Source organism: Marivita cryptomonadis (genome assembly GCF_002115725.1).
GTDB lineage: Bacteria > Pseudomonadota > Alphaproteobacteria > Rhodobacterales > Rhodobacteraceae > Marivita > Marivita cryptomonadis.
Genome location: NZ_JFKD01000006.1, coordinates 57,672 through 115,342 on the forward strand (window position 1 = coordinate 57,672; position 57,671 = coordinate 115,342).

Here is a 57,671-nt window from a genome sequence, read left to right on the forward strand (position 1 = left end):
CCGGTATTGGGAAGTATACGAAAAGATGTACGCCCAGATTTCCGATCAGGCTGAAAATGATTTCCATGAACTGTTCAGCCGCGAATTCGCGCGGGCCTATAAGGAACAGCTCGAAAAGCTAAAATAAGCGCGAGTATGCGCAACGACGACGGGGGAATTTGAACGTGTCCTGGGACAACAAGGTGCTGTGGACGGAGGGGCTTTTTCTGCAGCCTCACCATTTCCAGCAAGCTGATCGTTACACCGAAGCGCTGGTTGCAGGGCTGGCGCGCCGTGTGACGCCCTACGCCTGGGGCTTTAGTGAGCTTGAAATCGACGATGAAGCGCTCAAGGTGGGTAAGTTTGCGGTCAAATCCTGCGCGGGGCTGACGCAGGATGGCACGGTGTTTCGCGTGCCGCAGGCGGAAGATCACCCGCCCTCGCTCGAGGTGCCGGAGAATATCAAGGACTGCGTCGTCGTTTTGACGATCCCGCAGCGGCGGCAGGGGGCGACCGAGGTCGATCTGAGCAACAGCGGAAGCTCGGCCAGTCGCCTGAAGCCGGCCGAGATCGAAATCACGGACGTGACGGGGGCCGTCTCAAAAGGTGTGACGGTCGGCGTCGGCAAATTGCGCCTGCAATTCGCGCTTGAGGTTGATGATCTGGCCGACATGCTCGTGATTCCGATTGCCCGGATCATCGAAGTGCGCCCGGACAAGGAAATCCTGCTCGACCGTTCCTTCATTCCCAGTTGCGTTGATATTCGCGCTGCGCCGACGCTTGCAGGATTCGTCAGCGAACTCGAAGGTCTGCTATCCCACCGCATGACCGCGCTTGCCGGGCGTCTGTCTGAAAGCGGCCCAGCACGCGGGACTGCGGATATTTCGGATTTCCTGCTTTTGATGACGGTCAACAAGGCGCTGCCATTGTTCCGTCACTTCACCAATATCGAGAACGTCCATCCCGAAACGGTTTACCGCGCTTGCGTAGTGCTGGCTGGGGAGCTCGCCTCCTTCATGGCCGAAAACAAGGAAGCGCCCAAGCTTCCACCCTACAAGCATGACGACCAACCGGCGACATTCACGCCGGTTTTCCGCATCCTGCGGCAATATCTCAGCGCCGTGCTTGAGCAATCGGCGGTACTGATTGCCTTGGAAGAACGCAAATACGGCATCAGTGTTGGCCTTATCGCCGACCGCAAGCTGCTGTCGACCGCTGGTTTTGTTCTGGCTGTCAAAGCCGAAGTTCCGGCGGAAGACATCCGCCGCCATTTCTCGGGTCAGTCAAAGATCGGCCCGGTGGAAGAAATCCGGCAACTGGTCAATTCCGCCTTGCCGGGCATCACATTGAGACCCCTGCCAGTTGCGCCCAGACAGGTGCCCTATCAGGCAGGAAAAGTGTATTTTGAACTCGACGCCGACAGTCCTTACTGGGGCAAGATGACAACATCGGGCGGCATCGCCGTGCATGTGTCAGGCCAGTACCCGGGACTCGATATGGAGCTGTGGGCGATCAGAAATAGTTAAGAAGAGGCTGCTGCGATGTCTGACGAAGACCCGTTTGCCGAACCGGATGACACCGATAGAACGGTCATCAAGCCCAATCCGGGAGGCCGTCGCTCGGTCACACCTCAGGCTCCGCCGCAACCGAACTACGCGCAGCCGGTGTCTCCGCAACAGCCGGCCCATCAAACTCCGGCCGAACCGCAGGCAGCCCCGGTAGACACGTTTGGGATTCCTGCTGCCGCAGGTGCAGCAGACACCAGCGCGCCTCGGGCGCAGCAGCAAGAGGTCGAACAGGTTTTGACCGGAATGAACCGGCTCAATGCATGTGCAGCACCGCTTTTTTCGCTGATCAGCCGTGTTCGAAACCGCGCGCAGCATATGGATGCCGATAAGTTGCGCCAATCCGTTGTGTCCGAGGTTCGGGCCTTTGAAAACCGCGCACTTCAAGCGGGCATCCCGGCGCAAACAGTCAAGGCCGCGCGCTATTCGCTTTGCGCGACACTCGACGATGTGGTGCTGAACACGCCGTGGGGCGGACAATCCAGTTGGGGCCTGCAATCCATGGTCGGAACGTTCCACCGCGAAACAGTGGGTGGGGACCGGTTTTTTGACCTCTTGGCGCGGCTCGAAAAAGAGCCTGGCAACAATATCGACCTGCTCGAATTCATGTATATGTGCCTGTCGCTTGGCTTCGAAGGGCGCCTTCGTGTGGAACAGGGTGGGCCGGACAAACACATGCGCATCCGCGCAGGTTTGGCCAACGTCATTCGCGCGCAGCGCGGCGCTATGGAGCGCGACCTGTCGCCGAACTGGAAAGGCGTGGAAAAACCGTATCGCGCCCTGTCGGCATGGAAACCCGTTTGGATCGCGCTTGGTGTGACCGGGCTCTTGCTCATCACTGAGTTCGCGAGCCTCAGCTATGTGCTGTCGAACCGGACCGAGAATCTGATCGGACAACTGTCGATCATCGAAGCAGGCCCCGTGGCCGAATTGGAACGGCGCGCACCGCCGCCGCCGCCGCCTCCACCCGTCGATACACAGGCGCTACAGCTTGAAAAATTCGTGACCTTCCTCAAGCCGGAAATCGACGAAGGTCTGGTCAAGGTCTTTGGCCAAGGCAACACGCTTGTGATCCGGATTGCCGGGTCTGGTATGTTCGGGTCCGGCTCGGATGTGCTTGTGGACAAGTTCAACGGCATCATCGATCGGGTTGCGACCGCGCTGAACGATGAACCCGGCAAGGTGATCATTGTGGGCCATTCCGACAACGTACCGATCCGCTCGTCCAGGTTCCCATCAAATATGCATCTGTCGTTGGCCCGTGCAAAATCTGTGATGACCAAGATGTCAGACAAGATCGACGATGACGCACGTCTCAGTGCCGAAGGGCGCGCGGATGCAGAGCCGATTGCCGATAACAGCACGGCCGAAGGACGGGCGACCAACCGTCGGATTGAAGTGGTTCTGGTGAGGGAGAACGAGGCATGAAGATCTTGCGCTTCTTTACATCCATCTATTTCGGCCTGTTTTTCGCAGCTTTTGCGCTGTCGCTGTTGGTTTGGTATCTGGGTCCCCTGATCGGTACAGATCAATCGCGTCCCTTTGCATCTGCTATGGTGCGCCTGCTTGTGGTGGGTGTGTTTACGCTGATCTTTGGCGGTATCGGGCTTGGCATTTTCCTGTCGCGGCGCAAACGCGAAACCCAGATGACCGAGGAAATCGCGGCAACCGCTGATGCGGGCGATGATGTTGTCAGCGGCGAGATCTCGGAACTGCGTGACAAACTGAAGACGGCAATGTCCGAACTGCGCAAGTCCAAGAATGGGCGCAAGCATCTGAACGAACTGCCGTGGTACATCATGATCGGCCCGCCCGGTGCGGGCAAAACAACGGCCATCGTGAATTCGGGGCTTCAGTTTCCGCTTGCTGAAGAGATGGGGAAAACCGCCATCGGGGGTGTTGGTGGAACGCGCAACTGTGACTGGTGGTTCACCAACAACGCGGTTCTGATCGACACGGCGGGCCGCTACACCACGCAGGAAAGTGATGCGCAGGTCGACAATGCGGGATGGCTTGGCTTCCTGAGCCTGCTCAAGAAATTCCGCAAACGGCAGCCGATCAACGGCGCGATCATCGCGATCAGCTTGAGCGATCTGGCGCTACAGGACGAGATCACCCAAAAAGGCCACGCCGCCGCAGTGCGCGCCCGCCTGACCGAATTACGGGAAAAATTGGGTGTTCGGTTCCCGGTCTATGTGTTGTTCACAAAGGCCGACCTGATCGCCGGGTTCACTGAATTTCATGACAATCTTGGCAAGGAAGACCGCGAACAGGTCTGGGGGTTCACTCTACCACTGGAACAGGGCAAGGCCGAAGCATCCCCGGTTGCAGCTTTTGATGGCGAATTCGCAGCGCTGCTTGAGCGGCTCAACATGCAGTCGTTGGAGCGGATGCAGTCGGAATCCGATCCGCAACGCCGAACGCTTGTGGCAGGTTTCCCGTCGCAGGTTGCCTCCATACGTAGCGTCGCAAAAGCGTTCCTGACCGAAGTGTTCCAAGAGAACCGGTATCAGCATCGCCAGATGCTGCGCGGGGTCTATTTCACGTCCGGCACGCAAGAGGGCACGCCCATCGATCGTCTGATGCTGAGTATGGCGCGGACTTTCGGGATTGGTCGTCAGGCCATCGGCACGGGGCAGGGCGCGGGTCGATCCTATTTCCTGACGCGTCTTTTCGAAGGCGTGATCTTCCCCGAAGCCGGTCTGGTGTCCGCCGACGACAGGGTCGAGCGGCGCTACAAGATCATCAAATGGGCGGCCATCGTCTCTACGATTATGGTCGCGGCAGGTGCCGGATCGCTTCTGGTGCGGTCGTTCCAAGGCAACAGCGACCTGATCGCACAGGCCAATGCGCATGTCTCGGAATACTCGCAATCGGCGTCGGTTCTGCCCGCTAGCCCAATCGGTGACACGGATCTGGTGCCGGTCGTCGCTGCCTTGAACGTCCTGCGCGACATGCCCGCCAATCCCACCATCTCTGATCCCGAACCGGATGGCAGACTGACCTATGGTCTCTATCAGGGCGAAGTCATCGGATCGCAGGCTGCCCAAACCTACCGCCGGGGGCTCAATCAACGCCTGTTGCCCCGTCTGCTTCTGCGCTTGGAGGAACAGATCAGCGGCAACATGAACAATCCGGATCTGCTATACGAAGCGCTCAAGATCTATCTGATGCTGGGTCTTCAGGGGCCGATGAATCAGGATCTGGTCACCGAATGGATGCAGCTGGATTGGGAGCTTTCATTCCCCGGCCCCGCCCGCGAGGAGTTCCGGCAGGATCTTGAAATCCACCTGACCGCGTTGCTGGATCAACCAATGCAGCAGATTGAACTGAACGGCCCATTGGTCGAACAGGTGCAGACATTGCTGTCGGAAATGCCGCTGGCGCAACGTGTCTATAACGGCATCATCAACAGCCCGGCGGCAGTCGCACTGCCCACATGGCGGATCACCGACGCCGGTGGCCCCGCAGTGTCGCGGGTTCTGGTGCGGTCTTCGGGCAAACCCTTGACCGACGGCGTTGACGGTATCTTCACATATGACGGGTTCAACAACGTCTTCCTTGGCGAAGCACTGGGCGTCGCCGCTCGGATTCAGCGCGAAAGCTGGGTGCTTGGCCCACGAGGCGAGGCCGAACAGACGGAGCAGGCGCTCGCTGCGCTCAGTCGTGATGTACTCGACCTTTATTACAATGATTTCATTGCGCAATACGATGCGGTTCTGGGGGACGTCGACATCATCCCGCTCGAGTCGCTCAGCCATGCCGTTGAAGTCACCAATGTGCTCTCAGGCCCGACATCCCCCATCGTCAACATTCTCGAAGCGATTGCCGATGAGACCAAGCTGACCGAGGATCGTGGCGGCAATGGTGCAGCGGGGCTGGCCGGCGATGTCGGAGCGATTGCCCAAGATGACGCATTAAGGGGCTCAAGCTCGCGCACGCGACTATTGCTTGAAGCGTTGTCGCAATCGGCGGCCGCATCGGGAGAGGCCACTCCGCAGCCACCCGGGGCGTATGTCGTGGACAGGTTCAATTGGCTGCATCAGCTGACCACGCCGCCCGAACCGGGCTTGCCGTCGCAACTTGACGAGTTGATCGGTCTTTTGACTGAACTGTATCAAGAGCTGAACAAGATGAGCTTTTCCGGCTCTTCAACCAGCAGCGAAGGCGGTGCCGCCATCCAGCGCTTCCAAGAAGCAGCGGCGCGCACCGATGGGCCACTTGAACGTTGGGCCACCCAGATCGCGTCAGGATCGTCGGGCATTACGTCGGACAATACCCGGACAGGCCTCAATGCGCGCTGGCAATCGACCATTCTGCCGTTCTGTGAACAGGCTTTGGCAGATCGCTATCCGTTCAATCGACGGGCCCAAGCAGATGTGGCTGTTGCCGATTTCCAAAAGTTGTTTGGGCCGGCTGGACTGATCGACAGTTTCGTCAACGAGAACCTGATCCAATACATTGACACCCGCACGCGGCCTTGGTCGTGGAAGCAGGTGAACGATGTTGATCTGGGCATAAGCCCTGCAGTCCTTGAGCAATTGCAGTACGCTGCCGAAATCCGCGAAGCATTCTTTGCGGGTGGCGCGCCGAACATCCAGTTCCAGTTGATGCCACAGGCGCTGGATCCCAAAGCGGAATCCGTCCTTTTGGAAGCACATGGAAGCCAGGTCCCCTTTGCCCATCGCGGCGGTGCACCGACTCCGGTGGCGCTGAATTGGCCGGGCGGTGTTGGGCTTGCGCGGATCACCTTCTCGCCGCCCACGCAGAACACCGAAAGTGTTCTGCAAAAAGACGGGCCTTGGGCGTGGTTCAGGTTGCTGGATGCGGCCGAGGTGCGGCGTACCAACGTGTCGGACCGCAAGCGCGTGATCTTCAACGTCGGTGGCCGGATCTCAATCTACCAACTTCAGGCCGGTTCAGTCTTGAATCCGTTCGCGCTGCCGGCGCTTTCGAAATTCAGCTGCCCGAAAACGTTCTAATGACGGCCATGACGTTCGGAGCATTTGGGAAAATCCCCTCGGTTGGGGATTTTTTCCGCATTAATGCACCGACTGGGTTCCCGTCCGTCTGGGATGAATGGTTGCAACGCTGCCTTGTGTCTGGCGCACATGCTTATGGCGCGGGCTGGGACGAGCTTTACATGTCGGTCCCGATCTGGCGCTTCAGTCTGTCGCCGGGGATTGCGGGGCAGAGCGCGATCATGGGAATTCTGATGCCCTCAGTTGACCGGGTGGGGCGACGTTTTCCTCTGACGCTCATGGCCGGGTTGCCAGAGGACACCAAAGTCATTGATGCGCATTTCGTGGATGACGAGACTTTTGAAACGCTCGAGACTATCGCGCTTTCTGTACTTGATGAGGACATCAGCAAAGACGCGCTTGAAGAAAAGCTGTCCGCGGTCACATGCCCTGTCGGTGCAGGATCATCAGTATGCCGGGTTTCCCCCGGCAGTGTGGTCGCCTGCGCATCCACCAACTCACATGACTTGCTTGCCACCACCACCGCTGCGCTCTTGGCGCGGTCGTTCCAATCGCCCACGATTTGGAGCACGCTGATGGAGGGCGATAACCGGCTGATGGTCTGTGACGGTTTACCGGACGGATTGAACATGCAAGGTTTGTTTGATCTGGACGCTGATCTCTGGAGAGAAGGCATTTTATGAATGTTGTTGCCCCACGGGTCCGCTACAACGCCCGCAGCCATGTGGGACTGAAGCGCAAAGTCAATGAAGACTCTGTCCTTGCCCTGCCTGAACAAAACATCTGGGTTGTCTCGGACGGGATGGGTGGACACGAGGCCGGAGATTTCGCAAGTCGCCTGATCACTGACATGATCGCCACCATCGAACCAGAACTGACTGCAACCGACCGCATGCATGCGCTGCGCCACGCGATCCAGAAAGCCCACAGCGTCATTCGCGCTGAGGCTGATGCACGCGGTGTCGCAACGATCGGGGCCACCGTGGCCAGCCTGATGTTGGCGAACGGGCATTTCGTTGGATTATGGGCTGGTGACAGCCGCATTTACCGTTTGCATGACGGCGCAATCCAGATGCTGACTGCTGACCATTCTCTGGTGGCCCCCTTGGTCGAGTCCGGTCACATGACATGGGATGAGGCTGAACATCATCCGCAATCCAACGCAATTACACGTGCGGTTGGGGTCGGGGATGAGCTAGAGCTCGACAAGGTGCGCGGCACGGTCGAACCGGGTGATCGGTTTTTGGTGTGCTCGGATGGTCTGACGAAATACGCCACGTTCAAGATGATCGAGGACGTGATGAGTACCGAGCCTTTGGAGACGGTTGTCGATCGCCTGTTGCAAATTGCTCTGGACGGTGGTGGGGCCGACAACATCTCGGTGATCGTGGTCGATGTGACCTGATCCATCAAACCCCGCGCTCAGCGCGCGAGGGTTTCGAGGATTCGACTATCCAGCGAGAAAATCCGCGCAGCCATATTGCGGTCGTCGCCCAACAGGGCTTCGGAATAACTGGTCGCAGATTCACTGGTCGGACGCATTTCGTTGAACAGTGGCGCACTTGAATGGATCACCAGTACTTTGCTTTTTCCCAGTGTTGAATCGTCGACCCGGAACGCCAGCCCGCCATTCTGTTGCGCTTCCCGAATGGAATACGCCACACGGATGGACACCGGCCCGCTTTCCCCCTCACGTAACGCTTCCACGGAATTGTCCGGGCGGTTGAGGTTGGGCAAAAGATGGAACACGTTGCCTGAGACATCCAGCACCGAAACGGTCAAGAAACCGTCGGAGACATCCGCTGGGATTTCAACGTCAATCACAGGGTTTTCGCCGACCAGAAATTCACCCGACGGATTGGCGTTGTTGTCCTGATCGCCCTGATAGAATGCAACATCATTGGGGCTGGACGGAGCTTTGGGCATAACGCTTTCGATCAGGCAAAGCGTCGTATTCAGAATGTCGACATCAAGATCGAGGGGGCGCGAGCCGATAACTGCTGACAGCGCATTCGCCAACGCTGCACGGCTTTCCGCGCTCGACATCTCACCGCCGATCACCACAGGGCTTTCGGGGCCATAGCCCGCAATCGGGCGGTTGACGAGCTGAAGCGGGCCGCAATCCGCAAAGGTGTTGAGGATCGGATCAAGCTTTTCCGGGGCGAGGATGATTGCTTCAAGCGTCAGATTGGGTTCCCCGTTCAGCGCTCCCAAAGCTCCGGCGTCGAACGCGGCCATCACGGCATCAAAGACCGGACGGCTTGTCGTGGTGCCTTCGACCTCGGCAGTGTTGCCAGACAGGGAGACACGCCAAACGTCCATTTCATCAATGGCATCAACCACGGTCAAAACGTCTTGCCCCCAGCTTTCGGCAATCGTGCCGCTGGCAAGGGTCAGATCGAAGGTGCCACCTTGTGCCTGCATCTGTTCGCGCAGCGACGTGGCGATTTCGTCGGCCGGTACAAATCCCACGGCGCGGGGTGGAGTATCTTTGGCTTTGGCAATCGATAGGCGATAAGGGTCGGCAACGGGTAGGCTGGGTTCCGAAGTGAACAGCCCCAGCGCAAACGCGCCTGCAAGACCGGCAATCACGACACCGCCTATGGCGATGGGCAGGACCATCCCACCCTTTTTGCTGTCCTTCTGCGCGGCTTTCGGCGTTGTCTTTGGAGCAGTGTCCCGAGAGGGCGGCGGCGCGGTGATCGGCTCCGCAGGCTCTGCGGCTTTCGCGGCTGCATTCATCGGCACGATCACGGTCGCGTCAGAGAGCGGTTCGTTTTCCGGCGCATCGAACGGGTTTCCTGCCAGCGCGTCCAAGACGGCGGCGGCACTGGGGAAACGGTCGTCCGGGTTGGGTTGGGTCATCTTGTCGAGGATCGACTTCAACGGCTCAGGCACACCGGACGTGTCCAGCGGCTCTGCCTTTTTCTGCACGACTTCCATCGGATTGCGCCCGATATCCGGCGATTTGCCACGGAAGTTCGCCAGAAGAGATGCGCCAAGCGAATAGATATCAGTGCGGGCATCGGTCTTGCCCGCCAATTGCTCGGGGGCCGCATAGGCGTATTTGCCGGCAAATTCGTTGCCGACAATTGTTTCTGCACCAGGATTAGTGTCCTTGGCGATCCCGAAGTCGATGATCACCGCCTGAGCCGGGTCATCGTCGCGCAAGAGGATGTTGTCCGGAGACAGGTCACGGTGGAAAATGTTGCGGTCATGCGCAGCCCGCAAGCCTTCGCAGACACGCTTGCAGATCACCAGCAGGTCATCGGCTGACATTGGTCCCTGCTTGAGCTTTTTGTCCATGCCTGGGCCGTCGACATAGTCGATCAGCAGGTAGACATGCCCGTCAGCTGTACGGTGGTTCTCGGAATACCGGACAATCGCATCGTGCCTGATCTCGCGCATCTCTTCTTCGCGAGTGAGCAGAAGCAGGTAATCCTCATTGGTCGAGAATTCTGATTTCAGGACTTTGAGGGCGACAAGCCGTCCAGAAATCTCGGACCGAGCGCGATACACGTCAGATGTGCCGCCGCGTCCAAGAATGGCTTCGACGCGGTAGGTGTTATTCACCAGATCGCCAGGCTTAAAAAGGTCCCCTGGACGGCTTCCTGTCATAATGTCTCCGGTTTCAGAAGGTGACCGAAGTCATTACCCAAGCGCTTGGAATTCAACACGTCGATTTTCGTCGCTGCGCGGATCGTTTGCATTGAAAGGCGCACTTTCGCCCATGCCAATCGCTTCAAGCCGGGTCTCGGGGATGCCGCATTCGGTCACAAGGTGCCGTTTGACCTCTTTTGCGCGCAACAGCGAAAGATTTTCATTGTAGGACGCAGAACCCGAGCTGTCGGTATGACCAACGATTTGGAAAAGTTGGACATCAACGGCTTTCATCACGTCGCACAATGTTGCCAGCTGCGGCTTCTGATCTGGGCGGAGCGTCGCGCTGTCAAAATCGAATTTGATCTTGATATTGACCTGATCGGCCTTTTCGACCTCGGTATAGGTGGCTGCGGCAGTTGTGACCGTCGTCGTAGGCTCTGCCGTCACCGCGGTGGTCGTTGTTGACTCTGACGGGACCAGAACAAGCCCACGGGTTTTTTGCTTTTCAAATGCTTGCATCATCTGTTCGGCTGTCATTTCACCGCTTTCAGAAGATTGCGCAGCGACCCGGTCAACTAAGCCGACCGATAGTGTGATCGCAAGGGTGAGGGCGGTAACAGTTCGAATTTTCGACATAGTAATACATGTCCTCGGATGAAAAAGGTTTGGTACCTCAAGACTAACTTAGCTCTTCCGTTGCGGCAATGGCTTTGACGGTCTTGGATGCGAATGGGTCCAATCCGTGGTTCTGTGATCGCGATCCGAACAGCGTCAGAGCGTCAAACGTGGAGAAACACACAGGTTTGGCTTGGATTGAGGCCCAGAATCCGGTTTAACTGGCGAAAGATTTTTTAGTTAGGACTTTTGTTTCATGCGCTTGCTCCCGGCGATTATCCTGAGCATTGCAATCATTCTGGCACCGATCATCTGGATTTTCGTGCCGAGGCTGATGTCCGGTGGCGAAGAGGGGTTTGCCGGGACTGCGATCGACTCGGGTGCGCGGATCGAAATCGAGATGCTGAGTCAGCAGGTTGAAGACCTTCAAATCCGGCTGGATGACATGGCGCAAGAGATGTCTCGTATTGCGGCCACTGCATCGCGCGCGCCAGTTGCTCCGTTTCCCGACCAAGCGCTTGCGGCACCGCAACCCGGCACAGGGGCGGACGTTTTCCGACAGAACGGCCAGAATGACATCATCGATGCGTATGCGCAGGTTGTCCTGATCGCCAATCGGCGCGAGGTGAACGAAGGTCTGACAATCGCCGGACCCTCCTATCTGACCCGCGTGTTCGGACCCCCACGCGAGGTGATGTCCGACAATTGCGAAGAAATGACCAATCCGCGTCTGGCCAGCAAGCTTGTGCTCGAAGACGTCGGACCGATCCGCGTCCGTATGCTGAAACCCGCCGCCGATTCCATCCGCCGCGTTTTTGAAGAAGTGCGTGTTACGGATCCTGATCTCTATGCACGGATCAATACTGCGGGTTCCTTGTGTGTGCGCCAAATCCGCGGCACCCGTGGCCGGGCCTCCACCCATGCGTTCGGCCTCGCGGTTGATCTCAACATCGACGGCGTGTTGGACACGTTGGGCGATGGCAAGACGCAATTGGGCCTGACCATCCTTGCCGATTTTTTCAGGGACGAAGGCTGGGTTTGGGGCGCGTCCTGGGGTCGCGAAGACAGCATGCATTTCGAGGTCAGCCGTCAAAAACTTGATGAATGGATCAATGCTGGCGCGCTTTGAATGGACCGCGCGCCCGTGTCGGTACGGCACTGCAAGCACCGAAGTCCCCCGTGCGACAACGCTCAGCGCACCGGTAGACATTCCGTAAGGCACCAACCGCGACAATTGGTAAAGGCGCGTCAACTCATCCCAAAGTGCGATCCCCTAAAGCAAGCTGCGTGACTGGTTCATCTTTGCAGAGCAAGGCTCAACGTCGCCCCCACTTGTTCCGGTGAAAACGTAGGCACCCACAGAAAACCATGCGCCCAGGCGGTGCGACAACCAGCCAGAGCCCGCGTGTCAAAGCGCAAAGGGATCGTCCAGCACGCCGACCACCTGAAGGATAAACTCCCCGCCATCGGAAGCCAGCGCGTCGGCATAAAACTCATCTGTGGCGTTGATCGCATCCTGAATGCTGCCCTCGGACCCGTCAAACGCCGCCATCACCGCCGAAGCATTGCCGACATCCGACATCCCGTTGGTGACCGCGAAATACGCGCCGATATCGGTCTTGTCGCTCAGGTATTGTCGGTCAGCCAATTGCTGGTCGATGAAGTCCTGGCTTGCCCCGCTGGGCGGATCGGCTTTGGCTCCGCCCAGAATGGCTAGGATGAATTGATCCCTGCCGACAGTGCCACTGTCCAGCGCGTCGACCCAGAAGTCGAACCCGTCCTGATCCGGGATGCGCCCAAGGACATTGTCGTAAACGGCCGTCGCGAAATCGGCATTCGACAGGTCGGACGGGTAGGTGGCCCGCGTCTCTGGCTGGTCGATGAAAAAGCTCGCCGATTGCTCAAGCGTCACACCGTTCGCAAAGGCGGTGCCCCAGAAGGACAGACCCACCGCGTCGGGCGCGCGGTTGAAATAGGCGATATAGAGTTCGATAAAGGTCTCTAAGTCCGCCCGCGAAAGCTGCGCCAATCCGCCGAATTGTTCAAGGTTGAACGGCGCGCCGTTGAAGTCCGTGTCGAAATCCAGCGCTTCGATCGCAGTCAGTGTATCGGTCCCATTGCCGCCGTCGCGCCGATCGGTAATTGTCACCGAGGAGGCGCTGATCGTGAGGGTGTAGTTCGCCTGATCGCCAGAAAAGAACGCGGTGTCCGTGTCCGCGCCACCGTCAAGATTGTCGTCGCCCGCGCGCCCTTCAAGAGTATCATCGCCCTCAGCACCTTCGAGAAGGTTCCCCGTGCTGTCCCCCCGGATCACATCTGCGCCTTTTGTCCCAAGGACGTTTTCTATGCTGGTGAAGATGTTTGAAATCTGGCCGTTCGATTGCGTGGATGACGTGATCTCAATCGCAAAGCTGGGAATGTCGTCCTCAGTTTCTTCGCCAGTCGGCAAACGGACCGCCAGATCCGAGGCCGACCGCGCATACAGCGGATTGGTCAGCAACACGTCGCGCGGGCTGATGGACTGACCGTCGAACTGACGCGATGATGTGCTGCCATCATTGGCCCAAACCACGCGCCCCACCTCAATGTCTCGCGACAGGCTGCGGTCCTGCAGGTCAATCTCCAACGCCAGCGTCCGGCCACCGCCCTCGGCAAGGTCGGTGCCCCCCGAAAAATCAAGCGTGTCTGTCCCGTCGCCCCCATCGGCAAAAAACGAATTTGCTCCGATCACCATGCGGTCATTGCCACCGCCGCCATAAAGCTCATCCTCGGCGGTGGTCGAATTGTGACCACCCGCAATCAAGATATCGTCACCGCCGCCACCGCTAAGCGTGTCCACCCCTGCGCCGCCCGACAGAAGGTTGTTTGCGCCGTCGCCGGTGATGTCATCATCCAGCAAGGTGCCAAAGACGTTTTCGACGCTGATCAGCGTATCGTTTTCGCCCGCGCGCCCACCGCGCTCATCGGCAAGGTCCACCACGGCTCCGGAAAAGACCTGCGCCACGATCTCGCCCTCGGCGCCGCCATAGCTGGCGAAGGCATAATCCACCGTATCCGTGCCATCACCGCCATCTACGATGTCGTCACCCGCACCGCCATTGATTGTGTCGTTATCGCCTTCACCCCGTATCGTATCACGCCCGTCGCCGCCGAATATCTGATCGGCACCATCTCCTGCGGTCACCGTATCATTGCCTGCGCGCGTGATGATGCGGTCAGAGTTGTCGCTGCCGACAACGGTGTCGTTCGCATCCGAGGTCACCAGTGCTTCGATCCCGGTGATGGTGTCGAGGTCGATATAGGTGTCGGAAACCGCCGTCCCGTTGGCAAGGTTGACCGAGATGCCTTCCCCAAAGCGCGGCTCAAGGATCAGCGTGTCATATCCCGCGCCACCGCTAAGTTCGTTGTTCATGCGGGTGACGTAGAATGTGTCGTTGCCCTCGCCACCGTCGGCGGTGATCTCGCCGCCCGAGGTGACTTCGATCCGGTCGTCGCCGATACCGCCAAATGCGTTGCCGCCGTTGCCGATAATGATCAGATCGTTGCCCGCATCGCCATAGAAGGTCGGGCTTTGCGTGCCATCGCTGCTGACGGATTCGAGATGATCATCGCCCCCCGCACCGCGAATGGTCGCGTCACCACCGGTGCCCCATGTCACGTAGTCATTATTTTCGCCCAATAGGAATTCACCAATATTATCAATGCCAAAACCTTCGCCGCGCGCGTCGATTTCCCGCCCGGTGTAATCCTTGTCGGCCGCGACAAAGCGTAGGTTCCCACTGCCACTGCTGGTCAGAAGGATGAACCGCGCATCGCCCACGGGCCGCAGGTCCAGCGTGTTGAAGCCGTTGCCACCGTCAAAGTTCCCGGCAATCCGGCCCCCTTGCGGCCCACGCTCGGCAATCAACAGGTCGTCACCGCGCCCGCCATTCACATCATCGGCGCCCCACGAATACATCGTGTCATTGCCGCCCCCCCCGCCAATGTCGATCCGGTTCAGGGAATCCCCTGCGCCGTAAATCGTGTCGTCGGAATCCGACCCGATGAAATGTTCGATGTTCAACGCAATGTCCGTGGCGATCACCTGACCCGACCCATTCAATCGGTCAATCTCGCCATCAGCGGCACGGATCACCACGGGGCCGGTCGTTGCCTTGTCCTCCATCGCGATGTTGAGCATGCCGAGATAGAACTGGTCGTTGGACAGGAATTTGTTGATCTCGTCCCGCCCGGTCGCATAGCTCAGCGTGTCGATGCCCGCCTCACCATCATAAAGCTCAGCGCCGCCATTGTCGGATGTGTTCAGCGCGCCCAGAAAGTCGTTGCTGTCGCCACCGCGAAGAGAGTCGACACCTTGACCACCCCACAGCACGTCGCGCCCTTCGTTGCCAAAAAGCGCATCATCGCCAGAGCGCCCCGACAGCATGTCCCGCCCCCGACCCGAGAACAACGTGTTGGCGCTGTCGTTGCCGTAGATTTGCATGGAACTGCCATTCTGGATGATGACATTCTCGATATCGAAAACCTGATTGATATCGCCGTCTGCGCTCGCGAACCCTGTTTCAAGATTGACCGTCACCGGCGAATTGCGCCCCAGATCGAACACCTGAAACGTGTCGCTGCCCGGCCCACCGTCAAGCGCATCGACCCCGGTGCGTGGGATGATCAAGTCATTGCCCGGACCTCCGAAGATGAAATCGCGCCCAAGTGTGCCCTGAATGCGGTCATCTCCACCCAGCCCATAGACGACATTCATGTCGTTGAAGACTTCACCGTTCAACTCCAGCCCGTCGATCAAGGTGCCGCCCGGATTGAGGAAGATCAGCTCGCTTTCGTCGCTGGTCACTTCTCCGTTCGGCCCCGGCTCGTCGTCCAGCACCGACACGCCCACCACCGCAGCTTCGAATTGTTCCTTGGTAAAGGTCTCGGTGCCGAAGTCGAAGAACTCGACCTCGGTCACGATCTCGATCCCCTCGTTGAACCCATGCCTGCCGACATCCGTATGGGTAAAGATCAACTCGTTGGTCGCATCGTTGCGGGTGAAATCGTACTCGACCAGTTCCCCGGCAAACACCACACGGTCGATCCCATCGCCGCCGATGATCGTGTCTTCGCCGCCGCTTGCGACGATAATGTCATTGCCATCATTCGCGAGCACAAGGTCGTCGCCCCCGGCTGGGTCGAACGCCTCGTCGCCCCCTGTGCCGTACATCGTGTCAGCCGTCGGATCACCTAGGCGCAAGGCAGGGCCATCCAGCAACGAAAGCGCGTTCAATTCGATCGTCTGGAAGGTGACGTCGAAAATGTCGAAAGCCTCCAGCGCGATCTCGGTGAAATCCGGCACGTCGAAGAAGTTGAAGTCCAGTTGATCCAGCAGGCTTTCCAGATCGTCGACGACGCTCATGAACCCGTCGAACAGGTCGATATCCGGGAACAATGGATCAAGCAGGCTTGCCAGTTCCTCGAACAAGGCATCGACACCCAGTTCTTCGTTCAGAAAGTCGATCACCGGCGCGACCACAAGGTCGAACACCGCACCGATTGCATCGAGCAAAGGCTGGATTGGGCGCAGCGCAGCTTCGACGATGTCAAGGATCACACCCAGCCCGTCGAACAGGGAATCGAATTCGACCAGATCACCGAAGATGGCGTTCAGATCGGGAAAATCCGCGACGTCGAACGCATTGAGGATCTCGTTGAACCGGGCTTTCACATCATCATAAGCGTCGGCGGCATCCTGCGCCGGGCCGAACGCCACGTTGATCGGGGCCACCAGATCATCGGCCTCGTCAAACAGACCTTCGAAATCATCCCGCCCCGGTCGGTTTGTGCCCGCATTCGGGTTGAGTTCGGGAATGCCGTTTGGTGTCGAGACGCGGTCGAAAGCGCGGACAATCTCGTCAATGCTGTCGCGGATATTAATCAGCGTCTCATCTGTTGCAACGATCGCAGGCATGATCGTCAGGTCGACGGCGCGGTCAGCCTGCACGATCTTGGTCAGCAACGGTTCTATCTTCTTGGCGCGGTCGGTCGCGTCCTTGATTTGCACAACACGCGGTTGAATGATCTCAAGCACGTCCTTGAGGGCGCGGGACGGCCCCTGCAACGGCGCCACGTTTTCCGACAGCTTCAACGTGGTCAGCGCGGCCGAAAACCCCGCATCCGCCACCTTGATGATTTTACGGAAGGTCAGGTAGCTTTGTGACGCCGTCGCCGCCGCATCCAATGCCGCCGCCAGCTTTTCTGCATCGGCGCGGATTGTCTGAACATCGGAAGTTGTTGTGTTAAGGTTCGATTGAAATTCTAACAGATCATTGCCGGCAGTCATGCCACATCCCCCGTTGCCCGAAATTGAGCATGCCTTAAGGTAATGCGACGTCTCGCGCGCGAGTCAACGAATTGTTGCCACTGGGTTTCGCAACGCAAACTGTACTATCCTGCCTCGATCGCATCCTCCAACGCCGCCAGAATAGGTACCGGCAAACGTGTCAGTAACTTGTGAAACGCGGTCCGACACTCTGCTCCGTGCCATTGATCCGGCAGCAGGGTTTCCGGAAACGCAGGAGTGCGCAGGATCAGCCTGCGCCATTCGTGTACGACAACCACACGGATCGCTGTGCGCTGCAACAGGGTCAGTTCATCCAACGCATGGTCGTCCAAAATCTTTCTGAAGCGTTGGGATAGGTCACGTGATGCATTTTGAATGTCGGGAGGGCACAGCTTGTCGCTGATCCAACGCGGCAATTCCATCTCGTTGGTCAGCACCAGCTGAAGATGCTGGTCGGTCTTTGCGCTGGCTGTGGTCACCACCGCCTTAGGTCCAATTTGCACCGTGGTCGCCATGTCTTGCTTGGTGTGCCAGTCGGTCGGCAGGGTCGGGTTCTCCAGCACAAGATAGGCGTGCTGGTCAGTCGGGGCCGGGCCATAGACGCGCGGGGCTGCCGCTGTGGTTTGGGTCCGCCCATGCGGTGTAAGACCGTACCGTGTCTGCCGCCCGGTGCGGTGGCTTTCGATCCAGTCTTCCTTGCGCAAACGGTGCAGGGCCACGCGGGTCGCTTCGGGTTTGATACCGATGGAAGCCGTAATCGCGTTTACGGTTCCACCGCTCAGCCGTGCCTGCGGAGCCAGTGCCAAGTCGCCGAACATGGTCACCAGAAGCGACCACACCCTTGGAGTGGACGATCCCAGAACGCGGGTCACAAGTTGGGCGAAGTCTGCGTCGGTCATGGCCAAGCGATACGCCGCGTGCTGTCTCAGGCCAAGCGTTCAGGCGTTCAGGTGTACGCGTTCATCGTCAGCAGTTCATATTCTGCAACAGGCGCGTCGTCCTGATTGCGCAGGATCACATGCCAGCGCACCTCGCCGTAATCTGCTGTACGCTTTGTCTTCTTTTTCACGGTCAACTGCACCTTGATCCGGTCCCCCGCGCTGACCGGTTTCTGAAAACGCAAAGTGTCGAGCCCGGTATTCGCCAACACCGGGCCTTCGTCCGGGTCCACAAACAGCCCCGCCGCAAAACTGAGCAGAAGGTAGCCATGTGCAACGCGCCCCGGAAAGAACGGGTTTCGCTTGGCGGCGTCCTCGTCCATGTGGGCATAGAAAGTGTCACCCGTGAATTCGGCAAAGTGTTCGATGTCTTCCGACGTCACCTCGCGCTCTGAAGTGTGCAGGGTTTCCCCGATCTGAACTTCGTCGAAATTGCGCTGGAACGGATGCGCTGGCCCTTGCGATGTTGATGCACCCGGCACCCATTCCCCCGTCACGGCGGCAATCACATCGGGGCTGCCCTGCACAGCGGTACGCTGCATGTAGTGCATCACACCGCGCACGCCGCCCAGCTCCTCGCCACCACCCGCGCGGCCCGGTCCTCCATGCACCATATGGGGCAGGGGCGATCCATGCCCTGTCGCCTCGGCCATGCTGTCGCGGTTGTTGAAGTAAAGCCGTCCGTGGAAGGCACCCGCGCCCATTACCACCTCGCGGGCAACCTCTGGGTCATTGGTGACGACGGACGCGACAAGGCTGCCTTGCCCCCGGTTCACCAGCGCAATGGCATGCGACAGATCGCGGTAACCCATGATTGTGGCCACCGGGCCAAATGCTTCGGTGTCATGCACATGGCTGGCCGCATCCGGGTCGGCGCAATGATACAGCATCGGCGGCAGGAACGCGCCTTTGCTGGCGTCGGCCCCGTGTACGGCGAACGCGTCGGGATCACCGAAGACCCGTTCTGCCTCGCTCCCCAGACTTGCGCATTTCGCCAGTACGTCCCGGCGTTGCCCGTCCGACACCAAGGCACCCATGCGTGTCGCTGGATCACGCGGATCTCCGATCACCGTATCGCGCAATCGCTCCGACAATGCGGCGATCACCGCATCGACCTGCGCCTGCGGTGCAATGATCCGGCGGATCGCGGTGCATTTCTGGCCCGCCTTCGTGGTCATTTCGCGGTGAACTTCCTTGACGAAGAGATCGAACTCCGGCGTGCCCGGGACTGCATCTGGGCCAAGGATCGATGCGTTCAGGCTGTCTTGTTCTGCCACAAACCGGACCGAGTTACGCAGCAGGTTCGGCGCGCTGCGCAGGGCGTATGCTGTGTCGGCAGAGCCGGTAAAGCTGACAACGTCCTGCGCGCCGAGATGATTCAGCAGATCACCCAACCCGCCGGTCACAAGCTGAATTGTACCATTTGGTAAAATTCCACTGTCTACCATCAACCGGACACAGGCTTCGGTCACATAGCAGGTCGTCGTCGCCGGCTTCACGATGGCCGGAACGCCCGCGAGCAAGGTGGGTGCCAGCTTTTCCAGCATCCCCCAAACCGGGAAGTTGAACGCGTTGATATGCACCGCAACACCCTGCAACGGGGTACACACATGCTGGCCGACAAAGCTGCCCTTGCGCGACAACTGTTCGAGCCCGCCATCAAGATAAACGTGCCCGTCCGGCATCTCGCGCCGTCCTTTGGAGGCGATGACAAGCATCGTTCCAATCCCGCCATCAACGTCGATCAGATGGTCTTTCTGCGTGGCCCCGGTTGAAAAGCTCAGGTCATAGAGCAGTTGCTTGCGCTCTTGCAGATACAAAGCCAGCGCCTTGAGCATCCGGGCGCGATCGTGAAACGTCATGGCCCGCAAAGCAGGTGCACCGACGCTCACCGCATGGTCGATCATCGCGCTTGCATCGACCTGCGCACGGCCTGCGCGTGCGATTACGTCACCTGTCACAGCATCACGGATATCGCGCGCGGCGCTGTCCGGGGCAAGCCAGTCACCGGTCACGAAACTCTGAATGTCCTGAACTGTCATTGTTGTCCCCTTTTCCCTGCCTAAGTATTTGACCGTGCGTGAACTTCATGCAAGCGTCGCGTCCATGACACCAGACGACCGCGCCCAGAAATCCGCCCATCACATGTGGCAGCAAGACCATGCCTCGCAATGGATGGGGATGGAGATGACGCATATTGCCGAAGGTGAAGCTGTCATGGAATTGACGGTGAAGAAGCACCATTGCAATGGACATGGTATGTGCCACGGCGGGGTGATTTTCACGTTGGCCGACAGCGCTTTTGCCTTTGCCTGTAACAGCCGTAATCAGGTTACCGTCGCACAGCACAATTCGATCACTTACATTGCCTCGGGCCGGTTGGGGGACCGCCTGAGTGCAAAGGCGACCGAGATTTCGCTGACCGGGCGCAGCGGCATCACCGATGTTCAGGTGACCAACCAGTCAGGGGTGCTGATTGCCGAGTTCCGGGGGCTGTCGCGGTCGATCAAGGGAACGGTGTTCGACGAAGCGTAGGGGAGGCGCTGGGCGCATGAAGGATTTGTCACCAAAACCGGGCGATCTTGACCCGATCGAACTCGCATCGATTGACGAGATCCGCGCCTTGCAACTGGACCGCCTGCGTTGGTCCCTGCGCCATGCCTATGACAACGTGCCGATGTACCGCGCCAAGTTTGATGCCGCTGGGGTGCACCCGGATGACCTGCACGACCTGTCCGATCTTGCGAGATTCCCGTTCACCCTGAAATCCGACCTTCGTGAAAATTACCCGTTCGGCCTGTTTGCCGTGCCGCGCGAACAGATCGCGCGGATTCATGCGTCGTCGGGCACGACGGGCAAACCAACAGTTGTCGGCTATACGAAGAACGACATCGACATGTGGGCCAGCGTGGTCGCGCGGTCTCTGCGGGCGTCGGGCTTGCGGGCCGGGGACATGGTGCATGTGGCCTATGGCTATGGCCTGTTTACTGGTGGCCTAGGTGCACATTACGGCGTGGAAAAGCTGGGCGGCACGGTGGTGCCGATGGGTGGGGGGCAGACCGAAAAACAGGTCGGCCTGATCACCGACTTTCAGCCCAAGGGGATCATGGTCACGCCGTCCTACATCCTCAATATCCTTGAGGCTTTCCATAAGGCGGGGCTTGATCCGCGCGAAACCTCGCTTGAGGTTGGTGTGTTTGGGGCCGAGCCCTGGACCAACGCGATGCGGCTGGAAATCGAAGACGCGTTCGATATGCACGCGGTGGATATCTACGGCTTGTCTGAGGTGATTGGACCGGGCGTTGCCAACGAATGCGTGGAGACCAAGGACGGCCTGCACATTTGGGAGGATCATTTCTACCCCGAAATCATCGACCCCGCGACAGGCGAGGTTTTGCCCGATGGCGAGAAGGGCGAGTTGGTCTTTACGACTATCACCAAAGAAGGCATGCCAATCATTCGCTACCGCACGCGCGATCTGACACGGCTTATGGCAGGCACGGCGCGGAGCATGCGGCGGATGGAAAAGGTCACGGGCCGCAGCGACGACATGATGATCCTGCGGGGCGTGAACGTGTTTCCGACCCAGATCGAGGAAGAGGTTATGGCGACGGGCGGACTGGCCCCGTATTTCCAGATCGAGCTTTACACCTCTGGCCGGATGGACGCGATGCGGGTGCTGGTGGAGGCCACACCGGATGCGGCGGACGAGCTGTCGCGCACAGCGGCGACGCGCATGCTGGTCAAGCGGATCAAGGACCATGTCGGCATTTCGACCGAGGTCGAAGTGGGTGATCCCGGCTCGGTTGCCCGCTCGCAGGGCAAGGCCGTGCGCGTGGTGGACAAGCGCAATCCAGCCTGACGGTTACTGGTCGTAATCGACGACGACGCGCTTGGTGATCGGGTAGGATTGGCAAGACAGTATATAGCCCTGTTCCACCTCATAGTCTTCAAGCGCGTGGTTGGCGACCATGTCCACTTCGCCCTCCAACACTTTGCATTTGCAGGTTGAACAGACCCCGGCGCGGCAAGCATGGGGCGCGTCCAGCGCATTTTCGAGCGCGGCTTCGAGGATGGTCATGTCCCGGCCCATCTCAATACTGCGGGTCATTCCGTCCAGCGTGATGCTGGCCGAGATTGCGTCCGTTGCGGCGCCATCGGCAGCTTTGGTGCGCCGCTCCAGCCGTCCGGTCTGAGCGCTTGCGAACAGCTCGAATTTGATCTGTTCTTTGCTTAGCCCATGGTCGCCAAGGGATTGCGCGATGGCTTTCATCATCGGCTCTGGCCCGCAGATGAACGCGATGTCGACGCTTTCGATGTCGATCCAGTGGGTGAACAGGGCAGTGCATTTTTCGCCGTCGACACGGCCTTGAAAGAGGTCAATGTCCTGCGCGTCGGTCTCGAGGATGTGGATGACGGTGAAGCGCCCCATGTGGGTGTTCTTGAGGTCTTCCAGCTCTTCCCGAAACATGATCGTGCTGACGCTGCGGTTGGCATAGACCAGCGTGAAACGCGATAGGGGTTCTGCAGCTAGAACGGTTTTCAGGATCGACAGAACGGGGGTGATCCCTGAACCGCCCGCAAATGCGAGGTAGGTCTTGGCCTTGTCCGGTTCGATGGGGGTGTGGAATTTGCCCATCGGTTCCATCGCGTCGATGGTCATGCCGGGCGTGAGGTCTTCATTGACCCAGCGGGAAAACGCGCCGTCGGTGACTTTCTTGATGCCCACCCGCAACACGCCTTCATTGACGCCAGAGCAGATGGAATAGGAGCGCCGCAATTCAGTGCCATCGAAATCGCGTTTGAAGGTCAGATATTGGCCTTGGGTGAACGAGAAATTCCCGCCGTCGCGGGCCTCAAGGGTTACGGCGACGGCCTCGCGGGTGGTGCGATCGACATCGGTGACGGTCAGGGGGAAGAAGCGTGCCATGTCAGCGCCTTGCGGTCAGATACATTTGAAATAGTCGAATGGCTCAAGACAGTCGTCGCACCGCCAATGCGCTTTGCATGGGGTAGAGCCGAACTGGCTGATCCGGGTCAGGTGTGTGCTGCTGCAGCGCGGGCAGGCGTCGGGGCCACCAGCGGGCGAGGGCGGCGCAATGCCATATTCGGTCAGCTTGGCGCGGCCTTTGTCGGACAGCCAGTCGGTCGTCCAGGGTGGGGCGATCTGGGTCTTGATCCGTACGTTTGTGATGCCCCGGTCGTACAGAGCGGTTTCGATGTCCATCGCGATCACGGATGTGGCGGGGCAGCCCGAATAGGTTGGGGTCACGGCGACTTCGAGCGTGTCGCCCTGCCAAACAACGTCCCGCACGATGCCAAGATCGACAACCGAGATCACCGGTATTTCGGGGTCCGGCACCTGATCGAGCCAGCCCCAGATTGTGGACACATCGGGTGTCATGTCACCAGGTCGCACCGGGATAGGCGCGTTGCAGCCACTGCATCTGGGTCAGCATATGGCCAAGGTGTTCGGTATGCCGAAAGCCAGTCTTGCCACCAGATTGGGCATAACTGCTGTCGGGTTTGGTCAGTGTCGCCTCGGACAGAATGGTTTTTAGCCGTGCGTCGTAGCGGGCCCGCATGGCGATCAGATCGGGGGCGATCCCGGCGGCGTGCATGGCGTCGTCAACGGCGTCGGGTGTGAACATTTCTCCGACATATGGCCAAAGCAGATCAAGCGCCGCTTGCATCCGACGGTGGCTTTCCTCGGTTCCATCGCCCAGACCGATCACGGTCTCGGAGGAGCGGTCGAGGTGGTAGGTCACTTCTTTCAGCGCCTTGGCGGCTATTGCCGCGATCCGGTCGTCAGAGGCGTGCGTCAGGCCGGTAAGCAGTTCGAAATGAAACGCGTCAAACAGGCATTGCCGCATCAGGGTCTGGCCAAAATCGCCGTTGGGCTGTTCGACCAGCAGCAGGTTGCGGAAATCCCAGACGTCGCGCAGCATGGCCAGATCATCAGCCGAGCGCCCGGCGCCTTCGACCTCTCCAGCAAGACCAAGCCACATCTGGGTCTGCCCGATCAGGTCCAGCGCGGTGTTGGCCAAAGCGATGTCCTCTTCCAGCACTGGAGCATGACCACACCATTCGCTGACACGGTGCCCCAGAACCAGCGTGTTGTCCCCCAGTCGCAAGAGGTATTCGAACAAGGCAGTCTGGTCGGTCATCACATGTGACCCGCTTCGTCGGGAATGTCGAAGAAGGTTGGGTGGCGGTAGACCTTGCTTTCGGATGGTTCGTAAAGCGGACCTTTTTCCGAAGGTGACGACGCGGTGATGTGCTGCGCCTCGACCACCCAAATGCTAACGCCTTCGTTGCGGCGGGTGTAGACATCGCGGGCGTTCTTGAGCGCCATTTCCGCGTCGGGCGCGTGCAGACTGCCGACATGGCGGTGGTTCAGCCCGTGCTGACCTCGGATGAAAACCTCCCAAAGGGGCCATTCGTGTTTCATGTGTTTTGCCTTTCCGGCCTGCGGGTCATCATTCAGCCGCCAGCTTGGCCGCACGTTTCTTTGCGGCATGAGCCATCAGACCATCGCGCACCCACGCGCCGTCGTCCCACGCTTTGTTGCGCGCCGCGAGCCGTTCAGTGTTGCAGGGGCCGTTGCCTTTGATCACCTCGAAAAACTCGGACCAATCGGGTTCTGCAAAATCGTAGCCGCCTTTTTCGTCGTTCCAGCGCAAGGTCTTATCCGGCACGGTCAGACCAAGGAATTCGGCCTGCGGTACAGTCTGATCGACGAACTTCTGCCGCAGCTCGTCATTGGTGTTCATCTTGATCTTCCACTTCATCGACTGCGCGGAATGCACGCTGTCCTTGTCTGACGGGCCGAACATCATCAGCGACGGATACCAGAAGCGATTGAGCGCATCCTGTGCCATTTTCTTCTGTGCCTCAGTACCTTGGGCCATCTTCATCATGATGTGATAGCCCTGCCGTTGGTGAAACGACTCTTCCTTGCAGATGCGGACCATTGCGCGGGAATAGGGGCCGTAAGAGGTGCGCTGAAGCGGCACCTGGTTCATGATCGCGGCGCCATCGACCAGCCATCCCACCGCGCCCATGTCGGCCCATGTCAATGTCGGGTAGTTGAAGATGGAGCTGTATTTCATACGTCCATCCAGCAGCATCTCGGTCAGTTCGTCCCGGCTGACCCCAAGCGTTTCAGCGGCGCAGTAGAGGTAGAGGCCGTGCCCGGCCTCGTCTTGCACCTTGGCGAGCAAGATCGCCTTGCGCTCCAGTGTTGGTGCGCGGGTGATCCAGTTGCCTTCAGGCAATTGGCCGACGATTTCGGAGTGGGCGTGCTGGCCGATCTGGCGGATCAGGGTCTTACGGTAGCCCTCGGGCATCCATTCCTTAGGTTCGATCTTTTCGCCTGCATCAATGCGCGCCTGAAACTGGGCGAGCTTTTGTGGGTCGTCTTGTGTCGCTTCGGACGTGACCATCTGGGCGTACATATGTGAACCTTTCGCGCATGAGCGGCGGGCTGATCCGCGCTGGGTGCAAGGTACGGCATCGAACGATTCCCGGCAAGATTAATGTTACATATACATATAGCTTTGTGAAAATCAGTAACACATTGAGGTCTGCGTTTTTTTGCAGCCCTTTGAATGTAACCTGACTGACTTAGATCGGCGGTGCGGCGCGCTCGGTTACCAGTTGGCGGGCGGTCACGCGTTCGCGGTGGATCATGTAAAGACCTGCGCCGATGATAATGCCGATCCCGGTCAGGGTGAGCGTGTTTGGAAAGTCGCCGAAGACCAGATAGCCCAGCAGTGTTGCGACCGGCAGTTCGAGGTATTGCAAGGGTGCCAAGGTGGCAGACGGTGCCCATGACAGCGCATAGGTCATCATCATGTGGCTGACTGTCGCGAAAAAACCCACGCCGAACAGCCAGGTCCAAGCAACCCCTTCGGGCCAGACCGGGTCAAGAAGGACAGAGCCGGTGCCTTGGGCCAAAACCAGAATGGGGAGGCACAGCGCACTTGCGATCAAGCCAGTATAGAATTGCACCGTCACAGGATGCATCTGCCGGGACAGCCCCCGTGTCACGAGGATGTAGAAGGCAAATCCGACGGCAGTGCCAAGTGGGAACAAGGCCACCGCACCAAAGGCAGAAAAGCTGGGTTGGATGACGAACAACACGCCCACGAAGCCCACCAGTGCGGCGACCACGCGGCGGGGGCCGACGTCTTCGCTAAGGTAAAACTTGCCGACCAGCAGCACGATGAATGGCGCGACGAACACGATCGCAAGCGCGTCGGCCAAAGGCATCACACGGATTGCAGCGATGAAGCAGAAAGTGGATGTGAACAACAGAAGGGCCCGCATTGTGAGGGCCATCCATTTCCCGCGTGGCACCTTGAGCGACAAGCCCATGACCCAGACGACAGGTGCCATCAGCAGGCATTGCACGATGAACCGCGCGGCAGTGATCTGACCGACGGGCACGCTGCTTGACGCCAGCTTGGCGGCGACATCAAGAAGTGGGGCCGTGACGCAAAACCCCAGCATCAGGGCGACACCGGGCAGAATGCGATCTGTGGAAACGGTGGTTGGCGATAGCTGTGTCATGAGTCCGGTCTAGTGCGTTGCGCTGAATTCCGTCTGTTCCTTTTCCGACACTTGGGCCGATAGAAGGGGCACATAATGCCGACCGCAGAACCGTTATTCGGGTATTGGTTTTGGGGATTTTGGTGGCGTGGGGGGGACTCGAACCCCCGACCTAACGATTATGAGTCGTTCGCTCTAACCAACTGAGCTACCGCGCCGGACCGCCGCGTGAGTACGAGCGGTGCGGCGTGGCGTCAAGGGCTAATCGTGCGTTTTTTGCGCTGCGGACGTGTGCATGACCCAAGTGATTTAGCGCTGGTGCGGACGCGCCTGTGCGTCCGCGATTTTCGATTGACTGAAAGTCTACCCGTTGCCCTTATTTGACGATCTTTTCGTCCTTGACGAACATGTTCGCCCACGCACGGTCGATCAGTTCTGGCGTCATCTTGTAGGGCCAGCCTTCAAAGTCACACACCGCGATCATCTGATCGATGAGGAAGACGGGCTGATAGTTCGCATAGACGTTCTTGATCGTCGGGTACTTGGTCTTCAGAAGGTGGATCAGCGATTTTTCACACAGCGCCATCTTCTTTTTCTTTGCCACCATCGAAAAGATCTTGAGGAAGTTCTGCTGGTCGGGTCCGTCAATCTTGATCTTGAAGAAGATCCGGCGCAACGCGGCTTGGTCGAAGATTTCGTTCGGGTGGAAGTTGGTCGAGAAGATCACAAGCGTGTCGAACGGCACTTCGAACTTTTCACCCGATTGCAGCGCCAGAATATCGCGTGCCTCTTCCAGCGGAACGATCCAGCGGTTGACCAGCTTCTGGGGCGGTTCGGCTTGGCGGCCAAGGTCGTCGACGATGAAGATGCCGCCGGTGGATTTGAGCTGCAGCGGCGCCTGATAGGTGCGGGCTGTCGGGTTATAGACCAAATCCAGCATATCGAGCGACAATTCACCCCCCGTGATCACCGTGGGGCGGGCGCAGAGCACATAGCGCGTGTCGAACCGGTTGGTCAGGCGCAGCCCGGTGGCAGAGCCTCCGGTTTCAGCGGCGCTGTGCACGATTGGGTCATAGACCGTGATGACCTGACCTGCATATTCGATGGCGTGGGGAATGTAGATCTTGTCGCCCATCGCGTCGCGGATGCCGTTCGAGATCGAGGATTTCCCGTTCCCCGGCGGCCCGTACATCAGGATCGACCGTCCTGCGCCGACGGCGGGGCCCAAGTTACTCAGCAAGTCGGGTGGGAGGATCAGATGCCCCATCGCATCGGTCAATTGCTGGCGTGAAATATGGATGTTGCGGATCGACTGGCGTTTGACCTGTTCAGCATAAACTGTAAGCGGCACCGGCATCGCGCCGTAATATTCGGACTGCGCAAGGGCGTCGAGCGCACGAGCTTTGCCCGCATCGGTCAATTGGTAGCCCATCTCGCTGCCATTGTTGGCATTGAGTGTGCCAGTGGCTTCCAAGAGCAACTGACTGCGTGCCAGATCTATGAGTTCCTGCGAGATCGGCACCGGCAGGCAGACGCTTTGCGCAATCGCGGTCGCGGTCGACACGTTCTTGCGGAACATCGTCTTGAGGAGGATGTCGCGCATCATGACCGGTTGCAGCTGCATGTCTTCCATGCGCTTGGGAGGAGGAGGCGCCATCACGGCGCTGGTCTGCATGTTCATGGATCGCCCCGGATCGGTTCAGCCAGTTTTATCTTTGGCTGACCGTGACAGGCCAATGTGGCAACAGAAGGGCTAGGGCAGGACAGGTTGTTGGCAGCCTACCTGCCGAACCACGCGCCAAGGCACAGATAAAGCGCCAGCGTACCGCCAAGTGCCATGCCCATCGGGAATTTGGGATGGTTCCAGCTTTTCCAATGCGGCGCGATCTTGCGCAGCGGGGTGTGTTTGGCAAGTCGATGTGCGAGGAAGGCCGCGAGGATGTTCGCCGCAAAAAGCGCCATCAGAAGCCGCAGGTCGCCGACATGGATGAACGGGGCGGCGGCGGCGGCGAACTTGGCGTCGCCTGCACCCATCGCGCCACCCGCATTCAGTGCAATCCCGGCGACAAGCACGATGATCAGGTGCACATAGCGCCACAGATAGGCGTCGAACGGCAACGCAAACAACCCGGCTCCTGCAAAGACCAGAAACAATGCGACAACGATCTGGTTCGGAATACGCATGTCGCGCATGTCCGAGAAGGTCACGTAGACGCAGAGGGGAAGCACGAAAGGCAGGAAAACCAAAGCCGAGAACGCCGAGATATCCATGCGGCGGCTCAGTTCACGACATTGGATTCAAGCGCTTTCAGGCTGCGGGCAGCCGCTTCGAAATGCTGTGGATGGGTATCGATGGCTTCGCGCATCAGTCCCTGTCCCGTTACCACGTCACCACGTTTAACCGCAGCAAGCCCCATCGTGTGCAAGAGCTCGGCGCGTTCGATCTGGCTCATGGGTACGACCGGCAGCACGTAATTGCCTTGCGCACCACGAGCGAGAACGAGGTTGTTCTTGGCGGTGAACAGCGCGCCATCGTTGCGGATCGCTTCGGTGAAGAGACGTTCCGCACCCGAAAAGTCGCCGCGCGTGAGCTTCGAGAAGCCCCAGTTGTTCATCACAGAAGCAGGTGTCGTGGTCAGGCCAACGGCCGTTTCGTAAAAGCTGTCCGCCTTGTCCCATTGCTTTTGGCTGTCAGCGATCATCGCTTCAAGCCGGTAGCGCTTGTAGGTTTCGTGGGTTGGGGGGATGGAATTCAAAACAGTCGCCGCGCGGTCCCACTCGTTGTTGCGGATCAGGGCATCCGCCAGTTCCACGCGGTCATCGTTCGTGGCTGCCGCATTGTCGACCACGCGCGCCCATGCTGCGACACCTTCGGTATGGCGTTTGGCGCGGATCAGTGAAATGGCAAGGCCTCGGGCAAGGTCGATCCGGTCGGGTTCACCGTTGCTGGCGCGCTGGAAATACGCGACTGCCTCGTTCGGGTCGGATACCGAAAGCATGACTTCGTTCAGGTTGGTCCCGTCAATGACGTTGACGCCCTGGAATTCGCGGTCAACTGCTTCGGTATCAATGCCGCGTTCACAACCTGATAGCGTAACCGCCCCTGCAATGCACAGGGTCACGATAAAGGGATGGCGCATTTTTGCGTCCTTTACTGCTCTGCCTCATTACTGTGTCGGGCGGATTAGAAAGTCACTGCTGCCGCGCCGCACAAGTTTGTATTCTTGTTCTATTTCCGCATCATACTGCGAATTTTCCAATTTTGCGAGAGCCAAGCGCAGATTATCCCGAATTGCAACACTTTCGCCATTGTCGAGGCCGAATGCCCGGCGAAACACCTGTGCGGCCTCGGCGGTTTCGCCTTTTTCGATCAGCACCACACCCAGATTGTTCCAGGCATCGGGGCTCTCGGGGGCGTCTTTGGCCGCACGGCGCAGCAAATCTTCGGCCTGATTGAGGCGGCCAAGGGCGAGGTTTGCAGATCCCAGCGACAACAGCACCTCGGGTGTCAGTCCCTGTTCTGCAGCAGCTAGGCTGAACGAGCTGAGTGCCAATTCATATTCGCCCGCCGCCATCAGTCGGTGGCCTACGGTCAATTGATCGACCACCGCGCCTCTTGGGTCGACGCTCGGTGCAAACACCGTATCGTCAGACGTGGAAAAGCCGCCCGGTCCACAGGCGGCCAATCCGATCAGAAAAAGTGCGGGCCAAAACCGGCCTAAAGTCATTGCCCCATCGAACTCCCGAGACTGCCGAGCTGCTGAATTCCCATGACCGAAGGACCAACAAGAATGATCAGCAGCGGCGGCACTGTCAGCATCATTGTGGTCAATGTCATTTTGGTTGGCAACTTGTTTGCCTTTTCTTCGGCACGCATCACACGTTTGTCACGCATTTCCGCCGCATAGACCCGCAACGCGTCGGAAATCGGCGTACCAAAGCTTTGGCTTTGGTTGAGAACGGTCACGAAGGACATCACGTCCTGCACGCCGCAGCGCTCGCCCATGTCGTTCAGAACCGAGCTTTTGTCTTTGCCGGCCTTCATCTCGAAACTGACCATTTCGAATTCATCGGCAAGGCTGGGGTAGGACGCACGCAACTCCTTGCTGACGCGCACGATGGCCTGATCCATGGATTGGCCTGCTTCGACGCAGACCAGCATCATGTCGAGGCTGTCTGGAAAGCCGCTTTCGATTTCCTCTTGCCGTTTCTGCATCCGGCTGGTGACCCAGTATTTCGGGAACATGTATCCGGCTGCACCCGGACCGAGCGTATACATGACGGTCTGTTGCGTTGTCGCCTCAGACGGGTCGAGGATCAGGTAGAAATACACCAGACCGATGATCAGGCCACCGATGCCCAGAGCGAACTGTGCGAAGTAATAGACCTGGACCGCGTCCTTGGTGCGGTAGCCTGCCTGCAACAGTTTCATGCGAACGTCGGACAGTTCCTTGGCGTCCTGAGGTTCAAGGAACTGCGCGTATTTATTGAGCTTTTGGTTTTTCTGCTTGTCGCGCAGTACGGCACGTGTGGCAGCGTCTACCTCTTGACGGCCCGATGACTGGTTGTTCAGTCGATCCATCGGGTTGGAGCGCGACATGAAGAACATCGGAATCGCGAGGACCAACAGCAGAATCCCCAGACCGGCGATGAGGATCATCGGGCCAGCCGGGCCAAGCAGGTTGTAAGCGAATTGGTTAAAGGCTTGCATGTTCCGGACCTCAGACTTTGATATTCACGAGCGCGCGCATCACGATCAGGTTGACGATCAGGAAGGCGCCGACAACGAAACACGCCGGGATAAACCAGGGGTGGTCGATCACTTCGTCATAGTAGTTGGGATCGGTCAACTGGATGACGATCAGAGCGCCGACAGGAAAGCCCGACAGGAACTTGCCCGACCATTGCGCCTCGGCGGTGATGGCTTTCACCCGGCGGAACAGTCGGAACCGGGCGCGGATCACTTTGGCAAGACCGTCGAGAATCTCGGCAAGGTTACCACCTGACTGCTGTTGAATGGCCACTGCAACGGCGAGGAAGCGCAAATCCTGCATGTCGAGCCGTTCGGCCATAGCTTTCAAGGCTTCGCCGATGTCACGCCCATAGCTGGCTTCGTCAGCGATGATACCGAATTCTGTCGCAAGTGGGTCTTTGATTTCCTTTGATACAATCGAAATCGCGGATGAAAACGGGTGACCGACGCGCAATGAGCGCACCATCAGTTCGACGGCATCCGGAAGTTGTTCTTCGATCAGGCTGACCCGTTTATTCGCCTTGCTGCTGATCCAGAAAAAGACGCCTCCGACACCCATCGCCACGCCCATGACAACACGCACAGCGAGGCCAGCCTCAGTGCCGACCGTCAAACCTGCAAACGCCACAACGCTCACACCGATCATCACCATGATCAGTTGCTGCGGTGTAAAGGCAATCGCGGCTTTCTGCGCTCGGTCAGCGAGGATCGAATAGAGCGGCAACCCGCGCGAACTCATGTGCTGGTCCATCTCCTTGCGGAGTTTGGCCAGCACTTCGTCGCGCTTGGAGCCCTTGTCGAGCATTTCGAGCCGTCGGTTGACCCGCTTGTTCAGGCTGATCGACTTGCCGAAGGCGACAAGATAGACGCCTTCGACGAGGACCAGAACGGCAATGAAGATTAGCCCGTAGACGATTGGTTCTGCGCTGAGTGTCATAATCAGTGGTTCCCGTTGAAGGGTTCATAGATCGACGGGGGCAGGTCATAGCCCCACATCTTGAAGCGTTCGGCATAGTTGGAGCGCACGCCTGTGGCCGTGAAATGACCGATGATCTTGTTCTCAGGGGTCAGGCCGACCCGCTGGAAGCGGAACAGTTCCTGCATCGAGATGACCTCACCTTCCATCCCGGTGATTTCGGTGATCGAGGTCATGCGCCGCGAGCCGTCCTGCAAGCGCGAGGCCTGCACAATCAGGTTCACAGCCGAAGAGATCTGTGACCGCATCGCCTTGAGCGGCATTTCGATCCCCGCCATCGCGATCATGTTTTCCAGACGGCTGACGCCGTCGCGGGCGCTGTTGGCGTGGATCGTGGTCATTGAACCGTCGTGGCCGGTGTTCATCGCCTGCAACATGTCGATGACTTCTTCGCCACGTGTTTCGCCGACGATGATGCGGTCGGGACGCATACGGAGCGCGTTCTTGAGACAGTCGCGGGGTGTAACAGCACCTTTGCCTTCAACGTTGGGCGGACGGCTTTCCATTCGGCCCACATGGGTCTGCTGGAGCTGAAGTTCCGCCGTGTCTTCGATTGTCAGGATGCGTTCGCTGTCGTCGATGAAGGACGAGAGAGCGTTGAGCGTGGTTGTCTTACCCGAACCCGTACCGCCAGACACGATAATGTTCAGGCGCGTCGCCACGGCGGCTTGCAGGTAGACGGCCATTTCTTCGGTAAAGGCGCCGAAATTGACCAGATCGTCGATGCTCAGCTTGTCGGTTTTGAACTTACGAATGGAGACCAGCGACCCATCGACCGCAATCGGCGGCACCATTGCGTTGAAACGCGATCCGTCCTGAAGACGGGCGTCCACATAGGGGTTGGATTCATCGACGCGGCGGCCCACAGCGGACACGATCTTGTCGATGATCCGCATCAGGTGCTTTTCGTCCTTGAAGGTCACATCGCTGAGTTGCAGCTTGCCCGACCGTTCCACGAAGATCTTATGTGGGCCGTTGACGAGAATATCGCTGATGGTTTCGTCTTTGAGCAATGTCTCGAGCGGGCCAAGACCCTTGACCTCGTCGTATAGTTCCTGGTTCAGGGCCATCCGCTCTTCGCGGTTGAGCACCATGCCTCGTTCCTGCAGGCTCTCGGTTGTGATCGCGCTGATCTCTTCCTTGAGCTGCGCTTCGGTCGCCTGGTCGAGCGCGGCAAGGTTCAGGTTGTCCAGCAGCGCGCGGTGAAGCTCGAGCTTGATTTCGCTCAGGCGTTCTTTGCGTTTCTTGTCGCGATCGGCGCTTTCGGCCACCGCGGCTTTTGTTGGCAGTACCTTGCGCAGGGCTTTGGCTGGACCCGGTGAATTGGCCGGGGCTTCGACCTTGGCCACTGGGGCTTTGGCTGCGGGTGCGACCTCGACGGCCGCCTTTTTGTAACGCGAAAACATGCGTGTCCTCCTTAGGCGGCTTCGGCTTCGGAGCGGCCAACTTCATAAAGTGACCGCGCGAGCTTTGCGATTTCCTTGCGCAGTGCATTTTTGGGCTGTTGCAGCGCCAATGGCTGACCGTGATCACCAGCCTCGGACACTGCTTTGCCACCATCCGGGAAATGCAGATCGACCGAGATTTCGAGACTTTCCTGCATGCGTTTGAGACGACTTTTGCCTTGCAGGTCGGTGAATTTCGGAGCGCGGTTGAGCACAAAGCGGATCTTGTCGAACGGCAAGTCTTCCGCTTGTAGCGCGCGTTTGAGGCGATAGGTGTTCTGAGCCGACCGCATATCGAGTTCGATAACACCGAAATACACCTGGGCGGCGCAGAGCACGGTTTCGGACCATTGCACCAAACTGGGAGGCATATCGACCACGACAAAGTCGAAGTGCCGCGATGCCGTGTCCAACAGGGCCTGCACTTCGGTCTGCCCGATAATATCGAGCGGCGGAAGATCGGCGGGCGAGGTGAAAACGTGCAGCTTTTCCTCAAACGTCACAAGCGCTTGTCCAAAGCTGTCCTCGTCCATGGATTCAGTATCCGACAACAGTTCCAAAACCGCTTCTCGACGCTGAACATCGAGATATGTGGACACCGCGCCGAACTGCAGGCCAAGGTCAATGATACAGACCCGCGGGCCTTTTTCTTTTGTGACCGTCGCCAGCTCCCAAGCCAGATTTGTCGCGAATGTGCTGGCGCCGCAGCCCCCGGCCATGCCCTGCACGGCGATAATCACCCCGTCGCCGTCGTTCGACAGTTTGACGGCAGACCCGTTGCGCGCCACGACCTGCGGCGCTTCTGGCGCGCGCATCCGTTCGATCGCGGCTGCCAGTTCGCCTTCGGGAAGCGGGTAGGGGACAAATTCATCTGCGCCCTGCCTTAGCAGGTGATGCAACGCCGACGGTGTCACGTCGTGCGCGATCAGAACAACCTTGATCTTGCGGGCTTTGGCCGCCGCGATGATCGAGGAAAGATGATCGACATTGGCTTCGTCGTCTTCGTCGATGGCAAGGGCCACGAATTCCAGTGCTTCCCCCTCTTCCTGCGAAAAGAAATGCAGGGCCTCATCAAAGCCAAGGTCTCCCCACGCTTCGCCAAGCGCGGCTTCCATGTCTTCAATCAGGAGATCGAACTCCTGAACATCCCGACTGATCGTGCACGCCAATAGGGGCGCCGGCTGCGGGGTGCTTGGAAGGATACTCGTCATTTGCCTCGTTTCCTCTAACTTCTCGGCGCATCCGTGCGGCGTTCTGCACGCACCACATGCGCCAATCCCGAGTCGCTCGGGAGGGACTGCTACTGTCCGAAGGTCGTTGGAAAACTTGGCAACATTGGGGCCGAAATACCGAAATTGTACGGTATTTCAGGCCGGTGGCATGGCCCCCGTGGGGGCCTTGCCTTTATTGGCTGGATTGGAAGTCGGTGCCCTGGATGCCTTCAAGGGCGGTTCTGGGCACGGCACTGTTGATATACTCGCGATAGATGATCTCGGCATATCGGCCTTCGAGAACGGTGGGATGCGAGCCGACAAAGCCCGATACCTCGGTCACGGTACGACGGTTACGGCGTTCACGGCCTTCGGTCACGATCAGGGGTTGGGTTTCCCCGAACGACACCACAGCCTCAAGCCGGTCCTTGCTAATGCCTTGTGAGGCAAGGAAATTCACAACAGCATGCGCACGGTTCAGGCCCAGACTTTTGTTATAGACTTCGCTGCCAACGGCGTCGGTGTGGCCGTAAACCCGGAACCGCACTTCGGGGAACTGGCGAATCCACTGTGCCTGTTCCCGCAGAGTGTCCTGCGCGCCGCTGTCCAGTACCGCACTGTTGAAGGCGAAATTGACGGTTGTCATGACTTCGCTCGCGAAACGTTGCGACAAATCGTAGGTGTAGCGCTTCTCGCCATTCATGATCTGAACGTTATTCATGGTGGCTGTGCCGAAATTGCCCGTATCCAAGAGGGCACCAGCTTCGCGGTGGAAGGCGCTGTACACCGGGTCGCTGCTGGCGCAGGCCGCCAACAGGGCAAGGCCAGTCAGGGCGATTGGGACACGAAGATTTTTTTGTACTGCCATCGCCTCAATCCATCACATAACCGTAGGAACCCGAGAAATCCTGTTTGGCAACTTCACCTGCAGCACCCTGCAGATTGCGCGAGTCGCTTGTAACTCGGCCAAAGAGGAACAGGTCTTTTTCGCTGGGAGGACGCACACGATCGGTCGGCAGCGCAAGCGCTTCACCGCGTGTCGGTGTCACAAGGTGCGGCGTGATGATGATCACCAGTTCGGATTGTTCGCGCTGATATTCGGCGCTGCGGAACAAGGCACCCAGAATGGGGATGTCACCAAGCCATGGCACCTGACTGTTCAGGTCCCGGAAATCGTCCTGCAACAGGCCTGCGATGGCAAAGCTTTCGCCGTCGCGAAGTTCAACCGTGGTCGTTGTTTCCCGGCGGCTGAATCCGTCGATCCGAATCGCGCCAATGTCGACGCCGCTGCTTGGGTCGATGGACGACACCGCTGCTTCGAGTTCGAGGTTGATCAAGTCGCCATCCAGAACCCGAGGGATAAAGTTGAGTTCGACACCGAAGGGTTTGAATTCAACTGTGATCGCGCCGTCTTCTTGCGACACTGGGACCGGATATTCACCACCGGCAAGGAATGTTGCTTCCTGTCCGGAAAGAGAGGTCAGGTTCGGTTCCGCTAGTGTGCGCACAACGCCTTTGGCCTCGAGTGCTTCAAGCAGAATGCCCACTTCGAGGCCACCTGCGTTGAAGCCGAACATGATCGCGCCCTGCGATCCTGCGCCAGCGCCCAGTTTATCCGCGACAGAATCGACCCCGGCCAGCGGGGCTGCGTTGCCGGTGCCAAGCTCAAGGCCCAGATCGCCATCAAGGACAGAGCCGCCGGTGGCCAGAGAGGCTTGCAGGGATTTCGAAACGGAGCGTTGCATTTCAGCGAACCGCACCTTGAGCATGACTTGCTGGACACCGCCCACGGTCATCAAGTTCGACACGCGTTCAGGTGCGTAGCGCGTTGCGAGATCAAGCGCGCGCTGCATCCGGATTGTGCTCGACACTGTACCAGACAGAACGATGCCATCATTTGCCGTCCGCACTTCGATCTTCTCGTCCGGAAGAATCTGCCGCAGACGTTCTTTGAATTCTGTAAGGTCCGGGGCGACCCGGACATCCACATTGGTGATCAACTGGCCGTTGCCGTCCAGAATGGTGAGTGTTGTGGTGCCGGGGGTTTTGCCCAGCACGTAGATTGTCCTGTCCGACAAAGACGAGATGTCAGCGATCGACGGGTTCGCAATGCTGAGTTCAGCAAAGGGAACCTCGCTTTCGACCACGACTGCACGGTTCATGGGAACGTTCAGTGTCGATTCAGTATTGGTCCGGATGACACGCAAGGTTTCAGCAAATGCCGTTTGCGCCATCGGAGAAATAGCAAGAACCGCGCCCAACAGGACGGCCTTGAAGGGACTGCTCGTATACATGTGACCTGCCTTTCCGATCACGCCTCAAAAGTGGGTCTTTGCGCCCGATATTTGCACCAAGCTGCGTCAAGTCGGCTTTTATTGCAAGAATCAATGATTTCAGAGGGGTGCTTCATGTGGATAAGGCGCAACATAATGCTGCGCCTCATTCGGGTCGGATTAAGGTGTTTTCACCAAATGCAGTGCGATTTGCATCAATTTGTACAAGGGATGGGCATATCCACCACTTCACCGCCGCGACGCGTCCGGATGGTGCAAACTTGAATAGAGCGTGGTTTTTCGACTTCTTTTGTGGCTGTGATGCCCAAAAGCGCGCGCTGATCGACTTCGATCACCTCTGCAACCGTGTCATCGTTACGGCCCATCAGCGACAGGGACAGACGTCCGGTCGATTGTGCCTGAGCCAATGACGCGACTTGTTGCGGGCTTGCAGCGACCGTGACGGTGCGGGCAATTGTGGTCTGCGCATTGTCTGTTTCGGAGGTCTGGTCGATCGCGATCAATTTGACTCCGGTTTCGATCAGCTTGGTGACCTCACCATTGGGCATGTTCGGGTCATTGCTGCGGACGCGGCCTGTCCAGTACACGTCAACGCGGTCGGTGGGTCGCAGGAAGCCCGAAACGCCAGTTGCCACGTCGACCTTAATTGCAAACGCACGTTGTCCCCGCTCAAGCCGCGAGGTCAGGCCCGCGTCGGCACCGGGTTCGCTAACCTTGCTGGCCATGATCGCTTCGTTCTTTTCGATCGGACGCAGTGTAACACGCAGCTCTGCGCCTTCCGCGTTCAGCGGGTTTGCCGTGTCGAAAAAGTCGTCCGGGAGTGTCTGTTTCGGCCAGGGCATCAAAGCGATGTCCTCATCGGTGATGATCTCGCCGTAGTCCAGCGCGCGCGTTGCCACATAGATTCCCTGAACCGGAACGCTGGACGTTGTCTTGTTGCGTTCCTGCTCAAGCGCGGTTTGGTACGCGCCGATGTAATTTTGTGCCATGTAGACCGCAAACCCGGCCAGTGCCAGACCCGCGATCAGTACAAGTCCAAAGACGATACGCATAGTGCCTCCTTACATGTTTCCATGATGCGCCGGTCGGGCGCTGAAACATGGTTCAGTTCTGGGGATACTTGGTCATTGTGTCTGCCTGTTGGGCAGATTGTGGCGAAAGTGAGGAGTCCGGTGGGGGGGGCGACGTGTCAGAGCGAAGACGGCAAAGTCCTGTGTGATGGTCGCGGATCATCAAGCTCTTTGGGAACCGGCACTTTGACCGTCACGTGGCGGGTCGATCGGGCGCCGTTGCCCTGGGACCGATCCGATGATCCGTTCGAAAAGGAAAAAAGGCGCGCAACCGCACGCCTTTCTCCGTTGATGGCTATCAACAAATTAGTCAGCAGCCGCCGGAAGCCAGTCTTGTGCGCCGAGAACCGCGCCACCGGTCGACGTCAGAACGGCGTCGGTGTTGGTCTGGATCGCGGTGTAAGCCGCAATTGCGAGGCCAACAACAGCGGCGGTCAGAACGACCCAGTCAACTGTCACGGCACCGTCTTCGTCTTTGCGGAAGTTTTTGATGAATTTGATCATTTTGATTTCCATAGTCCTAGTTTGCTTGAGGTGGCCAAGTTCAGGACTGAATGCTGAACGCTTTCAAATTTCTGCCGTCCCTTGTTAGACAAAGAAGTATAATCGCTGGATTGGGGCAGCAGTTTGACAGCATTGGTCTGATTTCCAATTCGCTTCGAACGTAATTGAAAATCGTCAATGGCATGAAAACACTCTTGAAGTTGAATTTTGAATGTCGTCTTGCTGTCAGTTCTGAAGTCAGAAAAAAAGGCGCGCAAACTGCGCGCCTTTTTCCGTTGATGGCTATCAACTTATTAGTCAGCAGCCGCCGGCAGCCAGTCTTGTGCGCCGAGAACCGCGCCACCAGTCGACGTCAGAACGGCGTCGGTGTTGGTCTGGATCGCGCCATAAGCAGCAATTGCGAGGCCAACCACAGCAGCGGTCAGAACGACCCAGTCAACTGTCACGGCACCGTCTTCGTCGTTACGGAAGTTTTTGATGAATTTGATCATTTTGATCTCCATAGTCCTAGTTTGCTCACGTTGGCCAAGCTCGGGACTTTGTGTTGAGCGCTCTCTCATTCGCTCCACCCCGTCTTGGATGAGTACTTATAGCTGTCGGATTGGGGCAGCAGTTTGACCGCATTGGACCGATTTTGCAGCTTAGCAAGAAAGTTAATGAAATTCCATTAAGTCATTGAAAAGTAATAAATTAAAAGTTTTCACACCCTAAAACTTTCGGTATTTTCTGCGGAATCGCGCAATCAGATGAATAGCATTGAATGCAAATGAGAAACGAAATGGTCTTCAATCCGGGATTGTGTCATGATTGGGCCAAACAAATAACGGGCATCGAGCAGGAGCCTGCATATGAAACGGTATGTTGTGATGGCATTGGTGGCCATGACCCTCGGCATGGGCGACGCTGTGGCTGATCCACCGCCCTTTCCCGAGTTTTCCGCCAAGCGGGTAAAACCGCCGTCTTCTAGCGCCAAAAAGCGGATCACGGTGCAAATCGCACCACAGGCCCCAAGTGTGCCCGCAGCACCTTCTGCCTCGGCGCCCCAACCTCGTGCGCCGGGTGGGGAAACCCTTGCGTGGTTCTGGAGCGAAATCTCGCCGTCACTCGAGGCAAAGGGTCCGGGACGGTTGGAACCGGCGCTGGTGCGCCTTTCAAACCCGCCTTCGGGGCAGGGCATTGCAGGCCCCCGTTTGCAGGATCTTCAGGGGATCGCCGAACGTCATGGCAAGGACATCTTGCTGCACACTGTGGGCACCCGCGTGTCACCGGCTTTGGCGCTCGCTGTGATTTCCGTCGAATCCGCCGGTCGCGTCGATGCGCAAAGCTCGGTCGGGGCACAGGGGTTGATGCAATTGATGCCAGCCACTGCGGAACGGTTCGGGGTGTCGGACAGTTTCTCGCCGTCTCAGAACATCAAGGGGGGCGTCGCGTTCCTCGATTTCCTGATGGAGAAGTTCGACAACGATGTGATTCTGGTTCTGGCCGGGTATAACGCGGGCGAGAACGCTGTGGTGCGGGCCAGCGGTGTGCCGGATTATGCCGAGACCCGGGCCTACGTGCCCAAGGTGCTGCAGGCGTTCCAGACGGCGAAAGGGCTTTGCCTCACGCCGCCCCAGCTTGTCACCGACGGGTGCGTGTTTCGCGTGGCGTCACGATAGAACGGCACCGGGATTCATGATCCCCTTGGGATCAAGCGCGTCTTTGATGGCCCGCATCGCGGCCAGCTTGGCCGGATCACCATACCGCGCAAGATCGGCCTTCTTGGCCCGACCGACGCCATGTTCGGCGCTGAACGTTCCACCAAGTTCATTGGCGATGTCATGCACCATCCGCTTGATCTGCTTTGTCTCCTCAAGGAACAGATCACGCGACTTGCCCTCGGGGGGGAACACGTTGCAATGCAGGTTGCCGTCCCCGACATGGCCAAAGCAATTGATCCGGAATTCGCCGACCTGCGCGATGCTTTGCCAGACGCGGGCAATGAAGTGAGGCAGTTCGCTCAACGGTACGGACACGTCATGGCTCGATACGGCACCGATCTGACGGTTCGCAATCGGGATCAACTCGCGCACGGCCCAGAAGTCGTTCCGCTGAGTCTCGGATTGCGCGATCACCGCGTCCGACACGATGCCTTCGGCTTCGGCCGACACGAACAGGTTCTCCAGAGCCTCTTGCGGGTCCAGCCCCTTGGGCAGACCGATGTCCATCAGGATCATCCACTCTGGGTGATAATCTCCAAAGGGTTTGCGTACGTCCGGCATGGTTTGCTGCAAAAAGTCCAACCCGTTTCCATGCATCAGCTCGAACGCGCTGATGCTTTCGCCAAGTTGTGATTTCGCCAGTGACAGCAGCTCTAGTGCTGCTTCGGCATCGCGGATGACAAAGACTGCCGTCCCGATGCTGGCAGGGCGCGGGAACAGCTTGAGCGACGCGCCGGTGATCACGCCAAGCGTGCCCTCAGACCCAATCATCAGGTTGCGCAGGTCATACCCGGTATTGTCCTTGCGCAGGCGTTTGAGGCCGTTCCATATCGACCCGTCGGGCATGACCACCTCAAGCCCAAGGCACAGATCACGCGTGTTACCATAGCGCAGGACATTGACGCCGCCGGCATTGGTGCCCAGTAGCCCGCCAATCCGCGCCGATCCTTCTGACGCCAGCGACAGGGGGAACAGGCGGTCGACGTCTTCCGCCGCCTTCTGGATGTTTGCCAGAATCACACCGGCGTCTGCGATCAGTACGTTTTCCTGTGGGTAAACGGCTCTGATGGTGTTCATGCGTTCGAGCGATAGAATCAAGGGCATGTCCGGTTCGCCTTCCGGGGCGATCTGCCCAGCCACCAGACCAGTACCGCCGCCGTAAGGAACAATCCCGACGCCGGCCTCGCCGCAGGCTTTCACCAGCGCCGAGACCTCCTCGGTCGAGCGCGGTCGGGCGACGAAACCGCGGGCGCCCTGATAGCGGCCACGTGGTTCTTCAAGGTAGGATTGCTCGGCGCGGGAAAACATGTCCGCAGGAAAATGGTGCGACAGGGCGTCAATGAAGCCGCTATCGGCAGAGTCGCGTGGCATCAACGGGTCTCCGAATGAGTCAATTCTGCGCGTCGCGAAGCCATTCGGGACGCAGGACCACAACCGTAGGACGGGATGGCAGATCACGCAATGACACTTCGAGGAAAGAACTGTCGCGGCGGTCGATCACGAAACTGTCCTGCACCTCTTCGAGAAATGCCTCAAGAGCGAAGCCCGAAAACCAGTGCATCGGGATCACGACACTGGATCGCAGCCTGTCGACAATCCGCACCATCATCTCGCGTGGTAGGGTGTAGCCGCCATCCACAGGGACCATCACCACGTCCAGACGCCCGATGGCTGCATATTGCTCATCGTTGGGTTCATGATGCAGGTGCCCAAGATGGCCGATGCACAGTCCTTCGACCTCGAAGATGAAGATCGAATTGCCATTGTCTTCTTGTCCGCCGAATTGCGAACGGATGTCCGTGGACACGTTGCGCACAAGCATTTCGCCCAGATCGACATGATGGTCGATCCCTTCACCGAACGGCCCCCAACCGGGTAGAACATGTGGGATGGCGGGGTCGGGATTGGCCGTCCAATGCGTGTCATGGGCGTGATTCATTGTCACCACGTCAGGCAACAGGGCCGTGTTTCCCAGAAATCCGGTGAAATCCGTGGCGACGTTCAGACCTCCGGGGGTCTGCAAGAGAAACGTTGCGTGGGCAACGTAATTGATCCGAACCGAATATTGCTCAACAGGCGCAGTCCATGAGGCCTTTTGGATATACGCCATGCCGGGTGTCGCATCCGCGATGGCAAGGCAATGGCTGGGACGGCGGGTGTCCTGAGCGAACGCCGCGCTGCCTGTGATTGCGATGGCCAGCGCCATCCAGAGTGATTTGAAACGCATTCCGCCACCTCCTGCACGGAAGATAGCGCAGACGATGCGGCGGTCTAGAAAAACTGCCGTGAGGGCCAAACCCCATTTGACTGGTATCGTCCCTAGCCGACGTCGGTGCGCCCACGACGGTCCAGCCGCAGTGCCGCGTAAAGAACATGGGTTCGCCAGCGCCCGTCGATCTGAAGATAGCTTTGCGCCACTCCCTCGTACTTGAACCCTGCCTTTTCCAGCAGACCTCTGGAAGCCTTGTTCTCGGGAAGACACGCGGCCTCGATGCGGCTGAGATCCAGACGATCGAAGGCATAGTGCACCACCGCGTCAATTGCCTCGCGCATATAGCCGTGCCGGGCAAAAGGCTCCCCGATCCAGTACCCCAAGGTGCCGGCTTGCGCCGGACCACGTCTTATATTGTCGAGCGTGATTGCCCCCAGAAGCATGTCGTCGCTCCGCCGCTGCAGGAACAGCGGCACCGCCGACCCATTGCCGATGGCGCGATTGGCCCAATAGACGCGGTTTGTGAACGCACGACGCGACAGATGATCTTCGGCCCAGCTGGGTTCCCATTTGGCCAAGAAGCCTTCACTGTCCCGCCGCAGGGCGCTCCAGGGGTTGAAATCGCTGTGGATCGGCGGGCGCAACACCATCCGCTCGGTGTCGAGCCGAAGCTTGCGCCGCAGACTGAGCATCAGGCCACGCGGCGTTGGGACAGGGCGGTCAGATCGGGGGCTGCCCCGACAGGCCCGTAAAGCGCCATGGCAGCCGGAGCCTTGTGAACCAGATTTTCCCCAAACGCCCGCACGTCACCTGTGGTCACGCTGTCGATCCGTGACACCGTGTCTTCAAGCGACGGCACTTCGCCCCAAATCTGGATCATTCGAGCCAGCCGTTCTGTGCGCGAGGACGGGCTTTCCAGCCCCATCAGCAACCCGGCTTTCATCTGCGCCCGGGCACGGGCGACCTCGGCAGGGGACATATCATCAGCCGCGCGCTTCATTTCGTCGATTGTGAGGTTAGTGAGATCCTTGATCTCTTCCCCACTTGTCCCCGCATAGATCGTTGTCATCCCGGTGTCGGAATAGGCTCCGGTCTGGGCAAAGATCGTGTAGCACAATCCGCGCTTTTCGCGGATCTCCTGGAACAGGCGGCTCGACATCCCTCCGCCCAAGGCCACGGAATAGACCTGCGCGGCATAGAAGTTCGGGTCGCGATATCCCGGCGATTCAAAGGCAAGTGCCAAATGCGCCTGTTCGAGATCCTTGACCTTGCGGCTTTCACCGCCGTGGAACCGGGCCGCGTCTGCGGTCAGGAACGGGCGCGAGACCATATCTCCAAAAAGCGCTTCGGCTTGTTTGACGATATCGTCATGGTCCACCGCACCAGCGGCAGACAGGATCATCTGATCAGGCCCATAGTGTTCGGAAACGAATGTCGCCAGATCTTCTTTCGAAAAACCGGAAACGCGGTCTGTCTCGCCAAGGATGGTGCGCCCGATGGGTTGGTCAGGGTATGCCTTTTCCTGCAACCAGTCGAAGATGATGTCGTCCGGTGTATCCGCGGCCTGCCCGATTTCCTGCAGGATCACGTGGCGCTCGACCTCGATTTCCTTGGGGTCGAAGACCGGATTGCGCAGGATGTCGGCCACCACGTCCAGAGCCAGACCCACATCATTGCGTAGCACTCGGGCGTAATAGGCGGTCACTTCGCGCGAGGTGTAGGCATTGATATAGCCGCCCACGTCTTCAATGGCTTCGGCGATCTGCAAAGCAGAACGCGTCTCGGTGCCCTTGAACGCCATGTGCTCCAGAAAATGCGCGATACCGTTCTGTTCGGGGCGTTCGTGCCGCCCGCCTGCGGTGACCCAGATGCCGATGGCCGCACTTTCCAGACCGGGCATATGCTCGGTCACAATGCGGAAGCCGTTGGGAAGTGTGGCGGTCTGGACGGTCAAGAGGCGATCCGATCTTTGATAAGGGTTTCAAGTTGCTCGAGGTCGTTGGGAACACGGGTGACGCGTTCCTCGCGATCAAAAAGATCCGCCATGCGCTCGGGCAGGGGCGGGCGAATGCCGCTGGCTTTTTCGACCGCGTCGGGGAATTTCGCCGGGTGCGCCGTGGCAAGGGTGATCATGGGGACATTCGGGTCGCGCTGGGCTTCGGCCACAGCCACACCAATGGCAGAGTGCGGACAGAGCAATTCGCCCATATGCGCGTTCGCGTGGGCAATCATCGCCAGCGTTTTGTCCTCGGACACCCGGCCACTGTCATAATGATCGCGCAGCACGTCCATCGCACCTTGGCTGACATGGAACCCACCTGCCTTCAGTTCATCCATCAACTGCGCCACCGCATTGCCATCGCGGTTGTAGGCGTCGAACAGAGCGCGTTCAAAGTTCGACGAAACCTGAATGTCCATCGACGGGCTGATTGACGGGGTCACGCTGTCAGTGACATAGCCGCCGGTGCTCAGGCAGCGGTGCAGGATGTCGTTCTGGTTCGTCGCCACCACAAGACGGTCAATTGGCAGACCCATGCGCTTGGCGATGTAGCCCGCGAAAATGTCGCCATAGTTGCCGGTGGGGACTGTGAAGCTGACCTTGCGATCCGGTGCGCCCAAAGACACTGCGGACGAGAAATAATAGACCACCTGCGCCAGCACACGGCCCCAATTGATGGAGTTCACCCCGGCGAGTTTCACCGCATCGCGGAATTCGAAATGGTTGAACATGTCCTTGAGGCGCGCCTGACAGTCGTCAAAGTCACCGTCGAGCGCAAGCGAATGGACATTGGATTCGGTCGGTGTGGTCATCTGGCGGCGCTGCACGTCGGACACGCGGCCATGCGGGTAGAGGATGAACACATCAACCGCATCCAGTCCCCGGAACGCCTCGATGGCAGCCGACCCTGTATCGCCACTTGTCGCGCCGACGATGGTCACACGCTTGTCACTTCGGGAAAGCGCCTCTTGGAACATCTGTCCAATAAGCTGCATCGCGAAGTCTTTGAAAGCGAGTGTCGGGCCGTGGAACAGCTCGAGCAGGAAATGCCCGTTGCCCAGTTGCACCAACGGCGCGCGGGCATCGTGCCCAAACCCGGCATAGGCCTTGGTGATCAGGTCGGCGAACACCTCGTCTGTGAAGGCATCGCCTACGAAAGGCCGCATCACGCGGAACGCGATCTCTTCGTAGGACAGCCCGTGCATGGCGCGAATGTCGTCAGTGCTAAGCGTCGGGATGGTTTCCGGCACGTAAAGGCCGCCATCCCGGGCAAGGCCCGACAACATCGTGTCTTCAAAACCAAGCGCCGGGGCTTTGCCGCGGGTCGAGATATACTGCATCGGGCTTTAGCCTTCCTTCGTCTGTCGCAAGCGCCATACCAGCGCGATGGTTCCAATCAGCCAAACAGCGGCCAGCGAGAACCACGTGATCGCGTATTGCAGGTGATCGTTTGGAATGCCGCTCGTGTCCACCGGCAGGGGCGTCACGCCGGGATCAGAGGGCGACATGTTGCGGGCAATCACCAATAGGGGCTCTGTGTTCAGGGCTTCCGACATCGCGGCGATGTCGCGCGCGAACCATGTGTTGCCCGCCACGTCGTTCTCGGGTGTCGAAGATGTGCGGTCATCTGGCCAGTGCAGGTTGCCGGTGATTTCTTTGGTGCCGCCATCACGCGGTGTGTCGCGATCTTCGACACGGATGAACCCGCGGTCCAAAAGGATGCGTCGGCCATCTTCGGTCACGAACGGTGATATCACGAGATACCCTGCACCAACGCGTTTGCGGGACACCAAAACGTACAGTTCGTCGGGTTCAATCGTACCGTTCAACTGTACCGGTTGATACCTGTCACTTTCCGGATCGCCGGTGGCAGGCAGGGGGGCAGGATCGCCGCCTATGCGGCTTTCGATCTCAGTCAGGATGCCTTGTTTCCACTCAAGCCGATCCAATTGCCACGTTCCAAGCCACACGAGGATCGCTGTGCCAAGCAGACCGGTCAAAAGGGGCAGGGTGGTGCGGGACAAGAGGTGACTCCTGAGAGTGATAAAGGCGCGCCGAACCGGCGCGCCTTGCTTTATCCTTGTTGGTCGTTCCGGTTCAAGCCGGAACGCCCGTGTCGGGTCAGGTTACTGACCCCAGACGTAGACTGCGGCAAAGAGGAAGAGCCACACCACGTCCACGAAGTGCCAGTACCATGCAGCGGCTTCGAAGCCGATGTGCTTTTCCTGCGTGAAGTGACCGCGTGTCAGGCGCAGCAGACAGACGAACAGAAAGATCGTCCCGATCACGACGTGCGCACCGTGGAAGCCTGTCGCCATAAAGAAGTTGGCACCGTAGATGTTGCCCGCAAAGCCAAAGCCAGCGTGGCTGTACTCATAGACCTGAAGCACGGTGAAGATCGCGCCGAGTGCGATGGCGATGATCAGACCCCACTTCATGTCTTCACGGTTGTCTTCGTGCACAAGCGCGTGGTGCGCCCATGTGGCAGCCGCACCCGAACACAGCAGGATCAGCGTGTTGATCAGCGGCAGGTGCCATGGGTCAAACGTTTCGATCCCCACGGGCGGCCAGACACCGTCGATGGCCGGGCTGTCCGGGCCCATCGGGTACATGGCGTGCTTGAAGAAGCTCCAGAACCATGCCGCGAAGAACATGACTTCGGACATGATGAAAAGAATAAAGCCGTACTTCAGGCCGATCCGCACAACCGGGGTGTGATCGCCCACGTGGCTTTCGGCGACGACGTCCGACCACCATGCAAACATAGTGTAGAGAACGCCAACCAAGCCGATAAGGAACAGCCAGGGGCCACTGCCGTGCATCCACAGAACCGCCCCGAAGAGCATCAAGAAGCCCGCAACCGCGCCGATGAACGGCCAGACGGAGGGGTTCAGGATGTGATAGTCATGATCTTTTGCGTGCGCCATTTTGGTCCCTCGTGGCTAGGCGTTAGTTCAAAGAACCGCTGTCGGTCCGTTCCGCATCAAGCATTGCCTGCGCTTCTTCGGGCAGATCAATCTCGTGGAACGTATAGGACAGGGTGATGTGTTTCGCGAATTTCGCGTCGGTGTCGTTCATGATATCGGGATCGACAAAAAAGCTGACGGGCATCTCGACCCGTTCGCCCGGCATCAGAATCTGCTCTTCAAAGCAGAAACACGCGATCTTCGAGAAATAGAGTCCAGCGCCATAGGGCGCCACGTTGTAGCTTGCGGTCCCCGCAATTGGGCGGTCCGTTGGGTTATAGGCTTCGTAGAAGGCCAGGCCTTCTTCGCCCAGACGCAGCTCCACTTCGAGCTGCATCGGCTTGAATTCCCACGGCATGCCGCGTTCGAGTGAGGCGTCAAAGCGCACCTTGATCGTACGGTCCACGATCTCGACGCTGCCCGCCTCGGCCACATTTGTTGTGCCACCAAAGCCGGTCACGCGGCAGAACCAATCGTACAGAGGCACCGAGGCCCATCCCAAGCCGCCCATGAAAACGACAACGGCAAAGGCCTGAAGGGCGGTCTTTTTCTTTGGATCAAGAGGTTTCATTCGCTCACCGTTGTGGTTGCCGGGGTCTCGTAATCCCCGCGGGTCACTTTGACGACCGTCAGACCGAACACGATGGCGATCAACCCCGCAAGGACCAGACCGACACCCACGTTGCGGCCATAACGGCGCTCGTGAAGTTCATGTTGCTTGGACAGGCTCATCCCCAAACCCCGATCTTATCGAGACCCGCTTCGATCAGGATCGCACCGAAATGGGCGAAGAGATAGAGCAGGGACAGTTTGAAGAACTTGCGCTCGGCCAGGAAGTTGTCCTCTTCGGACATATCTTCGTCCCGACGCCAAATCTGGACCGCGCCACGCAGGAACATAGCGTTCAGCACAACGGATGTGGCGATGTAGACCGGCCCGCCGATCGAAGTGAAACCTGCGGCAACGGCAAGGATCGCCAGTAGAACAGTGTAGACCAGAATGTGATTGCGCGTCGCGCGGCGACCGTGGGTCACGGTCAGCATCGGCACGTCGGCATTGTCGTAGTCTTTGCGCATGAACAGCGCCAGCGCCCAGAAATGCGGGGGCGTCCACATGAACGTCAGGCAGAACATGAGAACGGATTCAACGCTCACACCGCCGGTTGCCGCAGCCCAGCCGATCATCGGAGGGAACGCACCTGCCGCACCACCGATGACGATGTTCTGCGGTGTCCAGCGCTTGAGCCACATCGTGTAGATCACGACGTAAAAGAAGATGGTAAAGGCCAGCAGTCCCGCTGCAAACCAGTTCGTCGCAAGGCCAAGAAACACAACCGAGAATGCCGAAAGTGCCATGCCGATGGCAAAGGCTTCGTCGCCGGTAACTTTGCCCGCAGGGATCGGGCGGCGCTGGGTGCGCTTCATCACAGCGTCGATATCAGCATCCCACCACATGTTCAGTGCGCCGGATGCGCCGCCGCCAATGGCGATAAACAGGATCGCGCAGAACCCGATGAACGGGTGCACCGCGTTTGGCGCAGCAAGCAGGCCGACGAAGGCGGTGAACACGACAAGCGTCATTACACGCGGTTTCAGAAGAGCGAAATAATCGCTGAATTGCGCGTCAATTTCGGCACTGAGCGACTGGGTGTTGATGCTTGTATCGGTCACGTGTGTCTCAACTGCGTTGGGTCAGATGGGCCGGTCAGGGGGGCGCACGCGGGGTCCGCGTGCGCCCTTTGGTCTTAGTTGGTCAGAAGCGTGCGGACATCGACATAGCCGCCTTCGTTCTTGGACGCTTCGAGCCACGCATCATATGTGGCCTCGCTGACCACTTTGACGGTGATCGGCATATACGCATGCGCAAGGCCGCAAAGCTCGGAACACTGGCCGAAGTAAACGCCTTCTTTCTCGGCGGTGAACCACAGTTCGGCCAGACGACCGGGGACCGCGTCCTGCTTCACACCAAAGGCCGGAATCGTCCACGAGTGGATCACGTCCGCGCCAGTCACCTGCATCACGACGGTCTTGCCGACCGGCACGACCACGGCGGTATCTGTTGCCAGCAGGAAATCTTCCTTGCGGTAGCCTGCTTCGATCAGCTGTGCCTCGACATCTGCGGACATCCGGTTGTCGCCACCAGTGAAGGGCGAACCAATCATGTAGCCGTCATAGGCAAGGTCTTCGCCAATATACTCGTAGCCCCAGTACCACTGGTAACCGGTGACCTTGATGGTCAGGTCGCCTTCGGGGATTTCCTGCTGCTTGAACAGCACCGGCAGCGAGAACGCGCCGATGAACACGAGGATCAGGATCGGACCCACGGTCCATGCGATCTCGATCGGCGTGTTGTGGGTGAAGCTGGATGGCGTCGGGTTGGCACGGCGATTGTAGCGCACGATGCAGTAGGCGAGGAGCCCGGTCACAAAAAGCACAATGGCGGTGATGATGATGAGGAGCATCCCATCAAGCCATTGAAGGTCGCGCGCCAGTTCGGTTGCCGCGGGTTGAAAGCCTGTTCCCCGGTCCACCGGAACGCCAATCGTCTCAAGCGTCTGCTGCGCAAACGCCGGTGCGGCGGTGAAGGTGGTGGCCAGACCCAAGAGCAAAGATTTGAGTTGCATGTCTTACCCTGATCGGTTGCGTGTTCTGTCAAAATGCAAAGGCAGGCTAGCTTCGGCACAGGCCGACACAATCCTCCCGTTGTCTTGGGAGCGGTTAAAACCATATTCTGGTCATCAGTTAAAGAAGCTTGCTTGCGGCAAAAACGCGCTTTCTTTGATCTGGATCAATTCACACCTCTGGGGGTTTCATGACCGACACGTCTTTCCAACCATTTGACACGCATCTCGATCAGGACCGCGCGCTTGCACTGTTGAAAGAGGCTGTGGCGGGGGCAGACGATGGGGAATTGTTCCTCGAACGGCGCCGATCCGAGGTGCTGGTCTTTGACGATGGCCGCGTAAAAACCGCCAGCTACGACGCGTCCGAGGGATTCGGCCTGCGCGCCGTACGGGGCGAAGTTGCTGGCTATGCGCATTCCACCGACATCTCCGAATCGGCAATCAAGCGCGCGGTCGAAACCGCACGGCTTGCGGTGGGCGAGGGGGGCGGCACGCTGGCAGACAAGCCTGCGGGCACCAATACAAAGCTCTACACTGATGCCGACCCTATTGCCGGGCACAGCTTCCCGGTCAAGGTCGACACCCTGCGCGAGATCGACGCCTTTGCCCGGGGTCTGGACCCGCGCGTCGTGCAGGTCAGCGCGACGATTGCCGCATCCTTGCAGGAAGTGGCGATCCTGCGGCCCGAAGGCACGCTGGTGTCTGACACTCGACCCATGACCCGCGTGAATGTCAGCGTGATCGTCGAAGAGAACGGCCGCCGCGAATCGGGAACGGCAGGCGGCGGTGGGCGCGTTTTGCTGGACGGGTTGCTGGACCCGTCGGACTGGCAGGACAAGGCGCGCGAGGCAATGCGCATTGCATTGGTCAACCTTGACGCGGTGCCCGCGCCGGCAGGTGTAATGGACATCGTGCTCGGGCCGGGGTGGCCGGGCATCCTGCTGCACGAAGCGGTGGGGCATGGGCTTGAGGGTGATTTCAACCGCAAGGGCAGTTCAGCCTTTGCCGGGCTCATGGGCCAGCAGGTAGCGGCCAAGGGTGTGACTGTTCTCGACGATGGGACGATACCAGATCGGCGCGGATCGATCACGGTGGATGACGAAGGTACACCGTCGGCCAAGAACGTGCTGATCGAGGATGGCAAGCTGGTGGGCTTTATGCAGGACCGCCAGAACGCCCGCCTGATGGGGGTTCAACCCACAGGCAACGGGCGCCGCGAGAGCTATGCCCATATCCCGATGCCACGCATGACCAACACCTACATGCTGGGCGGCGACGTGGCGCCGGGTGATATCGTGGCCGATCTCAAGGACGGGATTTGGGCCGTCGGCTTTGGCGGCGGGCAGGTGGATATCACCAATGGCAAGTTCGTGTTCTCCTGCACCGAGGCGTATCGCGTGAAGGATGGCAAGGTCGGCGCGCCGGTCAAGGGGGCGACACTGATCGGTGATGGCGCAACCGCGCTGCAACAGATTCGCGCATTGGGCAACGACATGTCGCTCGATCCCGGCATGGGCAATTGTGGCAAGCAGGGGCAATGGGTGCCTGTCGGGGTCGGCCAACCCACCGTCATGATCGGTGGTCTGACAGTCGGCGGGGCGCAAACCTGAAAAAGAAACGATCCAAATCAATGATTTGAAAAGGTGGCAGCGGATTTGTTCGCTGCCACCTTTTTGCGTTCACCACTGATTAACCAGTGAAAGACTATTCCTGTTCTTGCAAGCGGACGGAGACAGGATGACCTTGGAACACACATCTTCCACTCACCCCCTACTCCCACCCACCACGGAAGACCAAAGGTTTGACTGGCTCCGTCTCTTGCGCTCGCGTCGGGTGGGGATCAGCACGTTCTACCGGCTGATGCATGATCACGGCAGCGCCTCGGCGGCGTTGGTGCATTTGCCGGACATCGCCAGCACCGCAGGTGTCGAGAATTATCAGATATGCCCCGAAGCCGTCATCCATGCCGAACTCAGTGCGGCACGGTCCTTGGGGGCGACCCTGATCTGCCGGGGTGATCCGGCCTATCCTGCACGACTGGCGGAACTGGACGATGCACCTCCCATGCTCTGGGCCATGGGGTCCGCGAAAATCCTGTCGAAACCGCAAATCGCCTTGGTTGGCGCGCGCAATGCCTCGTCCCTCGGCGGGCGTATGGCCCGCGCCTTGGCAACCGGGTTGGGCGAAGCGGGGTTTGTCGTGACCTCGGGTATGGCGCGCGGGGTGGACACGGCGGCGCATCTGGCGGCTTTGACCACTGGCACCATCGCGGTTCTGGGCGGCGGCGTGGACGTGCTCTATCCGGCCGAAAACACCAAGCTGGCCGAAGACATTGTGAGCCAAGGTGGCGCTCGCATCAGCGAACAGCCGATGGGGTTGCAGCCACAGGCGCGGCACTTTCCTGCGCGCAATCGCATCATCTCGGGCATGGCCCAAGCTGTCATCGTGGTCGAAGCGGCGGCGCGTTCCGGGTCGTTGATCACTGCCCGCACCGCTCTCGATCAGGGACGCGACGTGATGGCCGTTCCCGGTCACCCGTTTGATGCCCGGGCCAGCGGTTGCAACATGCTCCTGCGAGACGGCGCGCGGCTTGTGCGCAATGCCGAGGACGTGATCGAAGCGTTGGCGTCGCTGGCCGAGGTGATTGATCCGCCCAGCCCCGAACTGCTACTGGCAGAGCCCTGTGGCGAGCGGCCATTGGCCGAGATCGCCAAGCTGCACCAAACAATTCTCGATCGGCTTGGCCCGTCCCCGATGGGTGAGGATCAGTTGATCCGTGATCTGGGCGCACCCTCGCGGATCGTGTCTCCGGCACTCACCGATCTGGAGCTTGAAGGCCGCATAAACCGGCAACCCGGCGGGCTCATTTCGCGCATCGGCTGACATGCGCGATTAAAAATTTCCAAATTTTTGACCTTTTCCATTCATGGAAAAGCGCACCCCGATCGACCCTCTCCAGTACCCTGCCACACCCTGTCCGCGATCGGGTGCACGGTATGTCCGATTGACAATTCCCGCTTGCACCCCACCTGTGACGCCGCCATATGCGATATACCCAAGATGGTCTTGGAACGGTCAGAAAGGTCTTTTTTACATGCCAGTTGTCGTTGTCGAATCCCCGGCAAAAGCCAAAACGATCAACAAGTATCTGGGGTCCAACTACACCGTTCTGGCATCTTACGGCCACGTGCGCGACCTCCCGCCGAAAGACGGATCGGTCGACACCGACAATGATTTCGACATGAAATGGGAGATCGCAGCCGACTCCCGCAAACACGTTGCGGCCATTGCCGAGGCGCTCAAAACCGACGACGCGCTGATCCTCGCAACCGACCCTGACCGCGAAGGCGAAGCGATCTCGTGGCACCTGAAAGAGGCACTGACCAAACGCCGGTCGATCAAGGCCAGCACCGATGTCAAACGGGTCACCTTCAACGCCATTACCAAGGCCGCCGTTACCGAAGCCATGGCCAATCCGCGCGACATCGACGTGCCGCTTGTCGATGCGTATCTCGCCCGTCGTGCGCTTGACTACCTCGTGGGTTTCAACCTGTCGCCGGTGCTGTGGCGCAAGCTGCCCGGTGCGCGCAGTGCGGGGCGGGTGCAGTCGGTCTGCCTGCGACTCATTGTTGAGCGCGAGATGGAGATCGAAGCCTTCCGTGCCCGGGAATACTGGTCGGTCAAGGCGCTGCTCTCGACCCCGCGCGGGCAGGAATACGAGGCGAGGCTGACCGTTCTTGCCGGTAAAAAGCTGGATCGTTACGACCTTGAGAACGAAACCCAGGCCGAGCTTGCCGTGCAGGCGATCACCAGCCGCGATCTCACAGTTCAATCGGTCGAGGCGAAACCCGGCTCCCGCAACCCATCGGCCCCCTTCATGACCTCCACGCTTCAGCAGGAGGCCAGCCGCAAATTTGGCATGGGCGCGCGGCAGACGATGAATGCCGCACAGCGGCTCTACGAGGCGGGCCATATCACCTACATGCGGACCGATGGCATCGACATGGCCCCCGAGGCTGTGGATCAGGCTCGGGCCGCGATCAAGGATCGCTATGGCGACACGTATGTTCCCAAGACACCGCGCATCTATAAGAACAAGGCCAAGAACGCGCAGGAAGCACACGAATGTATCCGCCCTACGGAAATGGCCAAAGATGCCGCAAGCCTCAAAATCAGCGATGCGGACCAGCGCAAACTTTATGACCTGATTTGGAAGCGCACGTTGGCCTGTCAGATGGAATCGGCGCGCCTTGAACGCACCACCGTCGATGTGGGCAGCGCGGATGGACAGGTCGTGATGCGGGCCACCGGTCAGGTGGTGCTGTTCGACGGCTTCCTTCGGGTCTACGAAGAAGGCCGCGATGACGCTGTGGTCGATGATGAGGACAAGCGCCTGCCGCAGATCATGCAGGGCGAAAAGGCCGAAAAGCGCGGCATCACGCCGGATCAGCACTTTACCCAACCGCCGCCGCGTTACACCGAGGCGACGTTGGTCAAACGGATGGAAGAGCTCGGAATCGGGCGCCCGTCGACCTATGCGAGCATCATCACCACGATTCAGGATCGCGAATATGTCCGCAAGGAACAGAACCGCCTGATCCCCGAAGACAAGGGCCGGATCGTGACGATCTTCCTGCTCAATTTCTTCAAACGCTACGTGGAATACGATTTCACCGCAGCACTTGAAGACGAGCTGGACCATGTCAGCGCGGGTGAGGGGGATTACAAGGAACTGCTCGCCAAGTTCTGGCGTGATTTCTCGGTCGCAATCTCGGAAACGTCCGACCTGCGGATCACCGAAGTTCTAGACGTGCTGGACGAAGCGTTGGCGCCGCAATTGTATCCGCCGCGCGACGATGGCAGCGACCCGCGGGTCTGCCCGAAATGCGGGCTTGGCAATTTGCACCTCAAGACATCGCGCACCGGCGGGTTTGTCGGCTGTGGCAACTACCCCGAGTGCACCTACACGCGCCCGATCGCCGGCGAAGGTGCCGAAGGCGATGAGCGGGTGCTGGGCGAAGATCAGGGTGAAGAAATCTGGCTGAAATCAGGGCGCTTCGGCCCCTATGTGCAACGCGGTGAACCGACGCCCGAGAACAAGAAGCCGCCGCGCGCCAGTCTGCCCAAGGCCAAAGGCGATTTCCTGCCCGGCTGGTCCCCCGATGACATGACGCTGGAAAAAGCGGTCACACTGCTGACGCTCCCGCGAGTTGTCGGCATGCATCCTGAAGGCGGTGACGTGAAATCGAACCTCGGTCGCTTTGGTCCGTTCATCATGCACCAGTTGCCGGACGAATCGAAACCCGTCTACGTGAATCTCAAAGACTTCCAAGATGTGTTCGAGATTGGCATGAACCGCGCGGTGGAACTGCTGGCCGAGAAACGCGCCAATCCGGGTCGGGGTCGTGGAAGTGCGGCGAAACCGCTCAAGGAACTGGGCGAACACCCGCAGGACGGCGGCATGATCGCCGTGATGGAAGGGCGCTATGGCCCCTACGTGAAGTGGGAAAAGGTCAACGCAACCCTGCCCAAGGACGTCGAACCTGATGCGGTCACGATGGATATGGCGGTTGCTTTGATCGCAGAAAAGTCCACCAAAAGCGGAGCCAAGAAAAAAGCTCCTGCCAAGAAGGCACCGGCCAAGAAACCCGCCGCCAAGAAAAAGACGGCTGCGAAGAAGTCCTGATGCCGTTTCGTCATGTGCGGCCAGCGTCCAGATGAAAAGTGTCAACTTTACCAACGATGTGTAAAGTTGACACATGCATTCACCCCATCGCGTGGCGTTGACTTAGTGGCCACGACGCGCCAAAACAGCGCTGCGTTGAACAGCGGGGAATAGTGCGATGCAAAAGGTCTATGGATCGGCAAACGAAGCGCTCGAGGGCGTTCTGAAAGACGGCATGCTCATCGCAGCTGGCGGATTTGGCCTAAGCGGTATTCCCGAGCTTCTTCTCAGTGCGATCCGTGACAGCGGTGTGAAGGATCTGACCTTTGCATCCAACAATGCCGGGGTGGATGATTTCGGGATCGGCATTCTTCTGCAAACGCGTCAGGTCAAGAAGATGATCAGCTCCTATGTGGGCGAGAACGCAGAGTTCATGCGGCAGTACCTCTCGGGCGAGCTTGAGCTGGAATTCAACCCGCAGGGCACTTTGGCCGAGCGCATGCGCGCAGGTGGTGCGGGTATCCCCGGTTTTTACACCAAGACCGGCGTCGGCACCGTGATCGCCGAGGGCAAGGATCATCGCGATTTCAACGGGGAAACCTACATCATGGAAGAGGGCATCTTTGCCGATCTGTCCATCGTGAAGGCGTGGAAAGCCGACACCACCGGTAATGCGATCTTCCGCAAGACCGCGCGCAACTTCAACCCGCCCGCCGCGATGTGCGGCAAAGTCTGCATCATGGAAGTCGAAGAAATCGTCCAGCCGGGCGAGCTTGACCCTGACCACATTCACCTGCCGGGCATCTACGTGAGTCGCATCATCCAAGGCACGCACGAAAAGCGCATCGAACAGCGCACAACACGCCCGAGGCCGGCAGCCTGAGACAGAAAACGAACCGAAAATCCGTGGAACGACCTGTTGAGAAACCAAAACTGACTTCGGTCCTGGACGACAGCCAGGCCTTGGCTGGCTTTTCCCGGTTGAGCGTTGCGATGGTGATCACCAATCCGAACTCGGACGACAACCCGATCGTCTACATCAACGACGCGTTCGAACGTACGACGGGGTATCAACGGTCGCGGGTGATTGGTCGGAATTGCCGTTTCTTGCAGGGGCCGGACACCGACCCCAACGCGGTGCAGATGATCCGCAACGCGATTGAGGCCGGTGAGGATGTCGCGGTCGATATCCTCAATTACCGCGCTACGGGCGAAGCCTTCATGAACCGCTTGCTGATCGCGCCGATCTCGGATGGGTTGGGCAAACCGGTCTACTTTCTTGGCATCCAGAAGGAACTGCGCGACGACGAACAGGACCGCGCGTCTGACGCGACCCGTCTGCATCTCGACACGGTCTGTTCACGGGTCAATCAGGACCTTGGCCTGATCGTCAGCTCGCTGGTCGACAGCGCCGAATCCGAAGGCTTGCTTTCTGCTGAAGCCAACAAACGTCGGTTGCGGATGTTGGACCTGTTGCCGCGGCGGCTGGAATGTCTGCAATTCGTGTACGAAGAAATGAAACTCGCTGATGAGCAGTGGAACCGCGATGGCATCGACCTTGGGTCGCTTCTTTCGCGCATTTCGCACACCATCGCACATAACGAAGGCCGCCCCGGCGTGCGGTTCGTATCGCTGGTCGAACCGCTGGAGGTGAATCTGGATGCGGCCATCCGCATGGCACTGATCACGT

General features: G+C 58.9%; 50 protein-coding genes and 1 tRNA gene (2 of these 51 cut by a window edge). 15 read left to right on the forward strand and 36 right to left on the reverse strand.

Translation table 11 applies throughout. The features are described 5' to 3' along the window. The 6 genes in view from tagH to MCRY_RS08270 are tightly spaced (at most 37 nt apart) and all read left to right on the forward strand, a layout consistent with a single transcriptional unit that may run on beyond the window. Nucleotides 1–127 carry the 3' portion of a type VI secretion system-associated FHA domain protein TagH gene (tagH, locus tag MCRY_RS08245; protein ID WP_085629026.1) on the forward strand. Its footprint begins 1,361 nt before the window's first position, so only the last 127 of its 1,488 coding nucleotides appear in the window; its start codon lies off the left edge, out of view; it ends in the stop codon at nucleotides 125–127. A gap of 37 nt (nucleotides 128–164) precedes the next feature. Beyond that, complete coding sequence (gene tssK, locus MCRY_RS08250; RefSeq protein WP_085629181.1) at nucleotides 165–1,505, forward strand: type VI secretion system baseplate subunit TssK; 1,341 nt, start codon at nucleotides 165–167, stop codon at nucleotides 1,503–1,505. A gap of 15 nt (nucleotides 1,506–1,520) precedes the next feature. After that, nucleotides 1,521–2,972, forward strand: coding sequence for a type IVB secretion system protein IcmH/DotU (gene icmH, locus MCRY_RS08255; protein ID WP_085629027.1), 1,452 nt, complete (start codon nucleotides 1,521–1,523; stop codon nucleotides 2,970–2,972). After that, nucleotides 2,969–6,526, forward strand: coding sequence for a type VI secretion system membrane subunit TssM (tssM, locus tag MCRY_RS08260; RefSeq protein WP_085629028.1), 3,558 nt, complete (start codon nucleotides 2,969–2,971; stop codon nucleotides 6,524–6,526). The genes icmH and tssM overlap by 4 nt, the downstream gene beginning before the upstream one ends. After that, on the forward strand, nucleotides 6,526–7,209 hold the full coding sequence (gene tagF / locus MCRY_RS08265) for a type VI secretion system-associated protein TagF (protein ID WP_085629029.1): 684 nt from the start codon (nucleotides 6,526–6,528) through the stop codon (nucleotides 7,207–7,209). Before tssM ends, tagF begins: the two co-directional genes overlap by 1 nt. Beyond that, nucleotides 7,206–7,931, forward strand: coding sequence for a PP2C family protein-serine/threonine phosphatase (locus MCRY_RS08270; protein WP_085629030.1), 726 nt, complete (start codon nucleotides 7,206–7,208; stop codon nucleotides 7,929–7,931). The genes tagF and MCRY_RS08270 overlap by 4 nt, the downstream gene beginning before the upstream one ends. A gap of 17 nt (nucleotides 7,932–7,948) precedes the next feature. On the opposite strand, the gene MCRY_RS08275 is transcribed toward MCRY_RS08270, so the two are convergent. Further along, a complete protein-coding gene (locus MCRY_RS08275) occupies nucleotides 7,949–10,099 on the reverse strand; it encodes a serine/threonine protein kinase (RefSeq protein ID WP_244897894.1) in 2,151 nt (716 codons plus the stop codon). Between the two features lie 78 nt (nucleotides 10,100–10,177). Further along, a complete protein-coding gene (locus MCRY_RS08280; protein WP_085629032.1) occupies nucleotides 10,178–10,765 on the reverse strand; it encodes an OmpA family protein in 588 nt (195 codons plus the stop codon). A gap of 235 nt (nucleotides 10,766–11,000) precedes the next feature. On the opposite strand from MCRY_RS08280, the gene MCRY_RS08285 reads away from it, so the two are divergent. After that, on the forward strand, nucleotides 11,001–11,873 hold the full coding sequence (locus MCRY_RS08285; RefSeq protein ID WP_085629033.1) for a M15 family metallopeptidase: 873 nt from the start codon (nucleotides 11,001–11,003) through the stop codon (nucleotides 11,871–11,873). 279 nt (nucleotides 11,874–12,152) lie between these two features. Here the strand turns inward: MCRY_RS08285 and MCRY_RS22835 are convergent, their stop codons facing one another. The 3 genes from MCRY_RS22835 to paaZ form a co-directional block, all read right to left on the reverse strand. Then, entirely contained in the window at nucleotides 12,153–17,072 is a 4,920-nt protein-coding gene (locus MCRY_RS22835; protein WP_085629034.1) for a DUF4214 domain-containing protein, read from the reverse strand. A 104-nt stretch (nucleotides 17,073–17,176) separates the two neighbouring features. Next, nucleotides 17,177–17,971 carry a PaaX family transcriptional regulator C-terminal domain-containing protein gene (locus MCRY_RS08295; protein WP_085629035.1) on the reverse strand — a complete coding sequence of 265 codons (795 nt, stop codon included), beginning with the start codon at nucleotides 17,969–17,971 and terminating at the stop codon, nucleotides 17,177–17,179. Between the two features lie 47 nt (nucleotides 17,972–18,018). Next, nucleotides 18,019–20,052, reverse strand: coding sequence for a phenylacetic acid degradation bifunctional protein PaaZ (gene paaZ, locus MCRY_RS08300; RefSeq protein WP_085629036.1), 2,034 nt, complete (start codon nucleotides 20,050–20,052; stop codon nucleotides 18,019–18,021). A 64-nt stretch (nucleotides 20,053–20,116) separates the two neighbouring features. On the opposite strand from paaZ, the gene paaI reads away from it, so the two are divergent. After that, the gene (paaI, locus tag MCRY_RS08305) at nucleotides 20,117–20,545 is read left to right on the forward strand and encodes a hydroxyphenylacetyl-CoA thioesterase PaaI (protein WP_085629037.1); all 429 of its coding nucleotides are present in this window, start codon (nucleotides 20,117–20,119) and stop codon (nucleotides 20,543–20,545) included. A gap of 16 nt (nucleotides 20,546–20,561) precedes the next feature. Then, nucleotides 20,562–21,872, forward strand: a complete 1,311-nt coding sequence (gene paaK, locus MCRY_RS08310) for a phenylacetate--CoA ligase PaaK (RefSeq protein ID WP_085629038.1) — start codon at nucleotides 20,562–20,564, stop codon at nucleotides 21,870–21,872. Nucleotides 21,873–21,875: 3 nt separating this feature from the next. Here the strand turns inward: paaK and MCRY_RS08315 are convergent, their stop codons facing one another. From MCRY_RS08315 to MCRY_RS08410, 20 genes are all read right to left on the reverse strand, one after another. Beyond that, entirely contained in the window at nucleotides 21,876–22,940 is a 1,065-nt protein-coding gene (locus MCRY_RS08315) for a ferredoxin--NADP reductase (protein ID WP_085629039.1), read from the reverse strand. Nucleotides 22,941–22,955: 15 nt separating this feature from the next. After that, entirely contained in the window at nucleotides 22,956–23,414 is a 459-nt protein-coding gene (gene paaD / locus MCRY_RS08320) for a 1,2-phenylacetyl-CoA epoxidase subunit PaaD (RefSeq protein WP_085629040.1), read from the reverse strand. A gap of 1 nt (nucleotide 23,415) precedes the next feature. Continuing rightward, entirely contained in the window at nucleotides 23,416–24,177 is a 762-nt protein-coding gene (gene paaC, locus MCRY_RS08325; protein WP_085629041.1) for a 1,2-phenylacetyl-CoA epoxidase subunit PaaC, read from the reverse strand. Next, nucleotides 24,177–24,461: a 1,2-phenylacetyl-CoA epoxidase subunit PaaB gene (gene paaB, locus MCRY_RS08330; protein WP_085629182.1), complete on the reverse strand. Its 285-nt coding sequence runs from the start codon at nucleotides 24,459–24,461 to the stop codon at nucleotides 24,177–24,179. Before paaB ends, paaC begins: the two co-directional genes overlap by 1 nt. Nucleotides 24,462–24,489: 28 nt before the next feature. After that, the gene (paaA, locus tag MCRY_RS08335; RefSeq protein ID WP_085629042.1) at nucleotides 24,490–25,467 is read right to left on the reverse strand and encodes a 1,2-phenylacetyl-CoA epoxidase subunit PaaA; all 978 of its coding nucleotides are present in this window, start codon (nucleotides 25,465–25,467) and stop codon (nucleotides 24,490–24,492) included. A 169-nt stretch (nucleotides 25,468–25,636) separates the two neighbouring features. Beyond that, nucleotides 25,637–26,584 (reverse strand): DMT family transporter, encoded by a 948-nt coding sequence (locus MCRY_RS08340; RefSeq protein WP_238939523.1) that lies wholly within the window; start codon nucleotides 26,582–26,584, stop codon nucleotides 25,637–25,639. A 120-nt stretch (nucleotides 26,585–26,704) separates the two neighbouring features. Then, a tRNA-Met gene (locus tag MCRY_RS08345) sits at nucleotides 26,705–26,781 on the reverse strand. 158 nt (nucleotides 26,782–26,939) lie between these two features. Further along, nucleotides 26,940–28,244: an ATPase gene (locus MCRY_RS08350; protein WP_085629043.1), complete on the reverse strand. Its 1,305-nt coding sequence runs from the start codon at nucleotides 28,242–28,244 to the stop codon at nucleotides 26,940–26,942. 98 nt (nucleotides 28,245–28,342) lie between these two features. Continuing rightward, entirely contained in the window at nucleotides 28,343–28,834 is a 492-nt protein-coding gene (locus MCRY_RS08355) for a prepilin peptidase (RefSeq protein WP_085629044.1), read from the reverse strand. A gap of 8 nt (nucleotides 28,835–28,842) precedes the next feature. After that, entirely contained in the window at nucleotides 28,843–29,703 is an 861-nt protein-coding gene (locus MCRY_RS08360) for a tetratricopeptide repeat protein (RefSeq protein WP_085629045.1), read from the reverse strand. 27 nt (nucleotides 29,704–29,730) lie between these two features. After that, the gene (locus tag MCRY_RS08365; protein WP_085629046.1) at nucleotides 29,731–30,291 is read right to left on the reverse strand and encodes a tetratricopeptide repeat protein; all 561 of its coding nucleotides are present in this window, start codon (nucleotides 30,289–30,291) and stop codon (nucleotides 29,731–29,733) included. Further along, nucleotides 30,288–31,274: a type II secretion system F family protein gene (locus tag MCRY_RS08370; RefSeq protein WP_085629047.1), complete on the reverse strand. Its 987-nt coding sequence runs from the start codon at nucleotides 31,272–31,274 to the stop codon at nucleotides 30,288–30,290. Before MCRY_RS08370 ends, MCRY_RS08365 begins: the two co-directional genes overlap by 4 nt. 10 nt (nucleotides 31,275–31,284) lie before the next feature. Continuing rightward, nucleotides 31,285–32,253: a type II secretion system F family protein gene (locus MCRY_RS08375; protein WP_085629048.1), complete on the reverse strand. Its 969-nt coding sequence runs from the start codon at nucleotides 32,251–32,253 to the stop codon at nucleotides 31,285–31,287. Nucleotides 32,254–32,255: 2 nt separating this feature from the next. Next, the gene (locus MCRY_RS08380; protein ID WP_085629049.1) at nucleotides 32,256–33,698 is read right to left on the reverse strand and encodes a TadA family conjugal transfer-associated ATPase; all 1,443 of its coding nucleotides are present in this window, start codon (nucleotides 33,696–33,698) and stop codon (nucleotides 32,256–32,258) included. An 11-nt stretch (nucleotides 33,699–33,709) separates the two neighbouring features. Beyond that, entirely contained in the window at nucleotides 33,710–34,948 is a 1,239-nt protein-coding gene (locus MCRY_RS08385) for a CpaE/TadZ family protein (RefSeq protein ID WP_085629050.1), read from the reverse strand. 193 nt (nucleotides 34,949–35,141) lie between these two features. Then, nucleotides 35,142–35,816 carry an OmpA family protein gene (locus MCRY_RS08390; RefSeq protein WP_085629051.1) on the reverse strand — a complete coding sequence of 225 codons (675 nt, stop codon included), beginning with the start codon at nucleotides 35,814–35,816 and terminating at the stop codon, nucleotides 35,142–35,144. A gap of 4 nt (nucleotides 35,817–35,820) precedes the next feature. After that, complete coding sequence (locus tag MCRY_RS08395) at nucleotides 35,821–37,242, reverse strand: type II and III secretion system protein family protein (protein WP_085629052.1); 1,422 nt, start codon at nucleotides 37,240–37,242, stop codon at nucleotides 35,821–35,823. A gap of 194 nt (nucleotides 37,243–37,436) precedes the next feature. Then, on the reverse strand, nucleotides 37,437–38,294 hold the full coding sequence (cpaB, locus tag MCRY_RS08400) for a Flp pilus assembly protein CpaB (RefSeq protein ID WP_085629053.1): 858 nt from the start codon (nucleotides 38,292–38,294) through the stop codon (nucleotides 37,437–37,439). Nucleotides 38,295–38,618: 324 nt separating this feature from the next. Beyond that, a complete protein-coding gene (locus MCRY_RS08405; RefSeq protein ID WP_085629184.1) occupies nucleotides 38,619–38,816 on the reverse strand; it encodes a Flp family type IVb pilin in 198 nt (65 codons plus the stop codon). Between the two features lie 293 nt (nucleotides 38,817–39,109). Then, complete coding sequence (locus MCRY_RS08410) at nucleotides 39,110–39,307, reverse strand: Flp family type IVb pilin (RefSeq protein ID WP_085629185.1); 198 nt, start codon at nucleotides 39,305–39,307, stop codon at nucleotides 39,110–39,112. Nucleotides 39,308–39,664: 357 nt separating this feature from the next. Between MCRY_RS08410 and MCRY_RS08415 the strand changes: the two genes are divergently transcribed. After that, nucleotides 39,665–40,474: a lytic transglycosylase domain-containing protein gene (locus MCRY_RS08415; protein WP_085629054.1), complete on the forward strand. Its 810-nt coding sequence runs from the start codon at nucleotides 39,665–39,667 to the stop codon at nucleotides 40,472–40,474. Here MCRY_RS08415 and MCRY_RS08420 read toward each other — a convergent pair. From MCRY_RS08420 to coxB, 11 genes are all read right to left on the reverse strand, one after another. Beyond that, a complete protein-coding gene (locus tag MCRY_RS08420) occupies nucleotides 40,466–41,887 on the reverse strand; it encodes an FAD-binding oxidoreductase (RefSeq protein ID WP_085629055.1) in 1,422 nt (473 codons plus the stop codon). The genes MCRY_RS08415 and MCRY_RS08420 overlap by 9 nt on opposite strands. Nucleotides 41,888–41,906: 19 nt before the next feature. Further along, entirely contained in the window at nucleotides 41,907–42,743 is an 837-nt protein-coding gene (locus tag MCRY_RS08425) for an MBL fold metallo-hydrolase (RefSeq protein ID WP_085629056.1), read from the reverse strand. Between the two features lie 92 nt (nucleotides 42,744–42,835). Beyond that, nucleotides 42,836–43,420 (reverse strand): GNAT family N-acetyltransferase, encoded by a 585-nt coding sequence (locus MCRY_RS08430; protein WP_085629057.1) that lies wholly within the window; start codon nucleotides 43,418–43,420, stop codon nucleotides 42,836–42,838. Then, complete coding sequence (locus MCRY_RS08435) at nucleotides 43,420–44,682, reverse strand: M16 family metallopeptidase (RefSeq protein WP_085629058.1); 1,263 nt, start codon at nucleotides 44,680–44,682, stop codon at nucleotides 43,420–43,422. Before MCRY_RS08435 ends, MCRY_RS08430 begins: the two co-directional genes overlap by 1 nt. Continuing rightward, entirely contained in the window at nucleotides 44,679–46,067 is a 1,389-nt protein-coding gene (gene thrC, locus MCRY_RS08440) for a threonine synthase (protein WP_085629059.1), read from the reverse strand. Before thrC ends, MCRY_RS08435 begins: the two co-directional genes overlap by 4 nt. Before the next feature lie 6 nt (nucleotides 46,068–46,073). Beyond that, nucleotides 46,074–46,751, reverse strand: a complete 678-nt coding sequence (locus MCRY_RS08445; RefSeq protein WP_085629060.1) for an SURF1 family protein — start codon at nucleotides 46,749–46,751, stop codon at nucleotides 46,074–46,076. Between the two features lie 102 nt (nucleotides 46,752–46,853). Next, a complete protein-coding gene (locus tag MCRY_RS08450) occupies nucleotides 46,854–47,654 on the reverse strand; it encodes a cytochrome c oxidase subunit 3 (protein ID WP_085629061.1) in 801 nt (266 codons plus the stop codon). A 22-nt stretch (nucleotides 47,655–47,676) separates the two neighbouring features. Beyond that, the gene (locus MCRY_RS08455; protein ID WP_085629062.1) at nucleotides 47,677–48,264 is read right to left on the reverse strand and encodes a cytochrome c oxidase assembly protein; all 588 of its coding nucleotides are present in this window, start codon (nucleotides 48,262–48,264) and stop codon (nucleotides 47,677–47,679) included. Continuing rightward, complete coding sequence (locus MCRY_RS22840) at nucleotides 48,261–48,425, reverse strand: hypothetical protein (RefSeq protein ID WP_171046188.1); 165 nt, start codon at nucleotides 48,423–48,425, stop codon at nucleotides 48,261–48,263. Before MCRY_RS22840 ends, MCRY_RS08455 begins: the two co-directional genes overlap by 4 nt. Further along, a complete protein-coding gene (gene cyoE / locus MCRY_RS08460) occupies nucleotides 48,422–49,363 on the reverse strand; it encodes a heme o synthase (RefSeq protein WP_085629063.1) in 942 nt (313 codons plus the stop codon). Before cyoE ends, MCRY_RS22840 begins: the two co-directional genes overlap by 4 nt. A gap of 74 nt (nucleotides 49,364–49,437) precedes the next feature. Further along, a complete protein-coding gene (coxB, locus tag MCRY_RS08465; protein ID WP_085629064.1) occupies nucleotides 49,438–50,316 on the reverse strand; it encodes a cytochrome c oxidase subunit II in 879 nt (292 codons plus the stop codon). 188 nt (nucleotides 50,317–50,504) lie between these two features. Here coxB and tldD point away from each other — a divergent pair, with 188 nt between their 5' ends. The 5 genes from tldD to MCRY_RS08490 form a co-directional block, all read left to right on the forward strand. Continuing rightward, nucleotides 50,505–51,926, forward strand: coding sequence for a metalloprotease TldD (gene tldD, locus MCRY_RS08470; protein WP_085629065.1), 1,422 nt, complete (start codon nucleotides 50,505–50,507; stop codon nucleotides 51,924–51,926). 127 nt (nucleotides 51,927–52,053) lie between these two features. Further along, nucleotides 52,054–53,199, forward strand: coding sequence for a DNA-processing protein DprA (dprA, locus tag MCRY_RS08475; RefSeq protein WP_085629066.1), 1,146 nt, complete (start codon nucleotides 52,054–52,056; stop codon nucleotides 53,197–53,199). Nucleotides 53,200–53,410: 211 nt separating this feature from the next. After that, complete coding sequence (topA, locus tag MCRY_RS08480; protein WP_085629067.1) at nucleotides 53,411–56,002, forward strand: type I DNA topoisomerase; 2,592 nt, start codon at nucleotides 53,411–53,413, stop codon at nucleotides 56,000–56,002. Nucleotides 56,003–56,159: 157 nt separating this feature from the next. Next, the gene (locus MCRY_RS08485) at nucleotides 56,160–56,864 is read left to right on the forward strand and encodes a CoA transferase subunit A (RefSeq protein WP_085629068.1); all 705 of its coding nucleotides are present in this window, start codon (nucleotides 56,160–56,162) and stop codon (nucleotides 56,862–56,864) included. A gap of 23 nt (nucleotides 56,865–56,887) precedes the next feature. Next, nucleotides 56,888–57,671 carry the 5' portion of a PAS domain-containing protein gene (locus tag MCRY_RS08490; RefSeq protein ID WP_244897895.1) on the forward strand. 287 nt of this gene lie beyond the right edge of the window, so the window shows 784 of its 1,071 coding nt (coding positions 1–784); it begins with the start codon at nucleotides 56,888–56,890; its stop codon lies off the right edge, out of view.

Excerpts from the sequence above, each read along its gene's own strand:
- MCRY_RS08385 (WP_085629050.1), bottom strand. The coding sequence starts at position 34,948 with ATGACGAGTATCCTTCCAAGCACCCCGCAGCCGGCGCCCCTATTGGCG.
- MCRY_RS22835 (WP_085629034.1), bottom strand. The coding sequence starts at position 17,072 with ATGACTGCCGGCAATGATCTGTTAGAATTTCAATCGAACCTTAACACA.
- MCRY_RS08485 (WP_085629068.1), top strand. The coding sequence starts at position 56,160 with ATGCAAAAGGTCTATGGATCGGCAAACGAAGCGCTCGAGGGCGTTCTG.
- tagF (WP_085629029.1), top strand. The coding sequence starts at position 6,526 with ATGACGGCCATGACGTTCGGAGCATTTGGGAAAATCCCCTCGGTTGGG.
- icmH (WP_085629027.1), top strand. The coding sequence starts at position 1,521 with ATGTCTGACGAAGACCCGTTTGCCGAACCGGATGACACCGATAGAACG.
- MCRY_RS08405 (WP_085629184.1), bottom strand. The coding sequence starts at position 38,816 with ATGATCAAATTCATCAAAAACTTCCGCAAAGACGAAGACGGTGCCGTG.
- MCRY_RS22840 (WP_171046188.1), bottom strand. The coding sequence starts at position 48,425 with ATGAGCCTGTCCAAGCAACATGAACTTCACGAGCGCCGTTATGGCCGC.
- MCRY_RS08315 (WP_085629039.1), bottom strand. The coding sequence starts at position 22,940 with ATGGCACGCTTCTTCCCCCTGACCGTCACCGATGTCGATCGCACCACC.
- MCRY_RS08355 (WP_085629044.1), bottom strand. The coding sequence starts at position 28,834 with ATGGATATCTCGGCGTTCTCGGCTTTGGTTTTCCTGCCTTTCGTGCTT.
- MCRY_RS08380 (WP_085629049.1), bottom strand. The coding sequence starts at position 33,698 with ATGTTTTCGCGTTACAAAAAGGCGGCCGTCGAGGTCGCACCCGCAGCC.
- MCRY_RS08270 (WP_085629030.1), top strand. The coding sequence starts at position 7,206 with ATGAATGTTGTTGCCCCACGGGTCCGCTACAACGCCCGCAGCCATGTG.
- MCRY_RS08295 (WP_085629035.1), bottom strand. The coding sequence starts at position 17,971 with ATGACCGACGCAGACTTCGCCCAACTTGTGACCCGCGTTCTGGGATCG.
- tssM (WP_085629028.1), top strand. The coding sequence starts at position 2,969 with ATGAAGATCTTGCGCTTCTTTACATCCATCTATTTCGGCCTGTTTTTC.
- MCRY_RS08430 (WP_085629057.1), bottom strand. The coding sequence starts at position 43,420 with ATGCTCAGTCTGCGGCGCAAGCTTCGGCTCGACACCGAGCGGATGGTG.
- MCRY_RS08375 (WP_085629048.1), bottom strand. The coding sequence starts at position 32,253 with ATGACACTCAGCGCAGAACCAATCGTCTACGGGCTAATCTTCATTGCC.
- MCRY_RS08360 (WP_085629045.1), bottom strand. The coding sequence starts at position 29,703 with ATGCGCCATCCCTTTATCGTGACCCTGTGCATTGCAGGGGCGGTTACG.
- MCRY_RS08455 (WP_085629062.1), bottom strand. The coding sequence starts at position 48,264 with ATGAAACCTCTTGATCCAAAGAAAAAGACCGCCCTTCAGGCCTTTGCC.
- paaI (WP_085629037.1), top strand. The coding sequence starts at position 20,117 with ATGACACCAGACGACCGCGCCCAGAAATCCGCCCATCACATGTGGCAG.
- MCRY_RS08415 (WP_085629054.1), top strand. The coding sequence starts at position 39,665 with ATGAAACGGTATGTTGTGATGGCATTGGTGGCCATGACCCTCGGCATG.
- MCRY_RS08280 (WP_085629032.1), bottom strand. The coding sequence starts at position 10,765 with ATGTCGAAAATTCGAACTGTTACCGCCCTCACCCTTGCGATCACACTA.
- dprA (WP_085629066.1), top strand. The coding sequence starts at position 52,054 with ATGACCTTGGAACACACATCTTCCACTCACCCCCTACTCCCACCCACC.
- coxB (WP_085629064.1), bottom strand. The coding sequence starts at position 50,316 with ATGCAACTCAAATCTTTGCTCTTGGGTCTGGCCACCACCTTCACCGCC.
- paaC (WP_085629041.1), bottom strand. The coding sequence starts at position 24,177 with ATGACCGACCAGACTGCCTTGTTCGAATACCTCTTGCGACTGGGGGAC.
- thrC (WP_085629059.1), bottom strand. The coding sequence starts at position 46,067 with ATGCAGTATATCTCGACCCGCGGCAAAGCCCCGGCGCTTGGTTTTGAA.
- paaK (WP_085629038.1), top strand. The coding sequence starts at position 20,562 with ATGAAGGATTTGTCACCAAAACCGGGCGATCTTGACCCGATCGAACTC.
- paaD (WP_085629040.1), bottom strand. The coding sequence starts at position 23,414 with ATGACACCCGATGTGTCCACAATCTGGGGCTGGCTCGATCAGGTGCCG.
- MCRY_RS08365 (WP_085629046.1), bottom strand. The coding sequence starts at position 30,291 with ATGACTTTAGGCCGGTTTTGGCCCGCACTTTTTCTGATCGGATTGGCC.
- paaZ (WP_085629036.1), bottom strand. The coding sequence starts at position 20,052 with ATGACAGTTCAGGACATTCAGAGTTTCGTGACCGGTGACTGGCTTGCC.
- MCRY_RS08340 (WP_238939523.1), bottom strand. The coding sequence starts at position 26,584 with ATGACACAGCTATCGCCAACCACCGTTTCCACAGATCGCATTCTGCCC.
- MCRY_RS08395 (WP_085629052.1), bottom strand. The coding sequence starts at position 37,242 with ATGTATACGAGCAGTCCCTTCAAGGCCGTCCTGTTGGGCGCGGTTCTT.
- paaB (WP_085629182.1), bottom strand. The coding sequence starts at position 24,461 with ATGAAACACGAATGGCCCCTTTGGGAGGTTTTCATCCGAGGTCAGCAC.
- topA (WP_085629067.1), top strand. The coding sequence starts at position 53,411 with ATGCCAGTTGTCGTTGTCGAATCCCCGGCAAAAGCCAAAACGATCAAC.
- MCRY_RS08390 (WP_085629051.1), bottom strand. The coding sequence starts at position 35,816 with ATGGCAGTACAAAAAAATCTTCGTGTCCCAATCGCCCTGACTGGCCTT.
- MCRY_RS08410 (WP_085629185.1), bottom strand. The coding sequence starts at position 39,307 with ATGATCAAATTCATCAAAAACTTCCGTAACGACGAAGACGGTGCCGTG.
- MCRY_RS08370 (WP_085629047.1), bottom strand. The coding sequence starts at position 31,274 with ATGCAAGCCTTTAACCAATTCGCTTACAACCTGCTTGGCCCGGCTGGC.
- cpaB (WP_085629053.1), bottom strand. The coding sequence starts at position 38,294 with ATGCGTATCGTCTTTGGACTTGTACTGATCGCGGGTCTGGCACTGGCC.
- MCRY_RS08420 (WP_085629055.1), bottom strand. The coding sequence starts at position 41,887 with ATGCCACGCGACTCTGCCGATAGCGGCTTCATTGACGCCCTGTCGCAC.
- MCRY_RS08350 (WP_085629043.1), bottom strand. The coding sequence starts at position 28,244 with ATGAACATGCAGACCAGCGCCGTGATGGCGCCTCCTCCTCCCAAGCGC.
- MCRY_RS08450 (WP_085629061.1), bottom strand. The coding sequence starts at position 47,654 with ATGGCGCACGCAAAAGATCATGACTATCACATCCTGAACCCCTCCGTC.
- MCRY_RS08425 (WP_085629056.1), bottom strand. The coding sequence starts at position 42,743 with ATGCGTTTCAAATCACTCTGGATGGCGCTGGCCATCGCAATCACAGGC.
- paaA (WP_085629042.1), bottom strand. The coding sequence starts at position 25,467 with ATGTACGCCCAGATGGTCACGTCCGAAGCGACACAAGACGACCCACAA.
- tldD (WP_085629065.1), top strand. The coding sequence starts at position 50,505 with ATGACCGACACGTCTTTCCAACCATTTGACACGCATCTCGATCAGGAC.
- MCRY_RS08285 (WP_085629033.1), top strand. The coding sequence starts at position 11,001 with ATGCGCTTGCTCCCGGCGATTATCCTGAGCATTGCAATCATTCTGGCA.